This is a genomic window from Acidovorax sp. IB03 (assembly GCF_016406015.1).
Classification (GTDB): Bacteria; Pseudomonadota; Gammaproteobacteria; order Burkholderiales; family Burkholderiaceae_C; genus Acidovorax; species Acidovorax temperans.
Window position 1 is genome coordinate 1 of the sequence record NZ_JAEFCH010000033.1, and the last position, 49,679, is coordinate 49,679.

Consider the following 49,679-nt stretch of genomic DNA (forward strand, 5'->3'; position numbering starts at 1 on the left):
AAGGCGTTTGCAAGCAGGCTCATCAAGCAAAAAAGGGAACGTGTTGAACACGTCCTCTTTTTACTGGATCAAGCCGCCTGCGGGCTTAACTGACTGGCATTGCCACAAAGGGGGCTCTTCTATGTTGACGGCTATGGGCTACTCAACGCCAGTAGGGGTTGCCGTGGTGATGGTAGGGGCGGCGGCCATCCGTGTAGTTGTATTCAATCACTGTCACGGGCGGGGTAATGTAGGCCGCAGGAGCCGGGTAGGTCGATGTGATCACGCCAGGTTGCGCGTAGGTGTTTCCTGATCCATAGACGCCATAGTTGCTTGGCTGCGTTGAATAACTTTGCCCTACCTGTGGCTGGACGGTGACAGGAATCCATTGGCCTGGGTCGTACTGGGTGCGAGTGGTGTATTGGCGACCTGCGTATTCATACACCACGTTGTAGCCCACCGTACGATTTTCAAAATACGTTTCGGTCGTGCAGCGCTGCACGGTTTCGTACTGGGGGCGGCCGCTTCCTTCAATCTGGTTGCCTATTGCTCCGGCCCCATGAAGTCTCAAGCGGCGGCATATTTGACGCGGGGATCCTGAAAGTAGCTCATCACCCGCTCGGGTGACTTCTCCAGCATGGCCATGTGTTCGTTGGCCGCATCGCGCAGTTTTGCCTTTGTTCTGACCGGGACCCGCTTGCCCATGGCCTGCTTGAGGTCGGCGTTCAAACGCTCTTCTGGGTTGAGTTCCGGGCTGTAGCTGGGCAGGTAGAACACCTCGATCTGTTCCTTTCTCTCTGCCAGCCACGCCTTGACCGGTTTGCTGTGATGTACACGCAGGTTGTCAAGGATCAGGAACACCTTCTTGCCCGCGTCCTTGATCAAGGCCTCCAGGAACTCAATCAACTTGTCGCTGTTGAAGGCCTCGTCAATGATCATCCAGCGTGCCTTGCCCCGGTTGGTCACCGTGGCGATCATCGACAGCTTCTGGCGTGTGCTGCCCACCGTGAACGCCACGGGTGTCTCACCTGCTGGTGCATAGCTCCTGCCGCGTACATCGGTGTTGACCAGTGCGGTCTCATCGCCCCAGTGGATTTCGCCGCCCTCAGCCTTGGCCTTGGCCTCGATGGCCGGGTAGTGTTCATCTAGCCAGGCCTTGACGGCTTCGGGGCGTTGTTCGTATGCCTTCTTGATGGGCTTTTGTGGGGTGAAACCCCAGCGTGCCAGGTATTTGCCCACGGTGCGCACACCCAATTTCAAGCCACATTCCTGTTCGATAAGCTGCATCACGGCGGCGCGACTCCACAGGAAGAAGTCCATCTTCAATTGCTCGGGACGTTTGTCGCAGATGGTCTTTTGGATGTGGACTTCTTGCTCGGGCGTGAGCAATCGGGCATCGCCTTTCGTGCGACCACGACCGGCTGGTTTGATGGCTGGCCAGCCGCCTTGCTCGAACAGATCAAGCACCTTGCGCACAGCCGGGTAGCTCAAGCCCGACATCTGCACCAGTTCCATGACTTTGATGCCCCGTTTGTGCAGTCGGATGACTTGCTTGCGCCGCTCGTGAAGCTGCTCCAGGGTTTGGTATCTCGCGTCTTCTTTGTCCATGCTGCTTCGAACGCGAAAATCAGCAGAAAGTTCAATCTTTATGGGGCCCGATCAATAGGACTGCTCCGCCAATCACGCCCAATGCGGTAGCTGCAACTCTCCCATTTCCCTTGCCAATGGCGTTGCCGGCTGCGCCGCCTGCAATGGCTCCCATGACCGCTCCTGCGCCCGAATTACGCGAACCGCTGTAAACCGTCTCGTTGCCGCACACTTGCTGGGGAACGCCCACCTGCTGAACGATAGGGGTGGCGGAGAGTACGCGTCCTTGTTCCTGAGCCCATACGGCAGTGGAGCAAAGCGCTACTGCGGTGAGGATGACTGTCTTTCTCATGGGAAAACTCCTGTCTTGACGGCTTTACAACGCGCGACATCAGAAAGACGTTGAGCGTTTTGCCGCAGTTTTCAGAAAAGAAGTGTGAAGTTGGGTAAATCAAGCCCAAATCCGCACTTTTCGAAGCACATCCTGTATGAGCTAGGGCTGTGCTCTATGAGTCGCAGTGCTGCATCCAGGTCACGGGGGAAAAACCAACCGTCAACGTGGATGCTTCCCCAGAACTCCACGCCACGACGGGTCGCTTGATCAGGCTGGTGTGCTCTTGCATCAGTCGGAGCGCACTTTCGAAGTTGCTTGCGGTTTCTTGCTGAGTAGGAGTCAATGCGCGCCAGGTAGTTCCTTTTCGATTGAGTACCTGGTCCACACCCAGCGTTTCACACCAGACTCGCAATTGCTGTAGCGAGATGCCTTGCTTTTTGAAGTCGTGGAACGCGTATTCCAAAGACCTCTCGGAAAGCCAGGCCCTGGCTTTTTTGACAGTGTCGCAATTGGGAATCCCGTACAGGGTAATTTGGGGTTGTTTCATGGGCGAAATAATGCCTGATCTGCTGCCTCGGCGACAATCGGAGGTCTATGCACACCACACCCCACACATTGGAAGGCTGGCTCCGTCATTGCGAGCAGATTCACCCGGTCGGCATCGATATGGGCTTGGAGCGTGTCCGAGAGGTTGCGCACCGAATGGCGTTGAAGTTCAACTGCCCAGTCGTCACTGTGGCTGGAACCAATGGAAAAGGGTCAACCTGCGCAATGCTGGAAGCGGTTGCGCTACAGGCGGGGTATCGCACCGGCGTGTACACATCGCCCCATCTTGTGCACTTCCAAGAGCGTTGCAGGGTTCATGGCGAGATCGTCGGTCCTGCAGACCTTCTTCCACACTTTGAGGCTGTGGAGAAAGCGCGCACCCAAGGGGGGGAAGAAGTCTCTCTGACCTATTTCGAATTCACGACCTTGGCAATCCTGCGGTTGATGAGCCATTCGTTGCTCGATGTTGCTATTCTTGAAGTAGGCCTGGGGGGGCGGCTGGACGCCACCAATGTCATCGATGCGGATTGCGCCATCATCACCAGCATCGACATTGACCATGTGGAGTTTCTTGGGCCGGACCGTGAGTCTATTGGCCGTGAGAAGGCCGGCATCATGCGCACGGGGCGTCCCGCGATCGTGAGTGATCCGATGGCGCCCCAAAGCGTTGTCGACCACGCCCGTGAAATTGGGGCAGACCTGTGGCGCGTAGGTCATGATTTCAATGTTGGTGGCGACAAGCAGCAATGGAACTGGGCTGGAAGAGGCCGTCGCTATGCTGGTTTGGCGTACCCGGCGCTGCGCGGTGCCAATCAGTTGGTCAATGCAGCGGGTGTCTTGGCGGCATTTGAAGCGTTGCGAGACAAATTGCCCGTAACCGCACAGGCCGTGCGAAACGGTATGGCCATGGTCGATTTGCCCGGGCGTTTCCAAATCGTGCCCGGCCAGCCAACCTTGGTGCTGGATGTTGCCCACAACCCGCACTCTGTGGCTGCGCTCACGGCCAATTTGGACGCCATGGGCTACTACCCGGTCACCCACGCGGTGTTTGGCGCGATGGCTGATAAAGACTTGGGGCCTATGCTTGGGAAGATTGGCCCCTTGGTGGATCGCTGGTACTTCACCAGTTTGCCTACCCCCAGGGCGTTGTCAGGGGCCGAGCTTCAGCAGAAATGGAATGCCGTGCACATGGTCGCGGGAGGCCGAAAGGATGTGAGTTCCAGCGTTTATCCGGATCCCTTGGTCGCGCTAAAGGCCGCAGTAGAGGCGGCAGACCCGGCTGATAGAATCGTGGTCTTTGGCTCGTTTTACACGGTGGGCGGGGTTCTTGTGAATGGAATCCCTCGCCTGAATGCCAAACATCTGGGCGCTTAAGGTCCACACGAGTCGTACTCTCCATGGCATTTTTCAAGTTTCGGTGGCCCGGTCAGGGTGCTTCTGCCGAAAAACCGGCGAAACGCTCCCGCTCTCCGCAAGCGGAAAGCATCGAGGTCATGCGGCGCCGCGCACGGCATCGCCTGATGGGGGCTGCCGTACTGGTTTTGTTGGGCGTGGTGGGGTTCCCCATGTTGTTCGACACTCAGCCGCGCCCCATCCCCGTGGACGTGCCTATCGAAATTCCTGATCGCAACAAGGCTGCACCACTGATGGTGCCTGCAAATGCTGGCGATGCAGATGCGACCAAGTCCGTCGTTGCTAGTTCTGATCGTTCGGGGCAGCAGAGCCGCACCGGTACTGAGCGTTTGACTGCTAGTTCCACTTTGGCGGATGGCGAGGAGTTGGTGTCCTCCAGCTCCAGTGGCAGTAACCGAGCGGCGGTCAAGCCGAATCCTGGCTCGACTGCCGGGGCTGCTGCCAGTGCCGGCACCAAGGCGCCCGAGACAAAAAGCCCTTCAGCCAACTCGCCCAAGGCGGTAGCGCGGACTGACGACGCGGCTACAAAACAGCACCCGGCGGATGTACGAAAGCCTGCAGTGCCCGAGCGCTTCGATGATGAGCGATTCATCGTTCAAGTTGGAGCTTTCGCCGATGCAGACAAGGCCAGAGAGGTGCGTGTCAAGCTGGAGCGCGCAGGACTGAAAACCTACACCCAGGTGGTGGATTCCAAGGAAGGAAAAAGGACACGGGTGCGCGTAGGTCCCTACAGCAGCCGAGCTGAAGCTGACAAGGCGGCCGCACGCATCAAGGGGCTGGATTTGTCGGCGTCCATTTTGACGCTTTGATTCAAGCGCTGCCTTGAGTGATTCATGCACGCACTTGACTGGATCTTCTTGGTGGTTTTGGGAGCCTCCTTGCTGATCGGCGCATGGCGCGGGTTGATCTTTGAGTTGTTTTCTCTTGCCGGGTGGGTTGCTGCATTTTTTGCCGCCCAGTGGTTTGCAGCTGACGTCGGTCAGCGCCTGCCCGTTGCAGGGGGCGAAGGGGCGCTCAGTTATGCCGCAGGATTTGCGGTGGTATTCGTGATCGCAGTTTTTGTTTTTGGCTTGGTGGCTTGGCTTGCCAAGAAAATGATCGAAGCAATCGGCCTGCGCCCTGCGGATCGCAGTATGGGGGCGCTGTTTGGGCTGGTCCGCGGTGGCGTATTGTTGTTGGTGGTTGCTGTGATCGTGGGACTCACGCCGCTGCGCGATAACGCGTGGTGGAAAGAGTCCCTGGGTGCTTATGTGTTGACCCAGGTGCTGGAGTCTTTGAGGCCCGCGCTGCCACAAGAATTCGGAAGTCTTCTTCCTTCGTGGGAATAAGCGACTGCCCTTTGCGGTCGCTTGTGAAATTGGCTTAGTGCAGAAGTTACTGCAATTGGATGGGAACAAACTATGTGTGGAATCGTTGGTGTTGTCAGTGCTGCGCCAGTCAATCAGCTGATTTATGACGCGTTGCTGTTGTTGCAGCATCGTGGCCAGGATGCCGCAGGTATCGTTACCCAGCAAGGCCGCAAGTTTTTCATGCACAAGGCCAAAGGGATGGTGCGTGATGTGTTTCGCACCCGCAATATGCGGGCGCTGCCGGGCAATGTGGGGCTGGGCCAGGTGCGTTACCCCACAGCGGGCAATGCGTACAGCGAAGAAGAAGCACAGCCTTTTTACGTCAACGCCCCATTCGGTATCGTGATGGTGCACAACGGGAACCTGACCAACGCGCATTCTTTGCGTGCGGAGTTGTTCCAAACAGATCACCGGCACACCAACACTGAGAGCGATTCAGAGGTTTTGCTCAACGTTTTCGCACACGAATTGGAGCGTGCGACGCGTGGTGTACCGCTGCAGCCTGATGATGTCTTCACGGCGGTGCGTGCCGTGCACCGGCGGATCAAGGGTTCCTATGCCGTGATCGCATTGATTGCCGGCCACGGTTTGCTGGCATTTCGCGATCCGCACGGGATTCGCCCGTTGGCGATGGGCCGCAGCCAAGACGGCACCGTGATGGTGGGCAGTGAATCCGTCGCACTGGAGGGAACGTCCCACGCATTCGAACGCGATATTCAGCCCGGAGAGGCGGTGTTCATCACGCTGGACGGCACCGTGCATTCCCGCCAATGCGCGGAGGCGCCTCAACTCAACCCATGCATTTTCGAGTTTGTGTATCTGGCACGTCCCGACTCTGTGCTGGACGGTATTTCGGTCTATCAAGCACGCTTGAACTTGGGTGAGGCCCTTGCCAAACGCGTGGTGTCTACGGTGCCACCCAACGAAATCGACGTGATCATTCCGATCCCCGAATCCAGCCGTCCCAGCGCCACTCAGTTGGCGCATTTGTTGGGTATTCCTTACCGCGAAGGTTTCGTGAAAAACCGCTACGTGGGCCGCACGTTCATCATGCCAGGGCAGGGCGTGCGCAAAAAGTCGGTTCGTCAGAAGCTCAATGTGATTGCCAGCGAATTCAAGGGCCGAAATGTATTGCTGGTGGATGATTCCATCGTTCGAGGCACCACTTCCCGCGAAATCGTGCAGATGGCTCGTGATGCAGGTGCTCGCAAGGTGTATCTTGCCAGTGCAGCACCGCCGGTGCGCTACCCGAACGTCTACGGTATCGACATGCCTACCAGCAAAGAGCTGGTAGCCCATGGCCGTACCGTTGAAGAAGTGCGTGAAGCGATTGGATGCGATGCACTGATTTACCAAGACGTGGAAGCCATGAAGCGGGCTGTAGGCTCGCTCAACAGTGCGATCTCCGGGTTTGATGCTTCCTGCTTTGACGGTGTTTACGTGACAGGAGACATTACCGCAGAAGGTATTGCTCGACTGAATGAAGGCCGTGTGGGAACCGAGGAGAACGAAGAAGATACGTCTCGCCTTGCGCTTCCAAACGCCCAGGAGGCCTGACTGCTGACTGGCCGATCAGGCACCACTTCGCTTTGATCCCGTAAAACCAATGAACCAGCAGCGCCGTGAAGTGCGGCGTTGTGCATCCCACTTGCTATGACCGAAAACACCTCTGCACGCGTTCGCACGCGCTTTGCCCCTTCACCTACCGGTTTCATCCATCTCGGAAACATTCGCTCTGCACTGTATCCCTGGGCATTTGCGCGGGCTACGGGCGGTGATTTCATCTTGCGCATCGAAGACACGGATGTGGAGCGTTCCAGCCAAGCTGCGGTGGATGTGATCCTGGAAGGCATGCAGTGGTTGGGGATGCAGCCGGACGAGGGGCCGTTCTATCAAATGCAGCGCATGGATCGTTACAAGGCCGTGCTGGCGCAGATGCAGGAAAAGGGGCAGGTGTACCCTTGCTACATGAGCGTTGCAGAACTCGACGCCCTGCGGGAGCGTCAGATGGCTGCCAAGGAAAAGCCCCGTTATGACGGCACCTGGCGACCAGAAGAGGGCAAAACCTTGCCACCCGTGCCTGAAGGTGTTCAGCCAGTCCTGCGTTTCCGCAACCCCAAAGACGGCGTGGTGGCATGGGATGACAAGGTCAAGGGCCGCATTGAAATCCGCAACGATGAACTCGATGATCTGGTGATTGCCCGCCCAGACGGGACGCCCACGTACAACTTCTGCGTGGTCGTGGACGATATCGATATGGCCATCACCCATGTCATCCGTGGGGACGATCACGTCAACAACACGCCTCGGCAGATCAATATCTTCCGTGCGCTGGGCGTGGAGCCTCCCGTATACGCACACTTGCCGACAGTTCTGAACGAGCAGGGCGAGAAGATGAGCAAGCGCAACGGAGCCAAGCCCGTGACGCAATATCGCGACGAAGGCTACTTGCCCGAGGCCATGATCAATTACTTGGCACGTTTGGGCTGGAGCCATGGCGATGATGAAATTTTCAGCCGCGAGCAGTTCTTGCAGTGGTTCAACCTGGATCATCTTGGCCGTAGCGCTGCGCAGTTTGACGAAGCCAAACTGCGGTGGGTGAATGCCCAGCACATCAAGTTGATGGCGGATGACGCCTTGGCTGCTTTGGTGGCAGAGCAACTGGTGCAGCGCGGTGTGCAGCGTGCAGCTCTGGAGGACGGTCGACTCACGCGCATTTGCGGTTTGTTCAAAGATCGATGCGACACCACGGTGGCACTGGCGGATTGGGCGTATGTCTTCTATGGCGACGTGCAGCCCCAGGCTGCCGAACTGGCCCAGCATGTGACGCCCGCCGTGGCTCCGGCGCTTGACGCGCTGGGCGAAGCTTTGGCTTCTTGTGCCTGGGACAAGGCGTCCATCAGTGCTGCTTTTAAAACCGTCTTGGCTGCGCACGGTCTCAAGATGCCTCAGCTGGCCATGCCTGTGCGCGTGTTGACGGTGGGAACCGCCCATACGCCGTCAGTGGATGCGGTGCTGGAACTAGTGGGACGCGAAAAAGTTCTCTCGCGTTTGCAGAATCGCTAAAAATCTGTATATAATTCAAGGCTGTGATGACGGCGACGCGAAATATAGTTGTTGTTAGAACTGGGGGTATAGCTCAGCTGGGAGAGCGCTTGCATGGCATGCAAGAGGTCATCGGTTCGATCCCGTTTACCTCCACCACAGGTTAGTAAGTTCCAAGGTTTTGACCCTATCGTCTAGAGGCCTAGGACATCACCCTTTCACGGTGAGTACCGGGGTTCGAATCCCCGTAGGGTCGCCAAGTTGTAGCGCTTGGCTTGTGTCTGAGATGCAAGCGAAAGCTATCTACCAGGAGTGGTAGTTCAGTTGGTTAGAATACCGGCCTGTCACGCCGGGGGTCGCGGGTTCGAGTCCCGTCCACTCCGCCAAGTCAAGAAGCTTGTGGTTCGCCGCACGCTCTTGCTCTGAAGAAATTCAGAGTTCAGTGGGGGTATAGCTCAGCTGGGAGAGCGCTTGCATGGCATGCAAGAGGTCATCGGTTCGATCCCGTTTACCTCCACCACAGGTTAGTAAGTTCCAAGGTTTTGACCCTATCGTCTAGAGGCCTAGGACATCACCCTTTCACGGTGAGTACCGGGGTTCGAATCCCCGTAGGGTCGCCAAGTTGTAGCGCTTGGCTTGTGTCTGAGATGCAAGCGAAAGCTATCTACCAGGAGTGGTAGTTCAGTTGGTTAGAATACCGGCCTGTCACGCCGGGGGTCGCGGGTTCGAGTCCCGTCCACTCCGCCAGAAAAGCAAAACGCCGCGATGAATTTCATTGCGGCGTTTTTGTTTTTGCGTTTGCTTTTTAGGAATGAAGAATCTCGGTATTTTTGGCTTGTAGCGCTTATGGGGTAAGCGCTACAAGCTATTAAATTTATAGCAATTAACGTGGTGCCAGGCGAATCGCACCGTCCAGGCGAATGACTTCGCCGTTGAGCATATCGTTCTCAAAAATGTGCACGGCCAGCTTGGCATAGTCTTCGGGCGTGCCCAGGCGGCTTGGGAACGGAACGCCGGCGGCCAGTGCGTCTTGCACTTCCTGGGGCATGCCAAACAGCATGGGAGTGCCGAAGATGCCTGGGGCAATGGTCATGTTGCGGATACCGTTGCGGGCCAGGTCACGAGCGATGGGCAGGGTCATGCCCACGATACCGCCCTTGGATGCGGAATATGCAGCTTGCCCAATTTGGCCATCGTAAGCAGCCACGCTGGCGGTAGAAATCATGGCACCGCGTTCGCCTGTGACTTCCGGGGTGTTTTTGGCCATGGCTTCGGCAGCCAAGCGGATCATGTTGAAGCTGCCCACTAGGTTCACCGTGATGGTTTTGCTGAACAAGGCCAGGGAATGCGCGCCGTTCTTGCCCACGGTTTTCTCAGCGGGCGCAATGCCTGCGCAGTTGACCAGGCCCATCAGTTTGCCCAGCGATACTGCTTTGTCGACCACTGCCTGTGCATCGGTTTCATTGCTGACATCGCAGCGCACAAAAGCTCCGCCGATTTCCTTGGCGACGGCTTCGCCCTTTTCGACCTGCATGTCCGCGATGACGACAGTGCCGCCGCGCAAAGCCAGCATGCGTGCGGTGCCTTCGCCCAGCCCTGAGGCGCCGCCGGTGACGATGAATACTTTGCCCTTGATTTCCATAACGTGTCTCCTAGTTGAATTACGTTGACGTAAACGTCAATTATCAACTACCTCTGTGAAGGAGCTGCGCGAGCACACACAAAAAAGCCCGGCATGTACCGGGCTCTCGGGAGTGGGTTGTGACGGAGTTACTGGAAGCCGACGCGGTCCAGCATCTGCTGCACCTTGGTCACATTGGCTCCCACGGCACTGATGGGAATGGTTTCGCTCTTGAAGGGGGCATTGCCCGTCATGGCCTTGAGTGCGGGGTTGTCCAGCGTCACGCTCTTGACCGCCGGCCACTCGTTGTTGCCGTTGGCGAAGTAGTTTTGGGCTTCGGGGCTTGCCAGGTATTCGAGGAACTTGACGGCGTTTTCCTTGTTTTTGGCGTGTTTGGCGACTGCACCCCCCGCAATGTTCAGGTGCGTGCCCCACGATGCCTGGTTGGGGAACACCACGCCGACCTTGTTCACCACCGCAACGTCTTCCGGTTTGTTGGAGCGCATCATGCGGGCGAGGTAGTAGCTGTTGGTCACGCCAATATCGCACTCGCCGGAGGCCACCGCCTTGATCTGGTCGGTGTCACCGCCCTTGGGGGGGCGGGCCAGATTAGCCACCACACCCTTGAGCCAGGCCTCGGCTTTTTGCTCACCCAAATGCTCGGTCACTGCGCCAAACAGGCTCAGGTTGTAGGGGTGCGAACCCGAGCGAATGCAGAGCTTGCCCTTGTTCTTGGGGTCTCCCAACTCTTCATACGTGTCCACATCGGCTTTTTGGACCTTGACCTTGTTGTAGACGATGACGCGGGCGCGGGTGGACAGACCAAACCACGAAATGCCGCCATCGGCTGCGGGGGCGCTGCGCAGGTTGGCGGGAATGGCGTCGTTCAGCACCTTGGACTGGATGGGCTGGAACAGCCCGTCCACTTCACCCTTGTAGAGCCGGGCCGCATCCACCAGCAAGATGACGTCTGCCGGAGATGCAGAGCCTTCAGCCTTCAGTCGAGCGAGGATGCCTGCATCGTCGGCGTCCACGCGGTTGATCTTGATGCCCGTGGCCTTGGTAAACCCCGTGTAGAGCGCCTCGTCGGTAGAGTAGTGGCGGGCGGAGTACAGATTTACGACTTGCTCTTGGGCCAATGTGGCGCCCGCAGTGGCGGCCAGTGCGCAGGCGGTCAGCAGGGCTTTCACGGTCTTCGACATGGAAATGCTTCTTTCGGGGTTGCGATGTTCTAATGATAAAACAAACGCGAATTATTCTTAATAAAAACCCGTGTAGCAGAGGTACTTCCGCACAAAGCACCTCCCGGGAGAGGCGCCGTTACCGCAATCATTTATTCGTCAATCGAAGCGCTCCAGCGGCTACCCCAGTCTCGGGCGCGGTCGATGTTGCGGCGGTCGCGCTTGGTGGGGCGACCCTCTTGCAGCGCGGCGGCAGGTTCGGGGGCCAGGCGCCGCTGTTCGGCGGCGCGCTCGCGGGCGGCAATGCTTTCGGGCGTTTCTTCGTACAACAGTTGCGCCACAGGGGCGGGGCCACGTGCACCGCTCAAGGCTCGCACCAGCACTGTGCGGGCCACTGGCCCCTGGCGCAGCGCCACGGTGTCACCACAGCGCAAGTCCCGGGCGGGCTTGGCGGCTTGGCCGTTCACGGTGACGCGTCCCTTCGCAATTTCCTCGGTGGCCAGGCTGCGCGTTTTGTAAAAGCGCGCACACCAAAGCCACTTGTCCAGCCGCATCGTTTCAGTCACGTTCATTCGCTCAATTGTGCCGGGTTGCCATGGGTGGCGCTGGCAAAGTGTTGCGCAAGCGGCAGGCGCACCACGGCGTCCAGCCCCAGGATTCGGGTGCCTTGCTCTCGGTTGGTGAGGGTGATGCTTCCTCCGAGCGCTTGCACGATTTCCTGGCAAATTGCCAGGCCCAGGCCGCTGCCGCTGCGCACATCGCCTGCCGAAAACGGTTGAAACAGCCGCGCTGCCAGTTCGGGTTCAATGCCCGGCCCGCAGTCGCTGATGGTGAGCGCCGTGTGATGGGCGTCACAGCGCAGGTCCACCGCCAGTTCGCTGCCGTGCGGCGCGTGGCGCACCGCGTTGTGCAGCAGGTTGCGGGTCAGTTCGCGAAGCATCCACTCATGAGCGCGCACGGGTGCGGCCTCGGTGTGGATGCCAAAGTCCAGATCACGTTGGGCGATGAGCGGGGAGATTTCCAGCGCCACGGTGCGCAGCACCTCGTCCAGCCGGGTGATGGGGGGCTCGCTTTGCTGGCGCAGTTGCTCCACCTTGGCCAGCGCCAGCATCTGGTTGGCCAGCTGTGTGGCACGGTCTACCGTGTCGCTGATTTCATGCAGGGCTTGCTCGGCAGGCATGTCGCCGCGTAGGGCCGATTGCACCTGGGTTTTGAGCACGGCCAGCGGTGTGCGCAACTGGTGCGATGCGTCGCGCACAAACCGTTTTTGGTGGCGCAGCAGATGGCGCAGCCGTTGCATCACCTGGTTGGTCGCAGCAATCAGTGGTTGCAATTCGCGCGGGGCGGTGGGGGCAGCGATGGGGCTCAAGTCACCCTCGCCACGTGCCTGTAGTTGCAGGCTCAGGTGTCGCACGGGGCGTGTGGCGCGTTGCACTACCCACAACACGGTGAAGGCAATCACTGCGATCAGCAGGGCCTGGCGCATCAAGGTCTTCCACAGAATTTGCAGTGCCAGGGTTTCACGCACCTCCAGCGTCTCTGCCACCTGGATCACGGCCATGCCGCGGCCTTCGGCACCGGCCACCGGCTGCAGTAGCACTGCCACGCGCACGGGCTGCTCGCGGAAGACGTCGTCGTAAAAATCCACCAAGGCAGCGTATGGGGGCTTGAGCGGAATCTTGCCGCGCCACTCGGGTAGGTCGCCGAACCCGGAGATCACTTCACCCCCCTGGGTAGAGATTCGGTAGAACATGTGGCTCTGGTTGTCGGCCTCGAAAGCCTCTAGTGCCGAGTAGGGCACGATGGCGCGGATCTGGGCCTCGTCGTCGTAGCCTTCCACGTCGAGCTGCTCGCTGATGCTTTTGGCCGATGCCAGCAGCGTCCGGTCGTACGCCGTGTGCAAAGACGCCAGCGTCTGGTGGTACAGGCTGTAGGTGTTGAAGCTGATGAAGGCAATCACCGGCACCAGAATGCCCAGCAACAGCCTGCGCCGCAGGGAGTGGGTGGCTTGCTGGGGTTCGCTCATGGTTTGGCTGTGTGCGTCACGCATCGGTGCGTAGCAGGTACCCCAGGCCGCGCAAGGTCATCAGGGTCAGGCCTGTGCCCACCAGTTTTTTACGCAGCCGGTACACCACCACCTCGATGGCTTCGTACTGCACATCAAGCTGACCGGGGAACACCAGTTCGTACAGCCGCTCTTTGGTCACCGCGTGCCCAGGCTGCGCCAGCAGCGCGTGCATCAGCGCCAGCTCGCGCGGAGTCAGCTCCATGACTTCGCCGTGCAGGTACAGGGCGCCACTGTCCTTGTCATAACGAATGGCGCCAATCTGCGTGATATTGCTGCCCACTGGCGTGGCGCCCGGGTCGGCACTGCGCCTTACCAAGGCGCGCAGGCGAGCTTCGAGCTCGTCCAGATCAAAGGGCTTGGGCAGGTAATCGTCAGCCCCGGCGTTCAGCCCCATCACCCGGTCGCCCACGGTGCCGCGCGCGGTGAGGATCAGCACCGGTGTGCGCAGGCCGAGGGCGCGAGCACGCTGCAGCACTTGCAGACCGTCCAGGCCGGGCAGGGTCAGGTCGAGCACCACGGCGTCGGGCACGCGCCCCACCCATTGGCTGAGAGCTGCCTTGCCATCACCCACCGCAGTCACCTCCATGCCACGCCGCGTCAGCGCGCGCTGCAAGGTGGTCTGCATGGTGGGATCGTCTTCTACTAGGAGCAATTGCATGCGCGGCACCATAGCACCGACTGGGCTGCGGTTTCCAGAGTTTTTCCAGCGGCGATACACAAAAAATGCGGGGACGGCATGCGGCCCGGTGCAACGCTCGTATGGGTGTTTTCCCTGAGTTTGCAGACAGCCTTTTGACAGGCAGGGCGCGCATCATCCAGCCATTCGCTAACCGTTCTAGGAGACACCGATGCGTCGCGATACTTTCCTCAAGTCCTTGGCCGCCATGGCCGCCGTCGGCAGCTTGCCGGTGTCGGCCCAGACGGCTGCGTTGAAGATGATGATTCCCGCCAACCCTGGCGGTGGCTGGGACACCACGGGCCGCGCCCTGGGCAAGGCCATGCAAGATGCGGGTGCCGCTTCGTCGGTGTCTTATGACAACAAGGGCGGCGCTGCGGGCGCCATCGGCCTGGCGCAGTTCGTCAATGCCAGCAAGGGTGACCCGAATGCACTGATGGTGATGGGCGCCGTGATGCTGGGCGGCATCATCACCGGCAAGCCACCGGTGGGCCTGGACAAGGTCACGCCGCTGGCACGCCTGACCAGCGAATACAACGTGTTCGTGCTGCCTGCCAACTCCCCCTTCAAGACCATGAAGGACGTGATCGAGCAGCTCAAGAAAGACCCCGGCAGCGTGAAATGGGGCGGCGGCTCGCGTGGTTCTACCGAGCACATTGCCGCTGCCATGATTGCGCGTGAAGTGGGTGTGGACCCTGCCAAAATCAACTACGTCGCGTTCCGTGGGGGTGGCGAGGCCACCGCCGCCATCCTGGGTGGCAACGTCACCATCGGCGGCAGCGGCTATAGCGAGTTCGCGGAATACATTGCCGCCGGCAAGATGCGCGCTGTGGGTGTGACGTCTTCCGCACGCCTCAAAGGCGTCAATGTGCCTACGCTCAAGGAGCAGGGCATCAACGTGGACATCGGCAACTGGCGCGGCGTGTACGGTGCCCCTGGCATCACGGCCGAACAACGCAAGGCCCTGATCGACGCGCTGTCCAAGACCTTCAAGCACAAGGCTTGGCAAGACGCGATGGAAAAGAACGGCTGGACGCCCGCATGGCTGGCTGGCGATGAGTTCTCGAACTTCGTGGACTCGGAATTTGCCAGCCTGCGTGCCACGATGGCCAAGTCCGGAATGATCTAAAACCAGCACGGCGTGCGCGGCCTTGCGCCTGCTCGAAAGAGCGGGCGCAGCGCCGCTGTGCCGCATTGCAGGTGTGTGCGAGGGAAAAACCATGACACAACAACATTCATCGCGCTCCAAGCCGCTGCAGACCCTGCTGGGTCTCGGCATCGTGGTGCTTGCTGGGGGCTTGGCCTGGGGCGCCAGCTCGGTCAGCTCGGAAGCTGGCTACGGGGGCGTTGGCCCCAACTTCTTGCCATGGGTGGTTTCGGCCGCCTTGCTGGTGTGTGGGGTATTGTGCGTCGCCCATGCGCTGACCGGTGGTTTTCGCGAACTGGAAGAGGGCTCGGGTGACGAGCGTGCGCACTGGAAGGGCTTCATCTGGGTGTCCGCCGGGCTGCTGCTCAACGCCATGCTCATCACCACCCTGGGCTTCATCCTGAGCTGCGCGTTGTGCTTCGTGCTGTCGGTGCGGGGTTTCAAAAGCTCCGAAGGTGAACTGGACTTGCGCCTGCAGGCCTGGATCAAGGATTCCGCCATTGGCATCGCGGTAGCGGCGCCGGTGTACTGGATGTTTACGCAACTGTTGGCCATCAACCTGCCCGGCCTCACCAACACGGGGTGGCTGTAAAGCCAGCACGCCATGGATACGCTCAATCTTCTGATGCAGGGGTTCATCACCGCTGCCACTCCTATCAACTTGATGTGGGCCTTTGTGGGCTGCATCATCGGCACCGCTGTGGGCGTGTTGCCCGGCATCGGCCCCGCCGTGGCCGTGGCCATGCTGCTGCCCATCACCGTCAAGGTTGAGGCCACGGCCTCCATGATCTTCTTTGGTGGCATTTATTACGGCGCCATGTACGGTGGCTCCACCACGTCCATCCTGCTGAACACGCCCGGTGAGGCGGGCTCCATGGTCACGGCCATGGAGGGCAACAAGATGGCCAAGAGCGGGCGCGCTGGCGCTGCGCTGGCCACAGCGGCGATTGGCTCGTTCGTGGCAGGCACGATTGCGACGGTGCTGGTCACGTTCTTTGCGCCGCTGGTGGCTGAATATGCTGTGCGCCTGGGTCCCCCTGAATATTTCATGCTGATGGTGCTGGCTTTCACCACCGTGAGTGCGGTGCTGGGCAAGAGCACGCTGCGTGGCATGGTGGCGTTGTTCGTCGGGCTGGCGATGGGCTTGATCGGCATCGACCAGATCACCGGCCAGGCTCGCTACACCGGTGGCGTGCCCGAGCTGATGGACGGCATCGAAGTGGTGTTGATTGCGGTGGGCCTGTTTGCCGTGGGCGAGGCGCTGTACAACGTGATGTACGAAGGCCGGGTGGACGAAACCCAGAACCGCCTGACCAGCACGCACATGACCAAGGAAGAGTGGAAGCGCTCCTGGCCCGCCTGGATTCGCGCCACCTTCATCGGCTTTCCGTTTGGCACGGTGCCTGCGGGTGGCAGCGAGATTCCGACCTTCCTGAGCTACGCGGCTGAAAAGAAGCTGAGCAAGCACAAGGAAGAATTTGGCACCACCGGCGCCATTGAGGGCGTGGCCGGCCCCGAGGCGGCCAACAACGCAGCCATCACGGCCACGCTGATTCCGCTGCTCACGCTGGGCATTCCCACGTCGAACACCACAGCCATCTTGCTGGGTGCCTTCCAGAACTACGGAATCCAGCCTGGCCCGCAGCTGTTTGACACCAACGGCGCCATGGTGTGGGCGCTGATCGCATCGATGTACATCGGCAACGTGATGCTGCTGATCCTGAACCTGCCTCTGGTGGGCTTGTGGGTCAAGTTGCTGAACATTCCCAAGTCGTACCTGTACGCCGGCATTCTGGTGTTCTCCACGCTGGGCGTGTATGGCATGCGCCAAAGCGCATTCGATCTGGTGCTGCTGTACGCGATTGGCCTCTTGGGCGTGGTCATGCGCCGCTTTGACTTCCCGGCCGCCCCGGTCGTGGTGGGCATGATCCTGGGCCCCTTGGCCGAGGCGCAGATGCGCAACGCCGTGGCGATTGGCGAAGGCAAATGGACGATCTTCCTGGAGCGCCCAGGCTCGCTCACCCTGATCGTGATCGTGCTGTGCGTGCTGATCATTCCACGCCTGCTGCGCCGCTGGGCTGCCAAGAAACTGCGGGCAATCGAGGGCAGCGCTGGCTGACAAGGCGAAGCGATAACCCCAAGGGTGTGCAGAGCGATCTGCACACCCTTTTTTCATGGGGCAGAGGAGAAGGGGAGGGAGGGTGAGAGTGCGCCGCGCAGGGCCGCAGAGCGTGGGTGCTGCGGGGTGGGAGGAGAACCGTGCCACCCACCCCCTGCACACCGGCTTCGCAAGCAGACATCAGGGGGTGGTCCCCCGATGTCCTCCCACCAGGTACTTGCTTTTGCAGCTGCCCATTGTACCCTAGAATGAGAATAATTCTTATTTGTATGGGTGGCGCATGCACACACTGTCGCAAGAGTTTCTGGCCCTGTGCCGCCAGTTGGGCGAGGCGCAAACACGTTGCAGTGAGGTGGTGGCCGAGCAGGCGGCCGAGCTGGAGCGGTTGCAGCGCGAAGTGGTGCGCTTGCGCGCAGCGGTGATCGTGCGCGATACGCAACTGGAGCAGGCCCGCGCTGCCCTGGAAGATGCCCGCCAGGCCCAGCCACCCGGACAGGCCCGGCGCAAAGACATGGCCCGCCACATTCACATGCTGGCAGAGCGTGTGGCCAGCCTCTCGCGCGAATGCCTGCGCTGGCGGCTGCAGGTCACCGTGCAGGATGTTTCTGAGCCTGCCGTGCTATCGCAGGATGAGGCAGTTGCGCCCGCCGCACACCCCATGCCCGCACACCAGCCGCCCCACGCTCTGGAAGAAAGCCTGGCTGCGGCCGACCTGGTGATCTGCCAGACCGGCTGCATCAGCCACGACGACTACTGGCGCGTGCAAGACCATTGCCGCCGCACAGGCAAGCCCTGCATTCTGGTGGACCAGGCGGCATTGCCTTCTGCAGTGCAGGGCCCCGGCCAGCAAGTGGTGGTGCTGCGCCTGGCGGGTGGTGCGCGTTCAGCGTTGTCCCACGCTGTACTGCCTGCAGTGCAGGATTGATAGCCAAAACAGCCTCTGGCGCCTTTGCAATAAGCGCTGGCAGCTATTCTTTTGATAGTGGTTGGGCTAATCGTGAAGAGGCTGGGCCGCCTTTGGGCTGGCGGTGGCCCACGCCAGACCCGCGAGAGCATCACGCTACCATCGCATCCATGCCCGCGCTTCCCGACGACACCCCCGCATTGCCGCTCGATGCCCAAAGCATTCTGGAGCTGGCGGCGCGCTCCATGTTCCAGCTGTTTTCCAGCGTCAGCCAGGGCATGTTCCTGGTTGATCGCACCTGCCGCATCGTGTGGGTGAACGAGGGCTATCAGCGCTTCCTGCCCGATCTGGGCTTTTCGTCGCTGGACCAGTTCCTGGGCCGCACGGTGGAAGAGGTCATCCCCAACACCCAGATGCGCCGTGTGCTGGAAACGGGCCAGCCTGTGCTGATTGATTTGCTCACCAACAAGGCGGGCACCTTTGTGGTCAGCCGCATTCCGCTGCGCGACGAGGCCGACCGCGTGATCGGCGCCATCGGCATCGTGCTGTTTGACCACCCCGAGACCACGCTGCAACCCCTCATCAGCAAGTTTGCGCTGCTGCAGCGCGACCTGGACGATGCCCGGCGCGAGCTGGCCAGCCAGCGCCGCCGCACGCTGGCCGTGGCGGGGGATGGAGAGCGCCGCGCCAAGTACACCTTTGCCAGCTTCATCGGCTCCAGCCCCGCAGCGGCCGAGGTCAAGCGCCAGGCGCGGCGTGCTGCGCAGTCGAGCAGCCCGGTGCTGCTGCTGGGTGAAACGGGCACGGGCAAAGAGCTGCTGGCGCACGCCATCCACGCTGCGTCCAGCCGCGCCAGTGGTCCCTTTGTCAGCGTCAACATCGCAGCGGTGCCCGACACGCTGCTCGAAGCCGAATTCTTCGGCGTGGCCCCCGGCGCCTACACCGGTGCCGACCGCAAGGGGCGCGACGGCAAGTTCAAGCTGGCCGATGGCGGAACGCTGTTCCTCGATGAAATCGGCGACATGCCGCAAAGTCTGCAGGCCAAGCTGCTGCGGGCGCTGCAAGAGGGCGAGATCGAGCCGTTGGGCAGCAACAAGCTGGTGCCTTTTGATGTGCGCATCATCGCCGCCACTTCGCGCGATCTGGGTGTGCTGGTGCGCGAGGGCCGGTTCCGCGAAGACCTGTTCTACCGCCTGCATGTGCTGCCCGTGCGCGTGCCGCCGCTGCGGGTGCGGCGCAGCGACATCCCGGCGCTGGTGGAATCCCTGGGCGAAGACCTGGCCCTGCGCAACGGCACCGCGCCGCCCGAACTGGCCCCCGATGCCCTGGCCCTGTTGGCCGGCCAGCCCTGGCGCGGCAACATCCGCGAGCTGCGCAACGTGCTGGAGCAGGCCGTGATGCGCAGCGACGCCAGCACCATCGACGCCGAGCAACTCGCCCGCGTGCTGCGCGAAGCCGGGGTAGAGCCCGCTGCCCCTGCGCCGGTGATGGACCACCCCGCGCCCGATGCCGACGGCGAATCCCGCTACCTGCGGCCCCTGGCCGAGCAGGTGGCCGAGCTGGAGCGCAAGGCCATCGCCGCCGCCTTCAAGGCCCATGGCGGCAACAAGCTGGCCACGGCGCGGCAGCTGGGTATCTCGCGCGCCACCTTGTACGAACGTCTGGAAAACCCTGATTGGAAATCAGCCATTTGACTGAATTTCAGACAAATAGATTGTCTGAAATTCAGGCATTCTGAGCACGAGGCAGGCGCTTTGGTCGGCGCGGGGTGATTCAAATCAAGCACTTAGCGCGGGTGTGTAGTGTGGTGGGCTGCTGGCATGGACTGTGCACTGGTGGCTTGCACAACCACAGGAGACATTCGCCATGCAACGCCGCACCCTGGTCACCGCCACCGCCTTTGCTGCCACCGCACTCGCCGCCATCGCGGTCCCTTCGTGGGCCCAGTCGGGCGAAATCCGCATCGCCCACGTGTACAGCAAGACCGGTGCGTTGGAGGCCTACGGCAAGCAGACGCAGATTGGCCTGATGATGGGCCTGGAGTACGCCACCGGCGGCACGATGCAGGTGGCGGGCAAGAAGCTGGTGGTGATCGAGAAAGACGACCAGGGCAAGCCTGACCTGGGCAAGAGCCTGCTGGCCTCGGCCTATTCCGACGACAAGGCCGACATCGCCGTCGGCCCCACCTCCAGCGGCGTGGCGCTGGCGCTGCTGCCCGTGGCCGAGGAATACAAAAAGATCTTGCTGGTGGAGCCCGCTGCGGCTGATGCCATCACTGGCGACAAGTGGAACAAATACATCTTCCGCACCGGCCGCAACAGCAGCCAGGATGCCATCAGCAACGCCGTGGCGGTGGACAAGGCGGGCACCACCATCGTCACGCTGGCGCAAGACTACGCCTTTGGCCGCGACGGCGTGAAGGCCTTCAAGGAAGCCATCAAGAACGCCAAGCTGGTGCACGAGGAATACCTGCCGCAAAACACCACCGACTTCACCGCAGGTATCCAGCGCGTGGTCGACAAGCTCAAGGACCAGCCCGGCCGCAAGGTGGTGATGGTGATCTGGGCTGGTGGCACGCCGCCCTACGCCGCGCTAGCTGCACAAGAGCTGTCCAAGCGCTTCGGCATTGACGTGGCCTCGGGCGGCAACATCCTTTCCGCCATGGCCAGCTACAAGGCCTTCCCGGGCATGGAAGGGGCCACGTACTACTACTTCGGCATCCCCAAGAACCCCGTGAACGAAGCGCTGGTGGCGATGCACTACAAGCAGTTCAAGGCCCCGCCAGACTTCTTCACCGCCGGGGGCTTCTCCTCGGCCATGGCGCTGGTCACCGCCCTCAAGGCCACCAATGGCGAGACCAGCACCAACAAGCTCATCAAGACGATGGAAGGCATGAGCTTTGACACGCCCAAGGGCAAGATGACCTTCCGCAAGGAAGACCACCAGGCCCTGCAGAGCATGTACCACTTCAAGATCAAGGTGGACCCGGCGTTTGCCTGGGGCGTGCCCGAGCTGGTGCGCGAGATCAAGCCCGAAGAGATGAACGTTCCGATCCGGAACAAGCGCTGATTGCGCTGAAACAGCGGCTGTGTGGGGCGCGATGGCCCTGCGCAGTTTGCTACTCACTTTTTGATAGCTGCTTGCGCTTGATGGATAAGCCATAGAGGCTGTTTTGACCTTGATCTTTGTGCTGGCCTGCCGTTTGCCTCCACACCACCTGCTGCCCCCATGCTTGCAACCCACAACCTGACCATCCGCTTTGGCGGCCATGTGGCGGTCAATGGTGTGACCTGTGCCTTTGCGCCGGGCACGCTCACCGCCATCGTGGGCCCCAATGGCGCGGGCAAGACGACGTACTTCAACCTCATCTCGGGCCAGCTCAAGGCCAGTGCGGGCAGCGTGCAACTCGGCGGGCAAGACCTGACGGCGCTCAGCCCCTCGGCCCGCACCCGTGCGGGGCTGGGCCGGGCGTTTCAGCTCACCAACCTGTTCCCCAACCTGAGCGTGCTGGAGAACGTGCGCCTGGCCGTGCAGGCCACGCAGGGCGGGGCGCACCGCCGGGGGCTCAACCTGTGGAGCATCTGGAGCGACCACCGCCACCTCACCGAGCGGGCCGAATCCATCCTGCGCAGCGTGGCCCTGTTCGAGCGGCGCGATACGCCCGTGGCTAGCCTGCCGCATGGCGACCAGCGCAAGCTGGAAGTGGCCTTGCTCATGGCGCTGGAGCCACAGGTCTACATGTTTGACGAACCCACCGCGGGCATGAGCCACGACGAGGCCCCGGTGATCCTGAACCTGATCCGCGAACTGAAGAAGGACAAGACCAAGATCATCCTGCTGGTGGAGCACAAGATGGACGTGGTGCGCGAGCTGGCCGACCGCATCATCGTGCTGACCAACGGCACGCTGGTGGCCGATGGCGCACCCGCCGAGGTGATCGCATCGCCCGTGGTGCAGGAGGCGTACCTGGGCATCAGCAAGGACGCCGACAAGGACGCAGAGAAGGAGGCCGCATGAGCAGCACTGCCAACCTGCTGGAACTCCAAGGCGTGCACACGCACATTGGGGCGTACCACATCCTGCACGGCGTGGACCTCGCCATTCCCAAGGGCCAGCTCACCATGCTGCTGGGCCGCAACGGCGCGGGCAAGACGACCACGCTGCGCACCATCATGGGCCTGTGGCAGGCCTCGCAGGGCAGCATCCACTTCAACGGGCGCGACATCACGCGCCTGCACACACCGCAGATTGCGGGGCTCAACATTGCCTACGTGCCAGAAAACATGGGCATCTTTGCCGACCTGACGGTGAAGGAAAACCTGCTGCTGGCCGCACGCAAGGCCAGCAACGCAGCGCAGATGGACGCCGCCCGGCTGCAATGGATCTTCCGGCTGTTCCCGGCCGTGGAGAAGTTCTGGAACCACCCCGCAGGCAAGCTCAGCGGCGGTCAAAAGCAGATGGTGGCCGTGGCCCGCGCCATCATCGAGCCGCGCGATCTGCTCATCGTGGACGAGCCCAGCAAAGGCCTGGCCCCCGCCATCATCAACAACATGATCGAGGCGTTCGACCAGCTCAAAAAGAGCGGCGTCACCATCCTGCTGGTTGAGCAGAACATCCACTTTGCCAAGCGCCTGGGCGACACCGTGGCGGTGATGGACAACGGCCGCGTGGTGCACGCAGGCAGCATGGCCGCGCTGGCGGCGGACGAGGCATTGCAGCAGTCGCTGTTGGGGCTGTCGCTATGAATATCAAACCAAATCGCCCTCTGGCGCTTATCCATAAAGCGCAACCAGCTATCAAAAAAGTAGCAATTCAGAACCGAACCGGAGGCCACGCATGACTGCCAGCGATTTCGACTGGAAGCCCCTGGCGCTGGTGCCGCTGCTCGCGCTCGTCACGCTGCCGCTGGTGGGCTCGCCCAGCACCTGGCTCACGCTCACGGTGGCGGGGCTGGCCATGGGCATGATCATCTTCATCATCGCCTCGGGCCTCACGCTGGTGTTTGGGCTGATGGACGTGCTCAACTTTGGCCACGGCGTGTTCATTGCGCTGGGCGCCTTTGTGGCCACCAGCGTGCTGGGCGCGATGGGCGACTGGACGGGCTCGGCCGAGCTGTGGCGCAACATGGTGGCCGTGTTGCCCGCCATGCTGGTGGCCATGGCGGTGGCAGGCGCGCTGGGCCTGGCGTTTGAGCGCTTCATCGTGCGGCCCGTGTACGGCCAGCACCTCAAGCAGATCCTCATCACCATGGGCGGCATGATCATTGGCGAGGAACTCATCAAGGTCATCTGGGGCCCCCAGCAAATCCCGCTGCCGCTGCCGGGCGGCATGCGCGGCTCGCTGCTGCTGGGTGATGCCGCCATCGAAAAGTACCGGCTGGTGGCCGTGGCCGTGGGCCTGGTGGTGTTTGGCGTGCTGGCCTGGACGCTCTCGCGCACCAAGGTCGGCCTGCTCATCCGCGCCGGGGTGCAAGACCGCGAGATGGTCGAAAGCCTGGGCTATCGCATTCGCCGCCTGTTTGTGGCCGTGTTTGTGGTGGGCTCGGCCCTGGCGGGGCTGGGCGGGGTGATGTGGGGCCTGTACCAGCAAAACGTGGTGCCGCAGATGGGCGCGCAGGTCAACGTGCTGATCTTCATCGTCATCATCATCGGCGGCTTGGGCAGCACGGGCGGGGCGCTGATTGGCGCGCTACTGGTGGGCCTCATGGCCAACTACACCGGCTTTCTGGTCCCCAAGGTGGCGCTGTTTTCCAACATCGCGCTCATGGTCGCCATCCTGCTTTGGCGCCCGCAGGGTGTGTACCCGGTCACGAACAGATGAAACACCCCCTGAGTCGCTTCGCGCCTTCCCCCTGGAAGGGGGACGCCGCCCGTGCGGCGGGGCGGTGCGGCCGGCTCAGGCCCTTGCACGGCGGCCGCTGGCCTGGAGCGCGCCCGTTGCTGGCGCAGTGATCCGTGAACAGTACGGTGACAAACGGAAAGGCAAGCATGTTGAACCGACTTCTCTCTGGTGACTATCCGCGCAGCAAGGTGCTGGCGGCCATCTTGCTGGCCGTGCTGCTGGGCCTGGCGTTGGCGCCGTTTCTGTTTCCGGGCGTCAAGGCGTTGAACGTGGCGGCCAAGGTGCTGGTGTTTGTGGTGCTGGTGGCCAGCTTTGACTTGCTGCTGGGCTACACCGGCATCGTCAGCTTTGCGCACACCATGTTCTTTGGCATCGGTGCCTACGGCATTGCCGTGGCCACCACGCGCATGGGGCCGACGTGGTCGGCCCTGCTGGTGGGCGTGGGCGGGGCGCTGCTGCTGTCGCTGCTCCTGTCGCTGGCGGTGGGCCTGTTCTCGCTGCGGGTGCGGGCCATCTTTTTCGCCATGATCACGCTGGCCGTGGCCGCGGCGTTCCAGACGCTGGCCTCGCAGCTGTCTGACATCACCGGGGGCGAAGACGGCCTCACCTTCAAGGTGCCCGAGGTGCTGTCGCCCAGCTTTGAGCCGTTTGACGATCCGTTTCTGGGCGTCACGGTGGATGGGCGGCTGATTTGCTACTACCTGCTGTTCGTCACGGCAGTGGTGCTGGTGCTGGCGCTGCTGCGCATCGTCAATTCGCCCTTCGGCCGGGTGCTGCAGGCCATCCGCGAAAACGAGTTCCGCGCCGAAGCGATTGGCTACCGCGTGGTGGTGTTCCGCACCACGTCCAGCGTGCTGTCGGCCCTGTTCGCCACGCTGGCGGGCTGCATGCTGGCGCTCTGGCTGCGCTACAACGGGCCAGACACCTCGCTCAGTTTTGAAATCATGATGGACTGCCTGCTCATCGTCGTTATCGGCGGCATGGGCACCCTCTACGGCTCGGTCATCGGTGCCGTGCTCTTCCTGGTGGCGCAAAGCTACCTGCAGGATCTGCTGCGCCTGGCCAGCGAGGCCGCCGGCGGCTTGCCCTGGCTGGCGGCGCTGCTCTCGCCCGACCGCTGGCTGCTGTGGCTGGGCGTCTTGTTTGTTTTGTCGGTGTACTACTTTCCCACAGGCGTCGTTGGGCGTCTGCGATCCCTGCGTGCTGCACGCTGAGCACGCTCCTTTGTGTCAGTAGAAAAATGAGGAGACAACATGATGAGAGCGAATCTGCAAAAACACCGCATCGCCCACTGGGCGCTGACGGCCTTGGCGGGCGCGGTGCTGACCGCGTGTGGCGGCTCTGACGCCCCCACGAATGACCTGCCCGCAGGCATCACGCAAGTCAGCAGCACGGTGTACCCCGCCACCGCTGCAGGCAAGGGCGACACCGCTGCCACGCAAGACTTGCTGACGGGCGGCATCGGCAAAACCGGCCTGGGCCTGGCCACCGCGCCCGCCTATGCCGACCCTGCCAACCCCACGGCGGCCGAGCTGCGCCGCAACGCGTTGTATTCCAACTACCGCGGCATTCTGGACGGCACCACTGCTGGCGGCTACGGCAGCCTGTATGGCCCCAATGTGACGGCCACGGGCACCGTGACCAGCAGCGAGGGCCTGATTCCTGGCCGTGAATATGTGGCCGTGCTCGACGACGGCTCGGGCCGCAAGAGGACCGTGATTGCCGTGCAGGTGCCCGACAGCTTCAACCCCGCCAACCCATGTGTGGTGCTGGGCGCTTCGTCCGGTTCGCGCGGTGTGTATGGCGCCATCGGCACCGCAGGCGAGTGGGGCTTGAAGAAGGGCTGCGCCGTGGCACTGACCGATGCCGGCAAGGGCGTGGGCATTCATGACCTGACCGATGACACCGTGCACAAGGTCGATGGCACCCGCGCCACCCGCACGGCGGCGGGCTCGCTGTCGTTCTTTGCTGCCAACATCACCGATGCAGCGCGCGCTGCCTACAACGCGCTGTTCCCCAACCGCCTGGCCATCAAGCATGTGCATTCGCAAATGAACCCTGAGAAAGACTGGGGCAGCGACACGCTCGCGGCCGGCCGTTATGCCCTGTACGTGCTCAATGAGCGCTATGGCACCGACGCCAACCGCGTGCCGTTCACCACCGACAACACCATCGTGATTGCGGGCTCCGCATCCAATGGCGGTGCTGCCTCGCTGCGCGCGGCCGAGCAGGACACCAGCGGCCTGATCGACGGCGTGGTGGCCTCCGAGCCTGTGACCGAAATGCCCACCGCCAGCGGCTACGGCATCCAGTTTGGCGGCGCTGCCGTGGTGGGCTATGGCAAGACCCTGGCCGACTTCACCACCTTCGGCAACATCTACCAGCCCTGCGCAGCCCTGGCGCCCGGTGCGGCGCTGACCGAAACCTCGATCTTCAACTACATCGGCCTGGTGGGCATGACTGCCCGCGCCACGGCGCGCTGCGATAGCCTGGCCGCCAAGGGGCTGGTCAGCGGCGCCGACACGGCTGCCCGCGCGCAAGACGCCTTGAACAAGCTGCGCGCCTTCGGCTGGACGCCTGAGACCGACCAGATGCACAACGCCCACTATGCGCTGGGCAACGGCCCCATCCTGTCGGCCATGTACCCCGTGAGCTACGGCCGCTTTGCGGTGGACGCCAACGTGTGCAACACCAGCTTTGCCTCGGTGAATGCTACGGGGGTTCCCGTCGCTGCGAGCCCTGCAGCCCTGGCGCAGAGCTTTGCCACGGCCAATGGCACTTCCAACGGCACGCCGGTTTCGGTGGTCTACAACGATTCGGTGGGCGGCGCGAAGTCGTGGCAGTTTGCGGTGTCGCCATCCACCGGCATGGCTGACTTTGGCCTGGACAACGCCCTGTGCCAGCGCGCGCTGGTGACGGGCGTGGACTCGGTGACCGGCGCTGCGCTCACGGCCAGCAGCACCCCCACCAAGGCGCAGAGCGACGCCGTGCGTGCCGGCATTGCCGAGGTGGTGCTCAACGGCAACCTGCGTGGCAAGCCCACCATCATCGTCAGCGGCCGCAGTGATGCGCTGGTGCCGGTAAACAACAACTCGCGTGCTTACACGGCCTACAACCGCGTGGTCGAAGGTGCGTCCACCAAGCTGCGCTACATCGAGGTGACCCACGGCCAGCATTTCGACACCTTCCTGCCCTTCAGCGGGTTTGATACGCGCTTTGTGCCGCTGCATCCGTACTTCAACCAGGCGATGGACGCGATGTACGCCCACTTGAAGTCAGGCAGCGCGCTGCCCGCCAGCCAGGTGGTGCGCACCACCCCGCGTGGTGGTGTGCCGGGCGCGGCTCCCGCCATCACGGCAGCCAACGTGCCGCCCTTTGTGGCAGCACCTGCTGCAGGTGACCAGATCGGCTTTGTGGGCACATCCGTCAGCGTGCCTAACTGATCCGAGCGCGCGGCGCCGGGCCCCTCGCAGGTGCCCGGCCCGCAATGTTTTGCCAACCCATGCTCCACACCATGTCCCCATCGTCACGCTACATCCGCTGTGCGGGTTACGAAATCCACGTCACCGAATGGGGCGCGGCGGAAGCCCCCGTGGTGGTGGCATGGCATGGTCTGGCGCGCACCGGGCGCGATATGGACGAGCTGGCCCGCCACCTGGCGCCGCGCTACCGCGTCATTTGCCCCGATACGCTGGGCCGGGGCCTCAGCCAATGGGCTGCGCGCCCAGCCGAGGAGTACTGCCTTGCGTTTTATGCGCGCCTTGCAGCAGACCTTTTCGACGAACTTGGCATTGAAATAGCCCAATGGGTGGGTACCAGCATGGGCGGCGCCATCGGCACCGTGTGTGCGGCTGGCATCTATGAACCGCGCCTGCAGGGCCGCATCACCCGCTTGTTGCTCAACGACAATGCGCCCGAACTCGCGCCCGCCGCCCTGCAGCGCATCCGTGCGTACGCGGGCCAGCCGCCAGCGTTTGACACCGTGCTGGAACTGGAAACGTTTTTCCGGCAGGTGTACCAGCCCTATGGCTGGCTGAGCGATGCGCAGTGGCGCCACCTTACCGAAACCTCCACCCGGCGCCTGCCCGACGGCCGGGTCACGCCGCACTACGACCCGGCCATGGTGCAGCAGTTCACCCACCATGAAAACGATTACCTGATCTGGGACCACTATGACCGGCTGCACATCCCCGTGCTGTGTCTGCGCGGGGTGGACTCCGACCTGGTCTTGCCCGCCACGATTGCCGAAATGCACCGCCGGGGCCCTGGCCAGCGGGGCCTGCTGCAGGTGGTGGAAGTGCCCGGCTGCGGCCACGCACCGGCGCTAAATGTGCCCGCGCACTTCGCGCTGGTGGATGGCTTCTTGGCCGCTGGCTGAAGCGCGCGCCGCGCGGTGGGGGCGTTGCTCAGTCTTTGCGCGGCCCAATGCCGCAGCCCAGCGCCTGGCTCAATTGCTCGGCCGGAATGGCCCAGTCGGCATCGGCAGCTATGGCCTCGCGCAAAAACTTGGCCTGCGCAGGCGTCCATATGGCAACGTCTGGCAGTGTGAAGTTCACCGCCGTGGTGCGGTGGGTGGCGATGAAGGTGGTCATCGACGCTTCGTCTGAAGGCAGGCCCAGCTGCTCAAACAGGTCGGACATGGTGTGAATCCCGAGTTCCATGGTGTTCCTCAATAGCTCAGCGATAACAACGCGTGCAGCAAAGCCCGCGTCTGGTGGCTGCAGCGCCCCTGGGGGCGCTTGTGCAGTGCTTTATTGCAGCACTGCCTTCGCGCGCACCGTGTAGGACACCCGCGCACGTGGAGGGAGGGCGCCCGCGGCAGTACCAGTGGAGTGCTCAGGAGTGGATGAGGCGGTTTGCCACTGCCAATGGAGCCGCCAGAAAAAAGGGCCGAGGTATTGGCCCGGCCCTTGAAAGAGATTTTGAGAGATCAGGCCGTCACAGGCCCAGTTGCTGCAGCGCTGCCTGCAACCCGGTGAGCCCACCCACGCGCTGGTCGTTGATGAACACCTGTGGCATCTGCCGCACGGCGGGGCCGCACTTGGCGTAGAAGGCCAGGCGTTCGGCTTCATCGTCGATCTTGATTTCTTCGTAGGGCAACGAGCGCGCCTTCAACAGGCTCTTGGCCGATTCGCACTGGGGGCAGGCGGACTTGGAATAAACGGTGATCTTGAGGGTCATGGGTGCCAAGTTTAAGCGGCGGCGCGGGCGGGTGTAGGCGGGGCTGCCAATGGCCTGCGCAGGTTGGTCCAGGGGCAAGGCGTGCAGCTTCGTGGTGCTTGGTTTGTTTGGTATACCATTCGGTTTTTTTTGTGACTGATTGGTTTTTATGCCCTCACCCACCCCCATGCTTCGCCGTACTGTGTTGCTCGCCTCCCTGGGGGCAGCGGTCGTTTTGGCGGGCTGCGCTTCCATGCAGCCGCCCCAAGGTATTGCGGCTGTGTCGCCGTTCGACCTGGCTCGCTACGAGGGCCGCTGGTACGAATTGGCGCGGCTCGACCATTCGTTTGAACGCGGCATGATGGACGTAAGTGCCACCTACCAGCGCCAGAGCGACGGCAGTGTGCGGGTGGTGAACCGGGGTTTTGATGTGGCCAAGAACCAATGGCGCCAGGCCGTGGGCAAGGCCCTGTTCACGGGCGACGCCAACACCGCTTCGCTCAAGGTGTCGTTCTTCGGCCCGTTCTACGGTGGCTACCACGTGGCGGCGCTGGATGCGGACTACCAGTGGGCCTTGGTGGTAGGGCCAGACCGCAGTTACTTCTGGATTCTGTCGCGCACCAAGCAACTCGCACCCGCACTGCGCGAGCAGATCGTCGCCCGTGCCAAAGCCTTGGGCATCGACACCCAGGCGCTGATCTGGGTGACCCACGAGCGCACGGACCCGCAGCCATGACCACCACTGCGCAAGCGTTGCCCGTCGCCATCATTGGCGCGGGTCTGGCGGGTCTATCGTGCGCGCAAGCCCTGGTTCAGGCCGGGCACCGGGTTCATGTGTTTGACAAAAGCCGGGGCCCCTCTGGCCGCATGAGCACGCGCCGCGCCGAAGACGCGGCAGGCCCCTGGCAGTGCGACCACGGCGCGCAGTACTTCACGGCACGCGATGCCACCTTTCGCGCCGAAGTAGCCCGCTGGCAGCAGGCAGGCGTGGCCGCGCTGTGGGACGCACGCCTCGCCAGCTTTGACGGCAGCACCTGGTCCACGCCCGAAACGCCGCTGGAACGCTTTGTAGGCGCACCCCGCATGACATCTCCCGCCGGCTGGCTGGTGCAGGGCTTGCAGCAGGCGGGTGAACGTGTCCAAACCCAGTGGCAAACCACGGTGCAGCGGCTGGAACGGCAGGCAGATGGCTGGGCCCTTACCTCGGCAGAGCATGGCTTGCACGCCCAGCGTTACAGCGCGGTGCTGCTGGCCGTGCCCGCCCCCCAGGCCGTGCCGTTGCTGCAGCCCGTGGCAGCGGCGGGCGCTGCGGTGGCCGCCAGTGCCCGCATGCGCGGCAGCTGGGCCGTGATGGTGCGCTGCCCCGCGCCAGTGCCGCTGCCGTGGGATGGGGCATTCATCAACGACGGGCCGCTGCGCTGGGTAGCCCGCGACAGCAGCAAGCCGGGCCGCACCGTGCCCCCTGGCATGGAGACCTGGCTGCTGCACGCCAGCCCCGAGTGGAGCGAAGCCCATATCGAAGACAGCGCCGACACTGCGACCGCCACCCTGCTCGCCGCATTTTCAACGCTGGGCGGCCCTGCCGCACACCTCGTGCAGGCCACGGCCCACCGCTGGCGCTATGCCGACACCGAACCTGCACTCACCCAAGGCCACTGGTGGGATGCCACTGCCTGCGTGGGCATGTGCGGCGACTGGCTCAACGGCGGCAAGGTGGAAGGCGCGTGGCTCAGCGGCCAATCGCTGGCGCATCAATTGCAGCAGGCCCGCTGAACCAAAGGGCCCGCCATGCGCATGCGCAAAAAACAAGACCTGCCGCAGAAAACCTGCCTGCATTGCGGACTGCCCTTTATCTGGCGCAAAAAGTGGGAAAAGGTGTGGGACGAGGTGAAGTACTGCTCTGACCGCTGCCGCAGCGAACGCAAGCGCACTGGCAACGCAGCAGGGGAGGGCACCGTATGAGCACTGTGCTGTTCTGGTTCCGCAACGACCTGCGCCTGCACGACCAACCCGCGCTGCGCGCAGCGCTCACCAGCGGTGCTACCCACCTGCTGCCCGTGGTGTGCCTGCCCGCGCCCGATGAACGCACGCCCTGGGGCTTTGCCCGTGTGGGTGCACACCGCCGTGCCTTCACCGCCGCTGCACTGCGCGGGTTGCAAGGGCAGATGAGCGCGCTGGGCAACCCACTGCTCATCTGCCAAGCCCCGCCCGCCACCGCCTTGCTGCAACTGGCCCAGGCTGTGGGCGCCACCACCGTGGTGTGCGAAGACATCGCTGCCCCCTACGAGCAGGCCGAGGTGGCGACATTGCGCGCCGCTGGCCTGCAGGTGCGAACTGTGTGGCACAGCAGCCTGCTGCCCCCGCCGCGCATGCCGTGGCCTGTGGACCAGTTGCCCGGCGTGTTCACCACCTTCCGCCAGAAGGTGGAGCGTGCAGGCATCACCCCCGCCGCGCCATTGCCCTTGCCCACGAAGCTGTTGCCGCCACCCGAGGTACCCGTGTCGGTGTTGCAAGCCGTGGGCGCAGAGCAGGGCGCTGCCAGCATCCAGCAACCCACACCGCCCCAGGGCAGCGACGCCCGCTCGTCCTTCCCCTACGGAACGCCCGCGTGTGATGGCAGCGAGACTGCCGCGTTGGCCCACCTGGCCCAGTACCTTGCCCGCAAGCTGCCCCACAGCTATAAGGACACGCGCAACGGGCTCACGGGGCTGGATTACTCCAGCAAGTTCTCGCCCTGGCTGGCCACGGGGGCACTCTCGCCGCGCCAGATTTATGCCGATTTGAAAGCCTTTGAGCGCGACCACGGCGCGAACGACGGCACCTACTGGCTCTGGTTTGAGCTGCTGTGGCGCGACTACTTTCGGCTGCTGCACCTGCAATATGGCGCAGCGCTGTACCGGGCGCGGGGGCTGTCAGAACTGCCGCCTGCTCCGCACAACCCGCGCGGTTTTGATCGCTGGTGCCGGGGCGATACGGGCCAGCCCCTGGTCGATGCCGCCATGCGCGAGCTGGCCGCCACCGGGTATCTGAGCAACCGCCTGCGCCAGGTGGTGGCCAGTTACCTCATCTATGACCTGCGGGGCGACTGGTGTGCGGGCGCGGCATGGTTTGAATCGCAACTGGTGGACTACGACGTGTACAGCAACCAGGCCAACTGGCTCTACATCGCCGGGCGCGGCACCGACCCGCGCGGAGGCCGCCGCTTCAACCCCATCAAGCAGGCGCAAGACCACGATGCCGACGGCAGCTACCGCCGACTGTGGGGCACGGCATGACCACGCAGCAATCCTCCACCCCACAGCGTGCCCACACGCTGCGCCTGCTGCTGGGCGACCAGCTCAACCCTGAGCACTCATGGTTCGCCACGCACGACGAATGCGTGGTCTACGTGCTGATGGAAGTGCGGCAAGAAACGGACTATGTGCTGCACCACGCGCAAAAAATCCTGGCCATCTTTGCGGCCATGCGCGACTTGGCCCGCCACCTGCGCGAAGCCGGGCACCGCGTGCGCTATGTGGCGATTGACGACGCCAGCAACCGCCAGTCGATGCCCGACAACCTGGCCGCCTTGATGGCCCACTACGGTGCGCAAACGCTGCAATACCAGCACCCCGACGAATGGCGGCTGGACGAGCAACTGCGCACCTGGGGTGCAGAGCAAGCCTTTGCCGTGCAGGCCGTCAGCAGCGGGCACTTCTACACCACCCGCACCGAAATGGCCGAGGTGTTCAAAGGCCGCAAGCAGTGGCTCATGGAGCACTTCTACCGCCGCATGCGCCAGCGCCACAGCGTGCTGATCGACGGGGCAGGCGAGCCTGAAGGCGGCCAATGGAACTACGACCACGACAACCGCAAGCCCTGGCCCGGCACGCCCCCATTGCCGCCCGACGCCCGCCCCACGCACGACCACAGCGCCCTGTGGGCCACCCTCCAGGCCGCAGGCGTGCAAAGCTTTGGCAACCCGCAGGCCCACACGCTGCGCTGGCCGCTGAATCGGGCCGAGGCACTGGCCTGGCTTGACCACTTCATTGCCACCACGTTGCCCGACTTTGGCGCGTATGAAGACGCCATGAGCACCAAGAGCGCGCGGCTCTTTCACTCCCTGCTGTCCTTCGCGCTCAACACCAAAATGCTGCGCCCGCACGAGGTGGTGCAGCGCGCCGCGGCTGCGTACCACGCAGGCGCCGCGCCCCTGCCTGCGGTAGAAGGCTTTATCCGCCAGATATTGGGCTGGCGCGAATATGTGCGCGGTATCTACTGGGCCCACATGCCCGGCTACGACGAGCGCAACGCCCTGGGCCACAGCACACCCCTGCCGGATTGGTTCTGGACGGGCGAGACCAAAATGCGCTGCATGCAGCACGCCGTGGGCCGGTCGCTGGAGCAGGCCTATGCCCACCACATCCAGCGCCTCATGGTCATCGGCAACTTTGCGCTGCTGGCGGGGCTCGACCCTGCTGCCGTGCACCGCTGGTACCTGGGTGTGTACATCGACGCCTTTGAATGGGTGGAAGTGCCCAACACCTTGGGCATGAGCCAGTTTGCCGACGGCGGCCTGCTGGCCACCAAACCCTACGTGAGCAGCGCCGCCTACATCGACCGCATGAGCGACTATTGCAGTGGCTGCCACTACGACAAAAAGCAAAAAGTGGGTGAGCGCGCCTGCCCGTACAACGCGCTGTACTGGGACTTTTTTGCGCGCAATGAGGGCACGCTGGGCAACAACTTTCGCCTGGGCATGGTGTATCGCCAGTTGCAGAAGATGCAGGGCCCGCAACTCGATGCGCTGCGCGAGCATGCGGCCAGCTTGCGCACGCGGCTGGATGCGCTGTAGCCCGTTTGCCTCACCATCTCAAGACCCCTCACCGCAGGACTGCGCCATGTCTCAAGCTCAACCCGCCGCAAGCCCGTTCACCTCTTTGCAGTCATTGCCCGACGGCTACCGCGCCCTCGTCATCGGCGCCACCGGCGCCATCGGCAGCGCCTTCCTTGCCCACCTGCAATCCGACCCACGCTGCGCCCTGGCTGTTGGCCTGGGCCGCCACACTCAACCAGCGGTCGATCTGGACGACGAGGCGACCATCGCCGCCGCCGCCCAGCAGCTCAAGGCCCAGGGCCCGTGGCATTGCATCATCCACGCCGCAGGCATGCTGCACGGCCCCCACGGCATGCCTGAAAAGCGCCTGGGCCAGTTGAACTACGCGCAGATGGAGGCCACCTTCCGCACCAACACCTTCGGCCCCGCGCTGGTGCTGGCCCACTTTGCACCACTGCTGCCCAAGCAGGGGCGTGGTCTGCTGGCGGTGCTGTCGGCCAAGGTGGGCAGCATTGGCGACAACCGCCTGGGCGGCTGGTACAGCTACCGCGCCAGCAAGGCAGCGCTCAATATGCTGGTCAAAACGGCGTCCATCGAAGTGGCCCGCACCCACCCGCAGGCCGTGCTGGTGGCGCTGCACCCAGGCACCGTCAACTCGGCGCTGTCGGCTCCGTTCAACGGGGCAGAAATTGGACGACCAGCCGCCGATGCGGCGGGGGGCATGCTGCGGGTGCTCGACGGGCTGCCAGCGGAGCAAACCGGCAGCTTTCACGCCTACAGCGGCGAGCCACTGCCGTGGTGAGTAATGCAGCCGTTTGCTATCTTTTTGATATGGCCGGCGCGCTCCCATCAAGCGCTGGCGGCCGATTTGCCCTGAATACCCGCGCCAGTGGGTTCGGTCAAATGGGCGGGTAGACGCCGGTGCCGCCCGGCCAGGCGGTGAGTACCTCGTAGCCGCTGTCGGTCACGGCCACCATGTGTTCCCACTGGGCAGACAGAGAACGGTCCTGCGTCACCACCGTCCAGCCATCGGCCAGCTCTTTGGTTTCGCGCTGACCTGCGTTGAGCATGGGCTCGATGGTGAAGACCATGCCGGCTTCCAGCCGCAGCCCCTGGCCGCGCCGTCCGTAGTGCAGCACCTGCGGTTCGTCGTGGTACACGGTGCCAATGCCGTGGCCGCAGTATTCGCGCACCACGCTGAACTTCTCGCGGTGCGCTACGGCGGCAATGGCGTGGCCCACATCGCCCAGCGTGGCGCCGGGCTTCACTTCGCGAATGCCTGCGCACAGCGCTTCGTACGTGGTGTGCACCAGCCGCTGTGCCAGCGTGCTGGGCGTGCCCACGCAGAACATGCGGCTGGTGTCGCCGTACCAGCCGTCTTTTTCCACCGCCACATCAATGTTCACGATGTCGCCCTTTTTCAGCGTCTGCTGGGGCGACGGGATGCCGTGGCACACGACATGGTTCACCGAGGTGAGCACCGTCTTGGGGTAGCCCAGGTAGCCCACGTTGGCAGGCCGTGCGTCTTGCACGTTGACGATGTGGTCATGGCACAACTGATCCAGCGCCTCGGTGGTCACGCCCGGCACCACATGCGGCTCGATCATGGCCAGCACTTCGGCGGCCAACTGCGCTGCCCGCCGCGCCTTCACCAATTCATCGGCCGAGCGGATCGGCACTCCACGGTGTGTGCGTGCCATCAGTGCTGCTTTCCTGTGCGGGCGGGGGCCGTGGTTGCCACCTTGTCCAGCTCGCCCCGCGCAGCCAGTGCTACATCCAGGCCACCGGCCAGCTCGGCGCGCACCAGCATCTGGCAAATCTCGCGGTGGTCCAGGCCGGGGTACATCTCGGCCAGCATGCCGACACGCATCCAGTGCTCGGCCTGGGAGTTGATGGAACGGCTCAATGCGTTACTGGCCAAGCGCAGGTTCTCGTGCATTTGATCGGAAATTTTGACGATGCCCATGGTCTAAGAAATATGTAAAACGCATGTTAATTGTATATGTTTTGCTTATTTTTGCTGGGGCAATGCAGACTCCGCATGGAAAGGGGGGTGATGCCAGGGCTGGGGCATCATTGGCTCCGTGCCCAGGGGCACCCTGAGACATCGGCATGGGCATCAGCGACACATTGAGAATGTGGGCCAAGCGCATCAAGCGCGATGGGGTCACCCTGTGGTTTGCTGGCAAGCACCCCAAGACGCCTTGGTATGCCAAGGCGCTCGGGTTGTTTGTGGAGGCGTATGCGCTGAGCCCGATTGACTTGATCCCTGACTTCATCCCGGTGCTGGGCTATGTGGACGATGTGCTGCTGCCGGGCTTGATCTGGCTGACGTTGCAGCTGTTGCCGCCCGATGTGCTGACCGAGTGCCGTGGCCAAGCCGATGCCTGGATGCAGACCGAGGGCGCCAAACCCCGCAGCATGGCGGGGGCGGTGCTGGTGGTGGCGTTGTGGCTGTTGGTGGGAACCGCTTTGTGGGTGTGGTTGCGGCCGCTGGGTTGAGGGCTAATGTCCAGTGATGGGCGCTTGCGGTGATGGGCTGGCTGAAAGGGCGCATGGACAACGCCTTTGGCATCGTCAACCAGCACCTGGTAAACCGGGCCTTCAAGGTGGGCGATCAGCCCACCATGGCTGACTTTTCTCGGTGCGGTTACATGTTCTACCCGCTGGAAGAAAGCGGCTACGACGTGGCCGCGAGCTACCCCCACATTCATGCGTGGCTGCAGCGCCTGCGCCAACTGCCCGGATGGGCCAGCCCCTACGACATGCTGCCGGGTGAGCGCATCCTGCCCAAGTGGTAACGGGCTAATCGGCAACTGGGTAGTCCGGCCATAACGTTGCAACGGCAGTGACAGCAAATCTGCCCTGGTCCGGCTTGCTTGCCCACGCCGCTGCAGCACGTAGGCCAGCGCCATAGCCATGGCCTACTGCACAGCGCCCCCGCATCAGGCGGCGATGATGCGCAAGCGACAGCGCGGCCCCATCACTGTGCCAGAATGAAGTGATGAGCACCACCTCCTCCTTCCAGTCCAACGCCGACGGCACCCGTGTCACCACCTACACCTGGGCCGAAACCCCGGGCCAACCGGTGGGCGTCGTCCAAATTTCCCACGGCCTTGCCGAACACGGCGAGCGCTACGACCGCTTTGCCCGTGCCCTCAACGCCGCAGGCTTCATCGTCCACGCTGTGGACCATCGCGGCCACGGGCGCACGGCAGGTGGCAAGCTGGGTGACTTTGGCAGCGCTGGCTTCAGCGGCCTCATTGCCGACGTGGCCCAGTTCGGCGCACTGCTGCGCGCGCAGCATGGGCCGCAGCTTCCGCTCTTTCTGTTCGGCCACTCCATGGGCTCGTTCGCAGCGCAGGCGGCCATCATTGACCATTCATCCACCTGGTCCGGCGTCATCCTGTCAGGCTCCACAGCCCTCGACCTATTTGCCGCCGCCATGGCCAATGCGCCTGCCGATGCCCCCGCCGGGCTCGCGGCATTCAACGCAAGCTTTGAGCACCGCACCGGCTACGAATGGCTGTCGCGCGACGCTGCCGAGGTCGATGCCTACGTGGCCGACCCGTGGTGCGGGTGGGACGTGCCACCCGACGTGATCCCCTCACTCTTCGCCCCCGCGCCGCGGCTGGCCGACCCCGCACAACTCGCGTGCATCCGCAGCGACCTGCCCATCCTCATCGCATCCGGCGACGCAGACCCGCTGGCCGCAGGCGGGGTGTTGTTGGAGCAACTGGGGCAGCGGTATCGCGATGCCGGTGTGGCCGATGTGGCGGTCAAGCTGTACCCGGCCGCGCGGCATGAGATCTTGAATGAGACGAATCGGGATGAGGTGACGGGGGATGTTGCGGCGTGGCTGCGGGCGCATACGGGTCTGGCGTAGTCGGTACCCGATCCCTATGAAATAGGCAGGTTTTGGGCAAGTAACCAGGGGGTAATGGCTGGCTGCTCCCGACCCAAAGCAGAAGATCACGTTTGCATCTTGAGCCGCCGGTAAGCAGCGGCGGGCAGCCGTTCGCGGCCTAACCGTCACCGCAGGGTGGGAGGATAGTGCGGCCTCGGTACTGTTTGAACCGGAAACGATGTACGTCGTACGAGTTCGGCCGGCGGCGAAGCAAACCGAGGCAACTTATCCATTAAAGATCGTGATGGCGTACAACACTCGGTAGACGCCATCGATTCACAGCTTCGCAAGATCGAAGGGCAGAGCCTTGGGTATAAAGCGGCTCGTTTCTTCGATCTTTTGGGGCGGTGATTTATGCGACCTGCAGTGTCGGATAGTCTGTATAGCCCTTGGCGCCACCTGTGTAGAACGTGTTGGAGTCAGGCGCGTTCAGCGGTGCCTTGGCCCTGATGCGTGCGGGCAGGTCCGGGTTAGCCAGGAAGGCGGTGCCAAAGGCCACAGCGTCAAGCTTACCTTCGGCAATGGCTGCCTCTGCCTCATCAGCGCTGTACCCCATATTGCCCACCAACACACCCTTGTACTTTTCACGCGCCACGGGCATGACATCGGCCTTCTGCACGCCGAAGAAATCGGCGCGCATCACGTGCAGGTAGGCCAGCTTGAAGGCATTGAGCCTATCGGCCAGGAAGCCGATGAGGGCCAGCGGGTCGCTGTCTTTCATGCTGTTGAAGCTGTTGAGGGGCGACAGGCGCAGACCCACACGTTCGGAGCCGATCGCCTGGGTCACGGCAGTGAGTACCTCGAACAGCAAACGTGCACGGTTTTCCAGCGATCCGCCGTAAGCATCGGTGCGCTGGTTGGGCGTGTCGCGCAGAAACTGGTCAATCAGGTAGCCGTTGGCGCCGTGTACTTCCACACCATCAAAGCCGGCGGCAATGGCGTTGCGTGCGCCTTGAGCAAACGCAGCCACGATACCGGGAATTTCTTCGACGGTCAGGGCGCGGGGCACCGCGTGCGGCACCTTGCCTTGGGGCGTGTGGATCTCACCCTCAATGGCGGTGGCACTGCTGGAGACAATGGGGGCGCCATCGGCAGCGCCAGGGTAGGCTGCGCGGCCAGCGTGCCAAATCTGCATGAAGATGCGTCCACCCTTGGCGTGCACCGCATCGGTCACCTGCCTCCAGGCCGCAATCTGCGCGTCGTTGTAGATGCCAGGCTCATTGACGAAGGCTGATGTACCGGGCGCCACCATGGTGCATTCGGAAATCAGCAGGCCGCCGGTGGCACGCTGGCTGTAGTACTCGGCCATCAGCGCGTTGGGCATGTGGCCGGCGTCGGCACGGGCGCGTGTCAGTGGTGCCAGAAGGATGCGGTTGGGCAGGGTGAGAGAACCTACTTGAAGTGGATTGAATAGCATGTGGATGAAAACCCAGATTAGTGAACAGAAAACAGTGGTAAAGCTAACAGTATTCCCAATACCCAGACCTTTGAAAGGTCACTGAACTTTGAAAGGTCACTGAAGACGGCTTTGGCACGGCTGGTGCTTTTGCACCCAACGCACTATGTAGTGGACACGGGTTGGGAAGGCTTTGCTACCGACAGTTTCGCGGCGGTCTCCAGCCGTACATGCGCCAAACGCCTTTGGTCATCCACCGCGTCGCAACTCCCTGATCCCCCGGCCCAGCTTGCGGCGCAACAGGGCCCGCAGGGTCACCCCATCCGAGTACCCGACCTGTGCGGCGACCTGGTCGACGCTGGCGTTTCCGGTGCGCAAGAGATGGACGGCATGCTCCACGCGCAGGTCCTGGAAATACGACAGCGGTGTCTTTCCCAAAACGCTTTGCAGCCGCCGCGCCAAGGTGCGCTCGCTTGTGCCCGCGGCGCTGGCTGCCTCGGCCAGCGAGAAACCTTGCGCGAGCCGACGTCTGGCCCAGCACTCGAAGCGCTCCACCATCGGGTCGGCATGCGCAAGGTGGTCTGGAATCACGAACTCGGCTTGCGAACTGCGTGTCTCGACCAGCAGATAGCGTGCCACCAGGGCCGCCAGCGCCGGACTGCGCCCTCGGATGATGCGCAAGGCCAAGTCGACGTGGGCCAAAGCGGCACCCGCGGTGGTGAAGCGTGTCGAGTTCACGATCATGCGTGACTCGTCCAGCGTGACGTTCGGATAGCGCTGCCGAAACATCGGCCCCAGCCACCATGACGTCGTCGCACGATGTCCATCAAGCAGGCCACTCTCTGCAAGCAAGAAACTACCGGAGCAAGCGGCACCAAGGTGCGCGCCAGCGGTGGACCACTGCTGTAGCGCCGCGACCGCATCGGGCACATCGGGGCGTGTGAGCCGAGCAGAGAGCGTGTCAGGCATCTTGTCGCCAAACGCTGGCACGAGCACGACGTCTGGTTCGGGCACACCATGCGCAGTGACCACGGGGACCGTCAAGCCTTGCGCAGTTCGGATGCGACGCCGCACGCCCACCAGCGTGAGCTCTATGTGCGCGGGAGCCTGTGGCAGCGAGCCCGCCATCGCATTGGCTAAGCCCACTGTGTCAGTGAGCGCCGCAAGCCCCAGATCAAACACGCCATCACAAACAAGGAGGTGGAGTTTCATGGCAACAATGATATCAATGTTGTCATTCTTGCCTATAGAGATGTCTGTCATGAAGACTTAGACTGCAGTCTCGTCGGTCCCTTCACCCACCTTTCCATTTACCCAAAGGAATACAGCATGACCAAGCTCGCCCTGTTTGTTCGCCTCGAAGCTAAACCCGGCCAGGAGGCTGCGCTTGCCGACTTCCTGGCCAGCGCACTGCCGCTCGCCAACGCCGAGTCCGGCACCACGGCCTGGTTCGCATTGAAGTTTGGCCCTTCGACGTTTGGTGTGTTCGATGCCTTTGCCGATGAGGCAGGTCGCCAGGCACATCTGAACGGCCAGATCGCCGCGGCCTTGATGGCCAACGCAGCGACCTTGCTCAGTTCTCCGCCCAATATCGAGAAGGTCGAACTGCTTGCAGCCAAACTGCCTGCATGACAACTCGGCCTTGACCCCATCAGGTCACGCTGCAGGATGGGTGTCACACGGCCCTGCGCGGCGCTACCCCTCGATTGGCCGGTGGGGATCAAGGCATGTGGCCAGGCTGCTCGTGGCGAATGACTCAGCCCGGCGTTCATAGCCGCTAACAAAACCATGTCACCGTCAAACACCTGATCGGCGTTTGACGCTGCATGGGGCGAAACAAGAACAATGACGTCAGGGCCGCGCTGTTCAAAAAAATCGCACCGCCGTTGCCGGTAGTCACACCCTCGGCCCAGGGCGGTCGACCGCGGATGCCGGCCCCCAGCGCCTTTAGTCTTCGGCGCACTGAGCGAGCTAGCGCCCCCGAACGGCGCGACCCCTCCGCGCTGCGCCCGCCGCCTGGCAAGCCCTCCGATACGCCCGCAGCGTCATCTCTGCCCGCTGCATCACTGTGTCCTCCACCGTGGCCGCGCCTCCGGCCAGCTCATCCGCCTGGGCTTGCAGCAACTCCGCCGGGCTCATGCCCGACGCCTCGCCCGTCAGCAGCGCAATGCCTTCGCTCACATGCCCCATGGTGTAGACATGGAACAGGCCGCGTTCGACCGCGTCTAGCACGCTGCGGTCCAGCATCAGGTGGCGTTGGTTGCGGGCGGGGATCAGCACGCCGTGGGTGCCGTCCAGCCCTGCCGTGGTGCAGGCGCGGAACCAGCCTTCGATTTTTTCGTTGATGCCGCCCACGGGCAGCACTTCACCGTGCTGGTTGAGGGCGCCGGTGATGGCAATGCCCTGGCGCAGCGGCAGGCCCGACAGGCTGGACAGCAGTGCGTACAGCTCTGCGCACGAGGCCGAATCGCCTTCCACACCGCTGTATTCCTGCTCGAACACGATGGAGGCGTTGAGCGCCAGCGGTGCCACATGGCTGAACAGCGCGGTGAGGTAGCTGTGCAATATCAGCACGCCCTTGTCATGAATGGGGCCGGACATGTCCACTTCGCGCTCGATGTTGAGCAGGCCTTCCTGCCCGGCAAACGTGCGCGCGGTGATGCGCACCGGAAAGCCAAATCGGTAGTCACCCAGATCGATCTGCGTGAGGGCATTGATCTGCCCGGTGACGCTGCCTGTGAGGGTGATGAGGCGTTCACCCTCCACGATGGATTCGTGCAGCTGCTCCTCAGGGTAGTTGTGGCGCAGCATGCGGGCCTGCTGCGCCGCACGCACATCGGCTGGCTCCACCAGCGTGCCACCCCGGGCCTGGCACAGCGCGGCGGCTTCCATCAGCAGGGCTTCGATCAGTGCGAACTGGGCGCTTTGGCGGCCCTGGTCGTCGGCCTCGCGGTGGGCTTGTTCCAGCAGCAGCGCCACGGCGGGGGCGCCAAAGTGCGGCAGGTTGCGGCGTTTGCAGCTGTGGGCCACAAAGATGGCGCTGGCAATGCGGGTGGCGGGGCTGGCGGCAAAGCGTTCCACAAAGTCCACCTTGGCGCGAAACCGCCGGGCGGTGTCGGGGTCGGCTTCCTGCAGGGCGTAGTACTCGTCCACCGAGCCGATCAGCACGATCTTCACATCCACCGTCACGGCTTCGGGTTGCAGGGCCACGGGGGCAGAGCCACTGCCGCTGCTGCCGGATTCGTCAATGTGCAGGCGGCTGCAGCGCAAAAAGCGGCGCAGGCGCGCCCACAGGCCTTCTTCGCTGACCAGATCGTGCAGGTGCAGCAGCAAGAAGCCGCCGTGCGCACGCAACAGGCTGCCAGCGCGGATGCCGGCGAAGTCGGCGTGGGGCGTGTCGCCGTCGCTGTGCGGTTCGATGTTGCCAAACAGCGTGCGGTGCTGCGGGTTGTCTTCCACGATGACGGGCGCGCTGGTTTGACCGTGCTGGTCTACCGCCACATGCACCTGGCACAGGTGCAGCAGCCGGTTCAGGGCGTCATGGGCATCGCCGTCGTCTTCGTCATCGCTGGGCGTGCTGGCCGGGTTGCTGCTTTTGTCGGTGCTGGTGTCACCGGGGCTGTCTTTGGGGGGCTCCGCCAGTTCAAACCAATGCAGGTGCTGCAGCAGTTCGCGTTCCACTTGCTGCAGCCAGGTTTGCAGTGCCTCGGGTTGTTCGGGCACGGTGCTGCGCACGGTGGCCAGGGTTTGCTGCACCAGGGGACGCACGGTGCGCTTGCGCAGGTCATTCAGGGCGTCGTCACGCACGCGTTCCAGCGGGCGCAAGGTTTGCGCAAACGCGATGATTTCGGCGCGCAGGGCTTGTTCGGCTTCGTCGATGCGGGCGCGTTGCTCGGGGGGCAGGGCGCGGGCTTCAGCTTCGGTCAGGGGCTGGCCGCTGGCGCCTGTGAGGGTGAACACCATGTGCCCGCCGTCTTCGTCAGAGCGCTGCAGCCGGAACTGCCGGGCCTGGGCAAAGGCCTCCAGCACGGCAAATGCCTTGGCTTCTTGCGCTTCGTAGGTTTGCTCAATGGCGCGGGCCTGGGCGCGGAAGTCAGGGCTGCTCAGGTGGCGCGGAATATCTGTTTGCAGGGCCTTGGCCAGCTCTGCCATGGCCCGGCGCAACACACGGCCCTGGCCTGCGGGCAGGCGCAGAGCGCGGGGGCGCTCGGGGGCCTCAAAGTTGTGCAGGTAGCACAGGTCTGGCGGCACCGGCCGCAGGGCTGCGGCCGTCTGCATGGCCTGGCGCATGAGGGATGTCCGCCCGCTGCCCACTTCGCCCAGCACAAAGAGGTGGTAGTCGGGCTGGTTCATGTGCAGCCCGAACTGTGCGGCAGCCTGCGCGCGTTCTTGCCCGATCCATGGCAGGGGCAAATCTTGCAACTCGGCAGTGCTGGCAAAACCGAGCGAGGTGGGGTCGATGGTCAGGCGCAGTTGCGAGGCAGAGAGGGCGTTGGCGGGCATGGCTGGGTGCAAAAACCTTCCAGCGTTTGCCGCTGGGCGCAGGTTGTTATCAATGAAAAGTGCCTGTAGCGCTTGATGGGTAAGCGCTACAAGCTATAAAAATAGTAGCAAAAGGCATGGAGCGCAGTTGCACGCCTACCGTGGCGTGGTGCAGCTGCCGGTATGCATTGCCAATCAGTGTGCCACCGGGCAACGGCCTTGGGGTGCACCGCCGGCCAGCGCGTGCTTGCGGGCGTCTTCCTGCGCGTCAACCCCGGCCACGGTGGTGGGCCAGCCTTGCAGGTGCTGCTGGGTGATGCGGCTCAGTGCGCCAATCCACGGGTGGGTGTCGTTCAGGCAAGGGATGTAGTGGAACTCCTTGCCACCGTGGTGCAGGAAGGCTTCACGCACTTCCATGTTGATTTCTTCCAGCGTTTCCAGGCAGTCGCTGGTAAAGCCGGGGCAGATCACATCGACACGGCGCGTGCCTTTTTGGGCCAGGGCCTCGATGGTGGGCTGGGTGTAGGGCTCCAGCCACTTGGCCTTGCCAAAGCGCGACTGGAAGGTGATCTGGTAGCGGTCTTCCCGCAGGCCCAGGCGTTCGGCCAGCAGGCGGCCGGTTTTGCGGGCTTCGCAGTGGTAGGGGTCGCCCAGGTGCAGGGTGCGCTCGGGCACGCCGTGAAAGCTCATCACCAGCTGGTCGGGCTGGCCGTTCTCTTTCCAGTGCGACTCCACCGTGCGCGCCAGCGCTTCGATGTAGCCGGCGTCGTCGTGGTAGTGGTTCACAAAGCGCAGCTCGGGCACGTTGCGGGTGCTGGCCGCCCAGGTGTAGACGGCGTCAAACACGCTGGCGGTGGTGGTGCCGGAGTATTGCGGGTACAGCGGCAGGATCAGGATGCGTGTGGCGCCTTCGGCCTTCAGCGCATCGAGCTGGCTGGCAATCGAAGGGTTGCCATAGCGCATGGCGTGGCGCACCAGCACGTTGTGCCCGGCCTCGCCCAGCCAGCCGCGCAGCAAGGTGGCCTGCTTGGCCGTCCACACCGCCAGGGGCGAGCCTTCAGGCGTCCAGACGCTGGCGTATTTGGCGGCAGATTTGGCCGGCCGCACCCGCAAAATGATGCCGTGCAGGATCAGCATCCACACCAGCTTGGGAATCTCGACCACGCGGTGGTCTGACAGAAACTGGCCTAGGTAGCGGCGCAGCGCGGGGGCAGTGGGCTCGTCGGGGGTGCCCAGGTTGCACAGCAAAACGGCGGTCCGCTCGGGTTGGCCGTGGGTGTAGGGGGGTTCTGGATGGAAGGGTGAGCGCATGCGCCGATTGTGGCAAATGCGGCGGGAGCCGTTGGCGTGGTGGAGTATTCTCTGGCCCCTATGCCTGCTTCCACCCCCGATGCACCCCAGCTTGCCGAGGCCGCCTTGGCTCTGGACGTGGGCCGCGTGCGCGCGATCTCCATTGATCTGGACGACACCCTGTGGCCCATCTGGCCCACCATTGCCAAGGCCGAACAAGTGCTGCTGCACTGGCTGACCTTGCACGCACCGGCCACCGCCAGGCTGTTTGCCAACACCGAGGCGCTGCGCGCCATACGTAACCAGATGGTGGCCTTGCGGCCCGACCTGGTACACGACTTGAGCGCCCTGCGGCTGGAGTCGATTCGCCTGGCGTTGCAGCAAGCGGGCGATGAGCCCGCCCTGGCCGAACCTGCATTTGATGTGTTTTTTGACCAGCGCCAGCGGGTGGAACTGTTTGACGACGCGCACGACACGCTGGCGTTTCTGTCGGCCCGCTACCCGGTGGTGGCCGTGTCCAACGGCAACGCCGATGTGCACCGGGTGGGCATTGGCCACTATTTCAAGGCCAGCATCAGCGCCAAGGATTTTGGTGTGCCCAAGCCCGATGTGCGAATCTTTCACGCGGCGGCCCAGGCAGCCCAGGTGCAGCCCCACGAAGTGCTGCATGTGGGCGACGACGCCACAGCGGACGCCCAGGGCGCGCTGGCGGCCGGTATGCAGGCCGTGTGGCTGAACACCGCCGGGCACGACTGGCCGCACCCCGAGCGACCCCATGCCACGGTGGCAAGCCTTACGCACCTTTGCCGCCTGCTGGGCTGAAGGCCTGGCTTGCGCTGTCCATTGTTTGAACGCTGATTGATTGACCCTAGCCCGAGACGCCCATGCCGAAAACGCCGATTCCCCTGCCGCAGGTACGCACCGTCGGACTCATGCAGCCCATGACCTGGTTGGTGCTTGCGTGGCGTGACATGGCCCGCTCGGGCTGGATCAGCTTTGCGCACGGCCTGGCGATCACTGCCTTTGGCGGCGCCATTCTGGCGGTGGCCCACCACCGCTTCTGGCTGCTGGCGGGGGCTTTGTCCGGCTTTTTGGTGGTGGCGCCCGTGCTGGCCACGAGCCTGTATGCCCTCAGCCGGGCGCTGGAGCAGCGCCAGGAGGCCAACCTGGGGGTCGTGCTCAAGACCTGGTTGAACTGGCAAAACAGCCACTTCAACAAGTGGGGCAACGACTATTGGTGCATGGTGCAGTTTGGCGCGCTGCTGGCGCTGGCGGCCACGGGCTGGGTGATTACCTCTGCCGCCTTCATCACCTTGCTGGCGCCGGTGCCTGTGGAGACCCCTATGGACTTCATGCGCCATGTGGTGCTGGCCAACAACGGCTGGTTGTTTGAGCTGTGGCTGGGTTTGGGCAGCCTGCTGGCGGCGCCGATCTTCGCGTCGAGCGTGATTGCCATGCCGCTGCTGCTGGACCGGCGCGCTTCGCTGCGGGTGGCGGTGCTGACCAGCTGGCAAGTGGTGGTGGCCAACCCGCTGCCCATGGCGTTTTGGGCAGCTTTGATTCTGGGCTTCACCTTGCTGGGGCTGGGCTCCTTGCTGCTGGGGCTGATTTTTGTGATGCCGATGCTGGGCCACGCCAGCTGGCACGCCTATCGTGACCTGGTGGATGCATCCAGCCTGCCGCTGCGCGATGCGGCAGTGGCCACGGGGCAACGCAGTGGGGTGTCATCGTGATTTTTGGTTTTACCGAGGCGCAGATTTCGGGCTTCTTCCTCACCTATGGCGTGGGGGCTTTCATCCTCTACATGCTGTTCATCATTGGGCAGCTGGCGTGGGAGTCCAAGGCGGGTCGCTTTGGCACCTTCGTGCTGTTTCTGGGGCTGGGGGTGGGCTTCCTGGGCTTCCTGGCCAAGGTGGTCATCCAGTGGTGGCTGGAGCGCTGACATGCGCCCATCGCCCCTTCTTCATTCGCTGCGCCGGGTGTCTTTGGCCGATTGCCATGTACCCGTCATGAGTGATCTGACAGAGTTTCTTACAATCCACAGCTTCTTGGTACACAGGGCGCGTTCGGCGCCCTTCATATGGAAATAGCAATACTGTTCGCTCTCATCTGCCTCAACGGCGTATTTGCCATGTCGGAAATCGCGCTGGTGACTGCGCGCAAGGCGCGGCTGCAGAAGTTGATTGATGAGGGCGACAACGGCGCTGCCGCCGCCGTCAAGCTGGGTGAAGACCCCACGCGATTCCTGTCCACGATCCAGATCGGTATCACCTCCATCGGTGTGCTGAACGGTATCGTGGGTGAGGCGGCTTTGGCTGCGCCTCTGGCCGAGTGGCTGAGCACGGTCGGGGTTCCATCGCCCTACGCTGGGTATGCCTCCACCGGTTTGGTGGTGTTGCTCATCACCTATTTCTCCATCGTGGTGGGCGAGTTGGTGCCCAAGCGCATCGGGCAGTCTCACCCAGAGACATTCGCCCGTTTGGTGGCGCGCCCCATCAACCTGCTGGCGGTTGCAACCAAGCCGTTTGTGTTGCTGCTGTCAGGCTCTACCCGCACGCTGCTGCGCTTGCTAGGCGTGAAGGAGACCAGCGGCAGCCCGGTGACGGAAGAAGAAATTCACGCCATGCTGGTCGAAGGCACAACGGCCGGGGTGATCGAGTCGCACGAGCACACCATGGTGCGCAACGTGTTCCGCCTGGACGATCGCCAGATTGGCTCCCTCATGGTTCCTCGTGGCGATGTGGTGTGTCTGGACCTGGATGCGCCTTTTGAAGAGAACCTGCGCCGCATCGAAGAATCTGACCACGCCCGCTTCCCGGTGGTGCGCGGTGGCATGGACCACCTGAAAGGCGTGCTCAATGCCCGCCAATGGTTGTCGCGCGCGCTGCGCGACCCCAAGCACACGCTGGCAGACCAGCCCTTGCAGACCGCACTGTATGTGCCTGAGACCATCACGGGCATGGAGCTGCTGGACAACTTCCGGCTGTCGGACGTGCACATGGCCTTTGTCATCGATGAGTACGGCGAAGTGCAGGGCATCGTCACGCTGCAAGACCTGATCGAGGCCATCACCGGCGAGTTCCAGCCCCGCGATCCAGAGACCTCCTGGGCTCTGCAGCGGGAAGATGGCAGCTGGCTGCTGGATGGGCACATTCCCGTGCCCGAACTCAAGGATCGCCTCAACCTCGACTCCGTGCCAGAGGAAGAGCGCGGTCGCTACCACACCCTCAGCGGCATGGTCATGCTGCTCACCGGCCGTCTGCCCAAAGTTACGGATACCGTGCAGTGGGAGAACTGGAAGTTTGAAGTGGTGGACATGGATGGCAAGACCATCGACAAGGTGCTGGCAACCCGCCTCCCCAGCCAGGAAGACTCAGCGGCTGAAGCGCAGGAAGCGGGCGGCTGAGCACGGGCTTGGCTGCCAGGCGGCCAGCCAATTCAGGCTGTGCCTGTCTTCCAGAGCCGCAAGCCCAGCTCCCGCGCGAGCTGGCGGTATTCCTCCACACTGGCTTGCACGTAGGTCTCCAAGGCGGCTCCGGTGAGCCGGTGCGGGGTCAACCCATGCATTTGGCACAGTGCCGCATAGCCGGGGGCTGCATGGGCCTGCGCGAAGGCTGCCGTCCAGGCCGACACCAGCGCGGGTGGCGTACCCATGGCCATGTAGACGCCCCGCACGGTGGGCCATACCAGATGCGTGGCTTGCTCTGTGGCGGTGGGCACCTGGCTCAGTGCGCCAGGAAGTCGGGCGGGGGAAAGCACCGCCAGCAGCCGAAATTTCGCGCCATGGGCCTGTGCCTTCATGGCCTCGGCGGCATCTCCGGTAAAGACGTTGATGTGCCCGCCTACCAGCGCCTTGATGGCCTCACCGCCCCCTTCAAAAGATACGAAGCGCATGTGGCGGGGGTCTCTGCCAGCATGGCGCACCAGCAGCGCGGCTTTCATCCAATCCTGGCTGCCCAGCGTGCCGCCGGCCCCAAACACCATCCGCTGATTGCTGTCGCGCAGCGCCTGCATCAGTTGCGTGAGCGTTTGAAAGGGGCTTTGTGGGTGTACGGCCACCACGCCGTAGTCAGTGCCCAGCGTGGCCACCCAGCGCACTGCGTCCAACCGGTGCGGTCCAAAACGGCCTTGGGCAATATTCAGTAGCGAGCCGCTGGAGAAGGCCACCAGAGCGTGGCGAGAATCCAGCCGACTCGTGGCTGCCCGGTCAAAAGCCACGGCGCCAATGCCGCCTGGCAGGTAGCGGGTGCGCAGTGGCGCAAAGGCGGGGCGCACCTTGGCGATGGCCTGGGAGGCCAAGGTGCAGGTCAGATCAAAACCACCGCCCGGCTTGGAGGGTGCGATGCATTCGCTACCAGCCCAATCCTGTGCGGTGGCATCTTGCCCCCACACCCAGCGCGGAGTCAGCGCCAGCGCAGCTGCGTGCAGTGCAACGCGGCGGGGCAGAACAGCGGATTCCGAAGGGCTTGGCATAGTGCTGGATGCAAGGTTTACAGTAGCTGGCTCGCGGAGGATGCTGCTGCGTCGGGGATTATGTGGGCCCGGCTGTACCACCCTGGTGGGCGGTGGGCTTGGGCCACCACACCAGGGCCAACAGACCTTGGCCACTTTCCCGGTTTTGCAGGCGTAACGAGCCCCCATGCCGTTGTGCGATGGACCGCGCAATTGACAACCCCAGGCCCGAGCCAGCCGTCTTCGCCTGCGGCCCGCGTTTGAAACGCTGGCCCAGGGTGTAATGCCAGTCAGTTAAGAGCTGACTGGCATTTTTTCGTTGGGAATTTGGAAGCGCGTTTTTTGACGACCCTTGGGAAGCTGCGC

49 protein-coding genes, 6 tRNA genes and 1 pseudogene are annotated in these 49,679 nt (G+C 63.1%); 37 read left to right on the forward strand and 19 right to left on the reverse strand.

Features of this window, described 5'->3' with window-relative positions:
* Positions 1 to 142: 142 nt before the first annotated feature.
* The 4 genes and pseudogenes from IHV84_RS15645 to IHV84_RS15660 form a co-directional block, all read right to left on the reverse strand.
* On the reverse strand, positions 143 to 481 hold the full coding sequence (locus IHV84_RS15645) for a hypothetical protein (protein WP_370541304.1): 339 nt from the start codon (positions 479 to 481) through the stop codon (positions 143 to 145).
* A gap of 65 nt (positions 482 to 546) precedes the next feature.
* On the reverse strand, positions 547 to 1,587 hold the full coding sequence (locus IHV84_RS15650; protein WP_044395424.1) for an IS630 family transposase: 1,041 nt from the start codon (positions 1,585 to 1,587) through the stop codon (positions 547 to 549).
* Positions 1,588 to 1,642: 55 nt separating this feature from the next.
* Positions 1,643 to 1,918: pseudogene (locus IHV84_RS15655) on the reverse strand (glycine zipper 2TM domain-containing protein); the annotation flags it as partial.
* A gap of 154 nt (positions 1,919 to 2,072) precedes the next feature.
* Entirely contained in the window at positions 2,073 to 2,447 is a 375-nt protein-coding gene (locus IHV84_RS15660; RefSeq protein ID WP_142081229.1) for an arsenate reductase, read from the reverse strand.
* Positions 2,448 to 2,494: 47 nt separating this feature from the next.
* On the opposite strand from IHV84_RS15660, the gene folC reads away from it, so the two are divergent.
* From folC to IHV84_RS15715, 11 genes are all read left to right on the forward strand, one after another.
* Positions 2,495 to 3,820, forward strand: a complete 1,326-nt coding sequence (gene folC / locus IHV84_RS15665; protein WP_198847553.1) for a bifunctional tetrahydrofolate synthase/dihydrofolate synthase — start codon at positions 2,495 to 2,497, stop codon at positions 3,818 to 3,820.
* A gap of 23 nt (positions 3,821 to 3,843) precedes the next feature.
* On the forward strand, positions 3,844 to 4,668 hold the full coding sequence (locus IHV84_RS15670; protein WP_198847554.1) for an SPOR domain-containing protein: 825 nt from the start codon (positions 3,844 to 3,846) through the stop codon (positions 4,666 to 4,668).
* A 24-nt stretch (positions 4,669 to 4,692) separates the two neighbouring features.
* Positions 4,693 to 5,187 (forward strand): CvpA family protein, encoded by a 495-nt coding sequence (locus IHV84_RS15675; RefSeq protein WP_044400473.1) that lies wholly within the window; start codon positions 4,693 to 4,695, stop codon positions 5,185 to 5,187.
* Between the two features lie 72 nt (positions 5,188 to 5,259).
* Positions 5,260 to 6,765 (forward strand): amidophosphoribosyltransferase, encoded by a 1,506-nt coding sequence (gene purF / locus IHV84_RS15680; protein ID WP_067512848.1) that lies wholly within the window; start codon positions 5,260 to 5,262, stop codon positions 6,763 to 6,765.
* 96 nt (positions 6,766 to 6,861) lie between these two features.
* Positions 6,862 to 8,274 carry a glutamate--tRNA ligase gene (gltX, locus tag IHV84_RS15685; protein ID WP_198847555.1) on the forward strand — a complete coding sequence of 471 codons (1,413 nt, stop codon included), beginning with the start codon at positions 6,862 to 6,864 and terminating at the stop codon, positions 8,272 to 8,274.
* Positions 8,275 to 8,336: 62 nt separating this feature from the next.
* A tRNA-Ala gene (locus IHV84_RS15690) sits at positions 8,337 to 8,412 on the forward strand.
* Positions 8,413 to 8,436: 24 nt separating this feature from the next.
* Positions 8,437 to 8,512: transfer RNA gene (locus IHV84_RS15695), tRNA-Glu, on the forward strand.
* Between the two features lie 50 nt (positions 8,513 to 8,562).
* Positions 8,563 to 8,639: transfer RNA gene (locus IHV84_RS15700), tRNA-Asp, on the forward strand.
* A 58-nt stretch (positions 8,640 to 8,697) separates the two neighbouring features.
* Positions 8,698 to 8,773: transfer RNA gene (locus tag IHV84_RS15705), tRNA-Ala, on the forward strand.
* Positions 8,774 to 8,797: 24 nt separating this feature from the next.
* Positions 8,798 to 8,873, forward strand: a tRNA-Glu gene (locus IHV84_RS15710).
* A gap of 50 nt (positions 8,874 to 8,923) precedes the next feature.
* Positions 8,924 to 9,000, forward strand: a tRNA-Asp gene (locus IHV84_RS15715).
* Positions 9,001 to 9,136: 136 nt separating this feature from the next.
* On the opposite strand, the gene IHV84_RS15720 is transcribed toward IHV84_RS15715, so the two are convergent.
* The 5 genes from IHV84_RS15720 to IHV84_RS15740 form a co-directional block, all read right to left on the reverse strand.
* On the reverse strand, positions 9,137 to 9,895 hold the full coding sequence (locus tag IHV84_RS15720; RefSeq protein WP_198847556.1) for a 3-hydroxyacyl-CoA dehydrogenase: 759 nt from the start codon (positions 9,893 to 9,895) through the stop codon (positions 9,137 to 9,139).
* A 128-nt stretch (positions 9,896 to 10,023) separates the two neighbouring features.
* Positions 10,024 to 11,076, reverse strand: coding sequence for an extracellular solute-binding protein (locus tag IHV84_RS15725; RefSeq protein ID WP_066692036.1), 1,053 nt, complete (start codon positions 11,074 to 11,076; stop codon positions 10,024 to 10,026).
* A 131-nt stretch (positions 11,077 to 11,207) separates the two neighbouring features.
* Positions 11,208 to 11,627, reverse strand: a complete 420-nt coding sequence (locus IHV84_RS15730; protein ID WP_044401223.1) for an RNA-binding S4 domain-containing protein — start codon at positions 11,625 to 11,627, stop codon at positions 11,208 to 11,210.
* Positions 11,624 to 13,081, reverse strand: a complete 1,458-nt coding sequence (locus IHV84_RS15735; RefSeq protein WP_198847557.1) for a sensor histidine kinase — start codon at positions 13,079 to 13,081, stop codon at positions 11,624 to 11,626. The genes IHV84_RS15730 and IHV84_RS15735 overlap by 4 nt, the downstream gene beginning before the upstream one ends.
* A gap of 16 nt (positions 13,082 to 13,097) precedes the next feature.
* Entirely contained in the window at positions 13,098 to 13,781 is a 684-nt protein-coding gene (locus IHV84_RS15740) for a response regulator transcription factor (protein WP_233100063.1), read from the reverse strand.
* Between the two features lie 190 nt (positions 13,782 to 13,971).
* Between IHV84_RS15740 and IHV84_RS15745 the strand changes: the two genes are divergently transcribed.
* The 12 genes from IHV84_RS15745 to IHV84_RS15800 all read left to right on the forward strand — a co-directional run bounded on the left by IHV84_RS15745 (position 13,972) and on the right by IHV84_RS15800 (position 28,188).
* A complete protein-coding gene (locus tag IHV84_RS15745) occupies positions 13,972 to 14,928 on the forward strand; it encodes a tripartite tricarboxylate transporter substrate binding protein (protein WP_044401225.1) in 957 nt (318 codons plus the stop codon).
* Positions 14,929 to 15,019: 91 nt separating this feature from the next.
* A complete protein-coding gene (locus IHV84_RS15750) occupies positions 15,020 to 15,538 on the forward strand; it encodes a tripartite tricarboxylate transporter TctB family protein (protein ID WP_066787517.1) in 519 nt (172 codons plus the stop codon).
* A 12-nt stretch (positions 15,539 to 15,550) separates the two neighbouring features.
* Positions 15,551 to 17,065, forward strand: coding sequence for a tripartite tricarboxylate transporter permease (locus IHV84_RS15755; protein WP_066787510.1), 1,515 nt, complete (start codon positions 15,551 to 15,553; stop codon positions 17,063 to 17,065).
* Positions 17,066 to 17,345: 280 nt separating this feature from the next.
* Complete coding sequence (locus tag IHV84_RS15760; protein ID WP_198847559.1) at positions 17,346 to 17,990, forward strand: DUF2325 domain-containing protein; 645 nt, start codon at positions 17,346 to 17,348, stop codon at positions 17,988 to 17,990.
* Between the two features lie 149 nt (positions 17,991 to 18,139).
* The gene (locus IHV84_RS15765; protein ID WP_198847560.1) at positions 18,140 to 19,663 is read left to right on the forward strand and encodes a sigma-54-dependent Fis family transcriptional regulator; all 1,524 of its coding nucleotides are present in this window, start codon (positions 18,140 to 18,142) and stop codon (positions 19,661 to 19,663) included.
* A 172-nt stretch (positions 19,664 to 19,835) separates the two neighbouring features.
* Positions 19,836 to 21,038: a substrate-binding domain-containing protein gene (locus IHV84_RS15770; RefSeq protein ID WP_198847561.1), complete on the forward strand. Its 1,203-nt coding sequence runs from the start codon at positions 19,836 to 19,838 to the stop codon at positions 21,036 to 21,038.
* Between the two features lie 159 nt (positions 21,039 to 21,197).
* Positions 21,198 to 21,986: an ABC transporter ATP-binding protein gene (locus IHV84_RS15775; protein WP_142081206.1), complete on the forward strand. Its 789-nt coding sequence runs from the start codon at positions 21,198 to 21,200 to the stop codon at positions 21,984 to 21,986.
* Positions 21,983 to 22,714 carry an ABC transporter ATP-binding protein gene (locus tag IHV84_RS15780; protein WP_198847562.1) on the forward strand — a complete coding sequence of 244 codons (732 nt, stop codon included), beginning with the start codon at positions 21,983 to 21,985 and terminating at the stop codon, positions 22,712 to 22,714. Before IHV84_RS15775 ends, IHV84_RS15780 begins: the two co-directional genes overlap by 4 nt.
* Positions 22,715 to 22,805: 91 nt before the next feature.
* Positions 22,806 to 23,789, forward strand: a complete 984-nt coding sequence (locus IHV84_RS15785; protein WP_198847563.1) for a branched-chain amino acid ABC transporter permease — start codon at positions 22,806 to 22,808, stop codon at positions 23,787 to 23,789.
* 167 nt (positions 23,790 to 23,956) lie between these two features.
* The gene (locus IHV84_RS15790; RefSeq protein WP_198847564.1) at positions 23,957 to 25,024 is read left to right on the forward strand and encodes a branched-chain amino acid ABC transporter permease; all 1,068 of its coding nucleotides are present in this window, start codon (positions 23,957 to 23,959) and stop codon (positions 25,022 to 25,024) included.
* Positions 25,025 to 25,066: 42 nt separating this feature from the next.
* Positions 25,067 to 27,253, forward strand: coding sequence for a 3-hydroxybutyrate oligomer hydrolase family protein (locus IHV84_RS15795; RefSeq protein ID WP_198847565.1), 2,187 nt, complete (start codon positions 25,067 to 25,069; stop codon positions 27,251 to 27,253).
* A 71-nt stretch (positions 27,254 to 27,324) separates the two neighbouring features.
* Positions 27,325 to 28,188, forward strand: a complete 864-nt coding sequence (locus IHV84_RS15800) for an alpha/beta fold hydrolase (RefSeq protein WP_198847566.1) — start codon at positions 27,325 to 27,327, stop codon at positions 28,186 to 28,188.
* Positions 28,189 to 28,216: 28 nt separating this feature from the next.
* Here the strand turns inward: IHV84_RS15800 and IHV84_RS15805 are convergent, their stop codons facing one another.
* Entirely contained in the window at positions 28,217 to 28,471 is a 255-nt protein-coding gene (locus IHV84_RS15805) for a DUF2789 family protein (RefSeq protein ID WP_066699258.1), read from the reverse strand.
* 277 nt (positions 28,472 to 28,748) lie between these two features.
* On the reverse strand, positions 28,749 to 29,069 hold the full coding sequence (locus IHV84_RS15810) for a glutaredoxin (protein ID WP_233100064.1): 321 nt from the start codon (positions 29,067 to 29,069) through the stop codon (positions 28,749 to 28,751).
* 88 nt (positions 29,070 to 29,157) lie between these two features.
* On the opposite strand from IHV84_RS15810, the gene IHV84_RS15815 reads away from it, so the two are divergent.
* Genes IHV84_RS15815 through IHV84_RS15840 form a run of 6 tightly spaced genes read left to right on the forward strand, consistent with a single transcriptional unit; the run spans position 29,158 to position 34,588 of the window.
* Positions 29,158 to 29,706, forward strand: coding sequence for a lipocalin family protein (locus IHV84_RS15815; protein ID WP_233100065.1), 549 nt, complete (start codon positions 29,158 to 29,160; stop codon positions 29,704 to 29,706).
* Positions 29,703 to 30,743, forward strand: a complete 1,041-nt coding sequence (locus tag IHV84_RS15820; protein ID WP_198847568.1) for an NAD(P)/FAD-dependent oxidoreductase — start codon at positions 29,703 to 29,705, stop codon at positions 30,741 to 30,743. Before IHV84_RS15815 ends, IHV84_RS15820 begins: the two co-directional genes overlap by 4 nt.
* 15 nt (positions 30,744 to 30,758) lie before the next feature.
* Positions 30,759 to 30,932 (forward strand): DUF2256 domain-containing protein, encoded by a 174-nt coding sequence (locus tag IHV84_RS15825; protein WP_082758929.1) that lies wholly within the window; start codon positions 30,759 to 30,761, stop codon positions 30,930 to 30,932.
* Positions 30,929 to 32,245 (forward strand): DASH family cryptochrome, encoded by a 1,317-nt coding sequence (locus IHV84_RS15830; protein ID WP_198847569.1) that lies wholly within the window; start codon positions 30,929 to 30,931, stop codon positions 32,243 to 32,245. The genes IHV84_RS15825 and IHV84_RS15830 overlap by 4 nt, the downstream gene beginning before the upstream one ends.
* Positions 32,242 to 33,804 (forward strand): cryptochrome/photolyase family protein, encoded by a 1,563-nt coding sequence (locus tag IHV84_RS15835; protein ID WP_198847570.1) that lies wholly within the window; start codon positions 32,242 to 32,244, stop codon positions 33,802 to 33,804. The genes IHV84_RS15830 and IHV84_RS15835 overlap by 4 nt, the downstream gene beginning before the upstream one ends.
* Positions 33,805 to 33,850: 46 nt before the next feature.
* Positions 33,851 to 34,588, forward strand: coding sequence for an SDR family NAD(P)-dependent oxidoreductase (locus tag IHV84_RS15840; RefSeq protein ID WP_142081182.1), 738 nt, complete (start codon positions 33,851 to 33,853; stop codon positions 34,586 to 34,588).
* Between the two features lie 97 nt (positions 34,589 to 34,685).
* Here IHV84_RS15840 and map read toward each other — a convergent pair whose 3' ends face one another.
* Both map and IHV84_RS15850 read right to left on the reverse strand, forming a co-directional pair.
* Positions 34,686 to 35,486: a type I methionyl aminopeptidase gene (gene map, locus IHV84_RS15845; RefSeq protein ID WP_198847571.1), complete on the reverse strand. Its 801-nt coding sequence runs from the start codon at positions 35,484 to 35,486 to the stop codon at positions 34,686 to 34,688.
* Entirely contained in the window at positions 35,486 to 35,752 is a 267-nt protein-coding gene (locus IHV84_RS15850) for a ParD-like family protein (protein WP_066699279.1), read from the reverse strand. Before IHV84_RS15850 ends, map begins: the two co-directional genes overlap by 1 nt.
* Positions 35,753 to 35,898: 146 nt before the next feature.
* On the opposite strand from IHV84_RS15850, the gene IHV84_RS15855 reads away from it, so the two are divergent.
* From IHV84_RS15855 to IHV84_RS15865, 3 genes are all read left to right on the forward strand, one after another.
* The gene (locus tag IHV84_RS15855; RefSeq protein ID WP_198847572.1) at positions 35,899 to 36,288 is read left to right on the forward strand and encodes a YkvA family protein; all 390 of its coding nucleotides are present in this window, start codon (positions 35,899 to 35,901) and stop codon (positions 36,286 to 36,288) included.
* A gap of 53 nt (positions 36,289 to 36,341) precedes the next feature.
* On the forward strand, positions 36,342 to 36,587 hold the full coding sequence (locus IHV84_RS15860) for a glutathione binding-like protein (protein ID WP_198847573.1): 246 nt from the start codon (positions 36,342 to 36,344) through the stop codon (positions 36,585 to 36,587).
* A 203-nt stretch (positions 36,588 to 36,790) separates the two neighbouring features.
* Positions 36,791 to 37,672 carry an alpha/beta fold hydrolase gene (locus tag IHV84_RS15865; protein ID WP_198847574.1) on the forward strand — a complete coding sequence of 294 codons (882 nt, stop codon included), beginning with the start codon at positions 36,791 to 36,793 and terminating at the stop codon, positions 37,670 to 37,672.
* 373 nt (positions 37,673 to 38,045) lie between these two features.
* On the opposite strand, the gene IHV84_RS15870 is transcribed toward IHV84_RS15865, so the two are convergent.
* Together IHV84_RS15870 and IHV84_RS15875 are read right to left on the reverse strand one after the other, a co-directional pair.
* The gene (locus IHV84_RS15870) at positions 38,046 to 39,110 is read right to left on the reverse strand and encodes an alkene reductase (protein WP_198847575.1); all 1,065 of its coding nucleotides are present in this window, start codon (positions 39,108 to 39,110) and stop codon (positions 38,046 to 38,048) included.
* Between the two features lie 228 nt (positions 39,111 to 39,338).
* Entirely contained in the window at positions 39,339 to 40,352 is a 1,014-nt protein-coding gene (locus IHV84_RS15875; RefSeq protein WP_198847576.1) for a GlxA family transcriptional regulator, read from the reverse strand.
* A 66-nt stretch (positions 40,353 to 40,418) separates the two neighbouring features.
* Between IHV84_RS15875 and IHV84_RS15880 the strand changes: the two genes are divergently transcribed.
* Complete coding sequence (locus IHV84_RS15880; RefSeq protein ID WP_007182542.1) at positions 40,419 to 40,721, forward strand: putative quinol monooxygenase; 303 nt, start codon at positions 40,419 to 40,421, stop codon at positions 40,719 to 40,721.
* Between the two features lie 339 nt (positions 40,722 to 41,060).
* On the opposite strand, the gene IHV84_RS15885 is transcribed toward IHV84_RS15880, so the two are convergent.
* Together IHV84_RS15885 and hemH are read right to left on the reverse strand one after the other, a co-directional pair.
* Positions 41,061 to 43,592 carry a Lon protease family protein gene (locus IHV84_RS15885; RefSeq protein WP_198847577.1) on the reverse strand — a complete coding sequence of 844 codons (2,532 nt, stop codon included), beginning with the start codon at positions 43,590 to 43,592 and terminating at the stop codon, positions 41,061 to 41,063.
* 174 nt (positions 43,593 to 43,766) lie between these two features.
* Entirely contained in the window at positions 43,767 to 44,882 is a 1,116-nt protein-coding gene (hemH, locus tag IHV84_RS15890; RefSeq protein WP_198847578.1) for a ferrochelatase, read from the reverse strand.
* Positions 44,883 to 44,942: 60 nt separating this feature from the next.
* On the opposite strand from hemH, the gene IHV84_RS15895 reads away from it, so the two are divergent.
* The 4 genes from IHV84_RS15895 to IHV84_RS15910 all read left to right on the forward strand — a co-directional run bounded on the left by IHV84_RS15895 (position 44,943) and on the right by IHV84_RS15910 (position 48,267).
* A complete protein-coding gene (locus tag IHV84_RS15895) occupies positions 44,943 to 45,683 on the forward strand; it encodes an HAD-IA family hydrolase (protein WP_198847579.1) in 741 nt (246 codons plus the stop codon).
* A gap of 62 nt (positions 45,684 to 45,745) precedes the next feature.
* Positions 45,746 to 46,594 carry a DUF2189 domain-containing protein gene (locus IHV84_RS15900; RefSeq protein ID WP_066690219.1) on the forward strand — a complete coding sequence of 283 codons (849 nt, stop codon included), beginning with the start codon at positions 45,746 to 45,748 and terminating at the stop codon, positions 46,592 to 46,594.
* Positions 46,591 to 46,803, forward strand: coding sequence for a DUF2788 domain-containing protein (locus IHV84_RS15905; RefSeq protein WP_044402495.1), 213 nt, complete (start codon positions 46,591 to 46,593; stop codon positions 46,801 to 46,803). Before IHV84_RS15900 ends, IHV84_RS15905 begins: the two co-directional genes overlap by 4 nt.
* 138 nt (positions 46,804 to 46,941) lie before the next feature.
* The gene (locus tag IHV84_RS15910; RefSeq protein WP_198847580.1) at positions 46,942 to 48,267 is read left to right on the forward strand and encodes a hemolysin family protein; all 1,326 of its coding nucleotides are present in this window, start codon (positions 46,942 to 46,944) and stop codon (positions 48,265 to 48,267) included.
* Between the two features lie 32 nt (positions 48,268 to 48,299).
* On the opposite strand, the gene IHV84_RS15915 is transcribed toward IHV84_RS15910, so the two are convergent.
* Both IHV84_RS15915 and IHV84_RS20505 read right to left on the reverse strand, forming a co-directional pair.
* A complete protein-coding gene (locus IHV84_RS15915) occupies positions 48,300 to 49,334 on the reverse strand; it encodes a tripartite tricarboxylate transporter substrate-binding protein (protein ID WP_198847581.1) in 1,035 nt (344 codons plus the stop codon).
* Between the two features lie 58 nt (positions 49,335 to 49,392).
* Positions 49,393 to 49,590: a sensor histidine kinase gene (locus tag IHV84_RS20505; RefSeq protein ID WP_370541305.1), complete on the reverse strand. Its 198-nt coding sequence runs from the start codon at positions 49,588 to 49,590 to the stop codon at positions 49,393 to 49,395.
* Positions 49,591 to 49,679: the final 89 nt, after the last annotated feature.

Coding starts and splice junctions, on each gene's coding strand:
- IHV84_RS15790 (WP_198847564.1), top strand. CDS start 23,957: ATGTTGAACCGACTTCTCTCTGGTGACTATCCGCGCAGCAAGGTGCTG.
- IHV84_RS15795 (WP_198847565.1), top strand. CDS start 25,067: ATGAGAGCGAATCTGCAAAAACACCGCATCGCCCACTGGGCGCTGACG.
- IHV84_RS15825 (WP_082758929.1), top strand. CDS start 30,759: ATGCGCATGCGCAAAAAACAAGACCTGCCGCAGAAAACCTGCCTGCAT.
- IHV84_RS15820 (WP_198847568.1), top strand. CDS start 29,703: ATGACCACCACTGCGCAAGCGTTGCCCGTCGCCATCATTGGCGCGGGT.
- IHV84_RS15910 (WP_198847580.1), top strand. CDS start 46,942: ATGGAAATAGCAATACTGTTCGCTCTCATCTGCCTCAACGGCGTATTT.
- IHV84_RS15875 (WP_198847576.1), bottom strand. CDS start 40,352: ATGACAGACATCTCTATAGGCAAGAATGACAACATTGATATCATTGTT.
- IHV84_RS15805 (WP_066699258.1), bottom strand. CDS start 28,471: ATGGAACTCGGGATTCACACCATGTCCGACCTGTTTGAGCAGCTGGGC.
- IHV84_RS15885 (WP_198847577.1), bottom strand. CDS start 43,592: ATGCCCGCCAACGCCCTCTCTGCCTCGCAACTGCGCCTGACCATCGAC.
- IHV84_RS15750 (WP_066787517.1), top strand. CDS start 15,020: ATGACACAACAACATTCATCGCGCTCCAAGCCGCTGCAGACCCTGCTG.
- IHV84_RS15740 (WP_233100063.1), bottom strand. CDS start 13,781: ATGCAATTGCTCCTAGTAGAAGACGATCCCACCATGCAGACCACCTTG.
- IHV84_RS15815 (WP_233100065.1), top strand. CDS start 29,158: ATGCTTCGCCGTACTGTGTTGCTCGCCTCCCTGGGGGCAGCGGTCGTT.
- IHV84_RS15735 (WP_198847557.1), bottom strand. CDS start 13,081: ATGAGCGAACCCCAGCAAGCCACCCACTCCCTGCGGCGCAGGCTGTTG.
- IHV84_RS15880 (WP_007182542.1), top strand. CDS start 40,419: ATGACCAAGCTCGCCCTGTTTGTTCGCCTCGAAGCTAAACCCGGCCAG.
- IHV84_RS15730 (WP_044401223.1), bottom strand. CDS start 11,627: ATGAACGTGACTGAAACGATGCGGCTGGACAAGTGGCTTTGGTGTGCG.
- IHV84_RS15780 (WP_198847562.1), top strand. CDS start 21,983: ATGAGCAGCACTGCCAACCTGCTGGAACTCCAAGGCGTGCACACGCAC.
- IHV84_RS15800 (WP_198847566.1), top strand. CDS start 27,325: ATGTCCCCATCGTCACGCTACATCCGCTGTGCGGGTTACGAAATCCAC.
- IHV84_RS15840 (WP_142081182.1), top strand. CDS start 33,851: ATGTCTCAAGCTCAACCCGCCGCAAGCCCGTTCACCTCTTTGCAGTCA.
- IHV84_RS15745 (WP_044401225.1), top strand. CDS start 13,972: ATGCGTCGCGATACTTTCCTCAAGTCCTTGGCCGCCATGGCCGCCGTC.
- gltX (WP_198847555.1), top strand. CDS start 6,862: ATGACCGAAAACACCTCTGCACGCGTTCGCACGCGCTTTGCCCCTTCA.
- IHV84_RS15760 (WP_198847559.1), top strand. CDS start 17,346: ATGCACACACTGTCGCAAGAGTTTCTGGCCCTGTGCCGCCAGTTGGGC.
- IHV84_RS15900 (WP_066690219.1), top strand. CDS start 45,746: ATGCCGAAAACGCCGATTCCCCTGCCGCAGGTACGCACCGTCGGACTC.
- IHV84_RS15670 (WP_198847554.1), top strand. CDS start 3,844: ATGGCATTTTTCAAGTTTCGGTGGCCCGGTCAGGGTGCTTCTGCCGAA.
- IHV84_RS15660 (WP_142081229.1), bottom strand. CDS start 2,447: ATGAAACAACCCCAAATTACCCTGTACGGGATTCCCAATTGCGACACT.
- IHV84_RS15675 (WP_044400473.1), top strand. CDS start 4,693: ATGCACGCACTTGACTGGATCTTCTTGGTGGTTTTGGGAGCCTCCTTG.
- IHV84_RS15855 (WP_198847572.1), top strand. CDS start 35,899: ATGGGCATCAGCGACACATTGAGAATGTGGGCCAAGCGCATCAAGCGC.
- folC (WP_198847553.1), top strand. CDS start 2,495: ATGCACACCACACCCCACACATTGGAAGGCTGGCTCCGTCATTGCGAG.
- IHV84_RS15895 (WP_198847579.1), top strand. CDS start 44,943: ATGCCTGCTTCCACCCCCGATGCACCCCAGCTTGCCGAGGCCGCCTTG.
- IHV84_RS15765 (WP_198847560.1), top strand. CDS start 18,140: ATGCCCGCGCTTCCCGACGACACCCCCGCATTGCCGCTCGATGCCCAA.
- IHV84_RS15720 (WP_198847556.1), bottom strand. CDS start 9,895: ATGGAAATCAAGGGCAAAGTATTCATCGTCACCGGCGGCGCCTCAGGG.
- IHV84_RS15650 (WP_044395424.1), bottom strand. CDS start 1,587: ATGGACAAAGAAGACGCGAGATACCAAACCCTGGAGCAGCTTCACGAG.
- hemH (WP_198847578.1), bottom strand. CDS start 44,882: ATGCGCTCACCCTTCCATCCAGAACCCCCCTACACCCACGGCCAACCC.
- purF (WP_067512848.1), top strand. CDS start 5,260: ATGTGTGGAATCGTTGGTGTTGTCAGTGCTGCGCCAGTCAATCAGCTG.
- IHV84_RS15755 (WP_066787510.1), top strand. CDS start 15,551: ATGGATACGCTCAATCTTCTGATGCAGGGGTTCATCACCGCTGCCACT.
- IHV84_RS15850 (WP_066699279.1), bottom strand. CDS start 35,752: ATGGGCATCGTCAAAATTTCCGATCAAATGCACGAGAACCTGCGCTTG.
- IHV84_RS15775 (WP_142081206.1), top strand. CDS start 21,198: ATGCTTGCAACCCACAACCTGACCATCCGCTTTGGCGGCCATGTGGCG.
- IHV84_RS15830 (WP_198847569.1), top strand. CDS start 30,929: ATGAGCACTGTGCTGTTCTGGTTCCGCAACGACCTGCGCCTGCACGAC.
- IHV84_RS15785 (WP_198847563.1), top strand. CDS start 22,806: ATGACTGCCAGCGATTTCGACTGGAAGCCCCTGGCGCTGGTGCCGCTG.
- IHV84_RS15835 (WP_198847570.1), top strand. CDS start 32,242: ATGACCACGCAGCAATCCTCCACCCCACAGCGTGCCCACACGCTGCGC.
- map (WP_198847571.1), bottom strand. CDS start 35,486: ATGGCACGCACACACCGTGGAGTGCCGATCCGCTCGGCCGATGAATTG.
- IHV84_RS15725 (WP_066692036.1), bottom strand. CDS start 11,076: ATGTCGAAGACCGTGAAAGCCCTGCTGACCGCCTGCGCACTGGCCGCC.
- IHV84_RS15870 (WP_198847575.1), bottom strand. CDS start 39,110: ATGCTATTCAATCCACTTCAAGTAGGTTCTCTCACCCTGCCCAACCGC.
- IHV84_RS15915 (WP_198847581.1), bottom strand. CDS start 49,334: ATGCCAAGCCCTTCGGAATCCGCTGTTCTGCCCCGCCGCGTTGCACTG.
- IHV84_RS15865 (WP_198847574.1), top strand. CDS start 36,791: ATGAGCACCACCTCCTCCTTCCAGTCCAACGCCGACGGCACCCGTGTC.
- IHV84_RS15770 (WP_198847561.1), top strand. CDS start 19,836: ATGCAACGCCGCACCCTGGTCACCGCCACCGCCTTTGCTGCCACCGCA.
- IHV84_RS15860 (WP_198847573.1), top strand. CDS start 36,342: ATGGACAACGCCTTTGGCATCGTCAACCAGCACCTGGTAAACCGGGCC.